This window comes from Aliterella atlantica CENA595 (assembly GCF_000952155.1).
Lineage (GTDB): Bacteria > Cyanobacteriota > Cyanobacteriia > Cyanobacteriales > Chroococcidiopsidaceae > Aliterella > Aliterella atlantica.
In genome coordinates this window covers 1-57,671 of record NZ_JYON01000017.1, presented here as the reverse complement: position 1 = coordinate 57,671, position 57,671 = coordinate 1, and the positions used below count along the sequence as shown (strand labels likewise).

The 57,671-nt window shown below is 43.1% G+C and carries 48 protein-coding genes and 1 riboswitch (1 of these 49 running past the window's edge); of the genes, 26 read left to right on the top strand and 22 right to left on the bottom strand.

What is annotated here, in order from left to right; translation table 11 throughout:
* From UH38_RS15780 to UH38_RS24895, 6 genes are all read left to right on the top strand, one after another.
* On the top strand, positions 1–383 hold the 3' portion of the coding sequence (locus UH38_RS15780; RefSeq protein ID WP_045055633.1) for an ATP-binding protein. It extends 46 nt beyond the left edge of the window; only the last 383 of its 429 coding nucleotides appear in the window; its start codon lies beyond the left edge, outside the window; its stop codon occupies positions 381–383.
* Positions 384–475: 92 nt separating this feature from the next.
* The gene (locus tag UH38_RS15775; protein ID WP_045055632.1) at positions 476–847 is read left to right on the top strand and encodes a hypothetical protein; all 372 of its coding nucleotides are present in this window, start codon (positions 476–478) and stop codon (positions 845–847) included.
* A gap of 276 nt (positions 848–1,123) precedes the next feature.
* Positions 1,124–1,456 carry a hypothetical protein gene (locus UH38_RS15770; protein WP_045055631.1) on the top strand — a complete coding sequence of 111 codons (333 nt, stop codon included), beginning with the start codon at positions 1,124–1,126 and terminating at the stop codon, positions 1,454–1,456.
* Between the two features lie 100 nt (positions 1,457–1,556).
* Entirely contained in the window at positions 1,557–3,683 is a 2,127-nt protein-coding gene (locus tag UH38_RS15765) for a pentapeptide repeat-containing protein (RefSeq protein ID WP_045055630.1), read from the top strand.
* 48 nt (positions 3,684–3,731) lie between these two features.
* Positions 3,732–4,238 (top strand): hypothetical protein, encoded by a 507-nt coding sequence (locus UH38_RS15760; RefSeq protein WP_052672412.1) that lies wholly within the window; start codon positions 3,732–3,734, stop codon positions 4,236–4,238.
* A 343-nt stretch (positions 4,239–4,581) separates the two neighbouring features.
* The gene (locus tag UH38_RS24895; RefSeq protein ID WP_052672411.1) at positions 4,582–8,031 is read left to right on the top strand and encodes a sensor domain-containing protein; all 3,450 of its coding nucleotides are present in this window, start codon (positions 4,582–4,584) and stop codon (positions 8,029–8,031) included.
* Positions 8,032–8,152: 121 nt separating this feature from the next.
* Here the strand turns inward: UH38_RS24895 and UH38_RS15750 are convergent, their stop codons facing one another.
* Together UH38_RS15750 and UH38_RS15745 are read right to left on the bottom strand one after the other, a co-directional pair.
* On the bottom strand, positions 8,153–8,611 hold the full coding sequence (locus UH38_RS15750) for a DUF4383 domain-containing protein (RefSeq protein ID WP_045055629.1): 459 nt from the start codon (positions 8,609–8,611) through the stop codon (positions 8,153–8,155).
* Positions 8,612–8,645: 34 nt separating this feature from the next.
* Entirely contained in the window at positions 8,646–8,855 is a 210-nt protein-coding gene (locus UH38_RS15745) for a chlorophyll a/b-binding protein (RefSeq protein ID WP_045055628.1), read from the bottom strand.
* Positions 8,856–9,263: 408 nt separating this feature from the next.
* Between UH38_RS15745 and UH38_RS15740 the strand changes: the two genes are divergently transcribed.
* On the top strand, positions 9,264–9,461 hold the full coding sequence (locus UH38_RS15740) for a hypothetical protein (RefSeq protein WP_045055627.1): 198 nt from the start codon (positions 9,264–9,266) through the stop codon (positions 9,459–9,461).
* 59 nt (positions 9,462–9,520) lie between these two features.
* Here UH38_RS15740 and UH38_RS15735 read toward each other — a convergent pair whose 3' ends face one another.
* Genes UH38_RS15735 through UH38_RS15725 form a run of 3 tightly spaced genes read right to left on the bottom strand, consistent with a single transcriptional unit; the run spans position 9,521 to position 21,263 of the window.
* Positions 9,521–13,414, bottom strand: a complete 3,894-nt coding sequence (locus UH38_RS15735) for a non-ribosomal peptide synthetase (RefSeq protein ID WP_045055626.1) — start codon at positions 13,412–13,414, stop codon at positions 9,521–9,523.
* A complete protein-coding gene (locus UH38_RS15730) occupies positions 13,414–18,042 on the bottom strand; it encodes a non-ribosomal peptide synthetase (protein ID WP_052672410.1) in 4,629 nt (1,542 codons plus the stop codon). Before UH38_RS15730 ends, UH38_RS15735 begins: the two co-directional genes overlap by 1 nt.
* Positions 18,039–21,263, bottom strand: a complete 3,225-nt coding sequence (locus tag UH38_RS15725; RefSeq protein ID WP_045055624.1) for a non-ribosomal peptide synthetase — start codon at positions 21,261–21,263, stop codon at positions 18,039–18,041. Before UH38_RS15725 ends, UH38_RS15730 begins: the two co-directional genes overlap by 4 nt.
* A 91-nt stretch (positions 21,264–21,354) precedes the next feature.
* Here UH38_RS15725 and UH38_RS15720 point away from each other — a divergent pair, with 91 nt between their 5' ends.
* Positions 21,355–21,927, top strand: a complete 573-nt coding sequence (locus UH38_RS15720) for a chromophore lyase CpcT/CpeT (protein ID WP_045055623.1) — start codon at positions 21,355–21,357, stop codon at positions 21,925–21,927.
* Between the two features lie 28 nt (positions 21,928–21,955).
* Positions 21,956–22,996, top strand: a complete 1,041-nt coding sequence (gene csaB, locus UH38_RS15715; RefSeq protein WP_045055622.1) for a polysaccharide pyruvyl transferase CsaB — start codon at positions 21,956–21,958, stop codon at positions 22,994–22,996.
* Between the two features lie 343 nt (positions 22,997–23,339).
* On the opposite strand, the gene UH38_RS15705 is transcribed toward csaB, so the two are convergent.
* Positions 23,340–23,531: a ribbon-helix-helix domain-containing protein gene (locus UH38_RS15705; RefSeq protein ID WP_045055620.1), complete on the bottom strand. Its 192-nt coding sequence runs from the start codon at positions 23,529–23,531 to the stop codon at positions 23,340–23,342.
* Between the two features lie 81 nt (positions 23,532–23,612).
* Here UH38_RS15705 and UH38_RS15700 point away from each other — a divergent pair, with 81 nt between their 5' ends.
* The gene (locus tag UH38_RS15700) at positions 23,613–23,942 is read left to right on the top strand and encodes a hypothetical protein (RefSeq protein WP_144405699.1); all 330 of its coding nucleotides are present in this window, start codon (positions 23,613–23,615) and stop codon (positions 23,940–23,942) included.
* Positions 23,943–23,991: 49 nt separating this feature from the next.
* On the opposite strand, the gene pgeF is transcribed toward UH38_RS15700, so the two are convergent.
* Positions 23,992–24,747: a peptidoglycan editing factor PgeF gene (gene pgeF, locus UH38_RS15695; protein ID WP_045055618.1), complete on the bottom strand. Its 756-nt coding sequence runs from the start codon at positions 24,745–24,747 to the stop codon at positions 23,992–23,994.
* A gap of 56 nt (positions 24,748–24,803) precedes the next feature.
* Between pgeF and UH38_RS15690 the strand changes: the two genes are divergently transcribed.
* The 5 genes from UH38_RS15690 to UH38_RS15670 all read left to right on the top strand — a co-directional run bounded on the left by UH38_RS15690 (position 24,804) and on the right by UH38_RS15670 (position 30,300).
* Positions 24,804–25,553, top strand: coding sequence for a biotin--[acetyl-CoA-carboxylase] ligase (locus tag UH38_RS15690; protein ID WP_082065409.1), 750 nt, complete (start codon positions 24,804–24,806; stop codon positions 25,551–25,553).
* 71 nt (positions 25,554–25,624) lie between these two features.
* A complete protein-coding gene (locus tag UH38_RS15685; RefSeq protein WP_052672409.1) occupies positions 25,625–26,911 on the top strand; it encodes a M23 family metallopeptidase in 1,287 nt (428 codons plus the stop codon).
* 210 nt (positions 26,912–27,121) lie between these two features.
* Positions 27,122–27,433 (top strand): hypothetical protein, encoded by a 312-nt coding sequence (locus tag UH38_RS15680; RefSeq protein ID WP_045055616.1) that lies wholly within the window; start codon positions 27,122–27,124, stop codon positions 27,431–27,433.
* A gap of 148 nt (positions 27,434–27,581) precedes the next feature.
* Positions 27,582–29,306 (top strand): succinate dehydrogenase/fumarate reductase flavoprotein subunit, encoded by a 1,725-nt coding sequence (locus UH38_RS15675; RefSeq protein WP_045055615.1) that lies wholly within the window; start codon positions 27,582–27,584, stop codon positions 29,304–29,306.
* Between the two features lie 355 nt (positions 29,307–29,661).
* Complete coding sequence (locus tag UH38_RS15670) at positions 29,662–30,300, top strand: TMEM165/GDT1 family protein (RefSeq protein ID WP_045055674.1); 639 nt, start codon at positions 29,662–29,664, stop codon at positions 30,298–30,300.
* A 38-nt stretch (positions 30,301–30,338) separates the two neighbouring features.
* Here UH38_RS15670 and UH38_RS15665 read toward each other — a convergent pair whose 3' ends face one another.
* On the bottom strand, positions 30,339–31,415 hold the full coding sequence (locus UH38_RS15665; protein WP_052672408.1) for a tetratricopeptide repeat protein: 1,077 nt from the start codon (positions 31,413–31,415) through the stop codon (positions 30,339–30,341).
* A 441-nt stretch (positions 31,416–31,856) separates the two neighbouring features.
* Between UH38_RS15665 and UH38_RS15660 the strand changes: the two genes are divergently transcribed.
* A complete protein-coding gene (locus UH38_RS15660; protein WP_045055614.1) occupies positions 31,857–32,699 on the top strand; it encodes a hypothetical protein in 843 nt (280 codons plus the stop codon).
* A 63-nt stretch (positions 32,700–32,762) separates the two neighbouring features.
* Here UH38_RS15660 and UH38_RS15655 read toward each other — a convergent pair whose 3' ends face one another.
* The 4 genes from UH38_RS15655 to puuE all read right to left on the bottom strand — a co-directional run bounded on the left by UH38_RS15655 (position 32,763) and on the right by puuE (position 36,420).
* Complete coding sequence (locus tag UH38_RS15655; RefSeq protein ID WP_045055613.1) at positions 32,763–33,932, bottom strand: homocysteine biosynthesis protein; 1,170 nt, start codon at positions 33,930–33,932, stop codon at positions 32,763–32,765.
* Positions 33,933–33,998: 66 nt separating this feature from the next.
* Positions 33,999–35,171, bottom strand: coding sequence for an AI-2E family transporter (locus tag UH38_RS15650; RefSeq protein WP_045055612.1), 1,173 nt, complete (start codon positions 35,169–35,171; stop codon positions 33,999–34,001).
* Between the two features lie 116 nt (positions 35,172–35,287).
* Positions 35,288–35,476 (bottom strand): hypothetical protein, encoded by a 189-nt coding sequence (locus UH38_RS15645; protein ID WP_045055611.1) that lies wholly within the window; start codon positions 35,474–35,476, stop codon positions 35,288–35,290.
* A 41-nt stretch (positions 35,477–35,517) separates the two neighbouring features.
* On the bottom strand, positions 35,518–36,420 hold the full coding sequence (puuE, locus tag UH38_RS15640; protein WP_045055610.1) for an allantoinase PuuE: 903 nt from the start codon (positions 36,418–36,420) through the stop codon (positions 35,518–35,520).
* Between the two features lie 20 nt (positions 36,421–36,440).
* Between puuE and UH38_RS15635 the strand changes: the two genes are divergently transcribed.
* Positions 36,441–37,169 (top strand): aspartate/glutamate racemase family protein, encoded by a 729-nt coding sequence (locus tag UH38_RS15635; protein WP_045055609.1) that lies wholly within the window; start codon positions 36,441–36,443, stop codon positions 37,167–37,169.
* On the opposite strand, the gene UH38_RS15630 is transcribed toward UH38_RS15635, so the two are convergent.
* From UH38_RS15630 to hpxO, 5 genes are all read right to left on the bottom strand, one after another.
* Positions 37,170–38,900 (bottom strand): iron uptake porin, encoded by a 1,731-nt coding sequence (locus UH38_RS15630; RefSeq protein ID WP_052672407.1) that lies wholly within the window; start codon positions 38,898–38,900, stop codon positions 37,170–37,172. It lies immediately after the preceding gene.
* Between the two features lie 21 nt (positions 38,901–38,921).
* Positions 38,922–39,419, bottom strand: coding sequence for a 2-oxo-4-hydroxy-4-carboxy-5-ureidoimidazoline decarboxylase (gene uraD / locus UH38_RS15625; RefSeq protein ID WP_045055608.1), 498 nt, complete (start codon positions 39,417–39,419; stop codon positions 38,922–38,924).
* A 2-nt stretch (positions 39,420–39,421) separates the two neighbouring features.
* Positions 39,422–39,775, bottom strand: a complete 354-nt coding sequence (gene uraH / locus UH38_RS15620; protein ID WP_045055607.1) for a hydroxyisourate hydrolase — start codon at positions 39,773–39,775, stop codon at positions 39,422–39,424.
* Between the two features lie 25 nt (positions 39,776–39,800).
* Positions 39,801–41,207 (bottom strand): uracil-xanthine permease family protein, encoded by a 1,407-nt coding sequence (locus tag UH38_RS15615; RefSeq protein WP_045055606.1) that lies wholly within the window; start codon positions 41,205–41,207, stop codon positions 39,801–39,803.
* A gap of 65 nt (positions 41,208–41,272) precedes the next feature.
* Entirely contained in the window at positions 41,273–42,436 is a 1,164-nt protein-coding gene (gene hpxO, locus UH38_RS15610) for an FAD-dependent urate hydroxylase HpxO (protein WP_045055671.1), read from the bottom strand.
* 133 nt (positions 42,437–42,569) lie between these two features.
* Between hpxO and UH38_RS15605 the strand changes: the two genes are divergently transcribed.
* Entirely contained in the window at positions 42,570–42,818 is a 249-nt protein-coding gene (locus tag UH38_RS15605; RefSeq protein WP_045055605.1) for a hypothetical protein, read from the top strand.
* 24 nt (positions 42,819–42,842) lie between these two features.
* On the opposite strand, the gene UH38_RS15600 is transcribed toward UH38_RS15605, so the two are convergent.
* Entirely contained in the window at positions 42,843–43,106 is a 264-nt protein-coding gene (locus UH38_RS15600; RefSeq protein WP_045055604.1) for a solute carrier family 23 protein, read from the bottom strand.
* Positions 43,107–43,236: 130 nt separating this feature from the next.
* Entirely contained in the window at positions 43,237–44,013 is a 777-nt protein-coding gene (locus tag UH38_RS15595) for a DUF1028 domain-containing protein (protein ID WP_045055603.1), read from the bottom strand.
* A 195-nt stretch (positions 44,014–44,208) separates the two neighbouring features.
* Between UH38_RS15595 and asnB the strand changes: the two genes are divergently transcribed.
* Positions 44,209–46,254, top strand: a complete 2,046-nt coding sequence (asnB, locus tag UH38_RS15590) for an asparagine synthase (glutamine-hydrolyzing) (protein ID WP_045055602.1) — start codon at positions 44,209–44,211, stop codon at positions 46,252–46,254.
* 8 nt (positions 46,255–46,262) lie between these two features.
* On the opposite strand, the gene UH38_RS15585 is transcribed toward asnB, so the two are convergent.
* Together UH38_RS15585 and UH38_RS15580 are read right to left on the bottom strand one after the other, a co-directional pair.
* On the bottom strand, positions 46,263–46,673 hold the full coding sequence (locus UH38_RS15585; protein ID WP_045055601.1) for an allophanate hydrolase-related protein: 411 nt from the start codon (positions 46,671–46,673) through the stop codon (positions 46,263–46,265).
* An 11-nt stretch (positions 46,674–46,684) separates the two neighbouring features.
* Complete coding sequence (locus UH38_RS15580; protein ID WP_045055600.1) at positions 46,685–47,401, bottom strand: GntR family transcriptional regulator; 717 nt, start codon at positions 47,399–47,401, stop codon at positions 46,685–46,687.
* Positions 47,402–47,691: 290 nt separating this feature from the next.
* Here UH38_RS15580 and UH38_RS15575 point away from each other — a divergent pair, with 290 nt between their 5' ends.
* The 6 genes from UH38_RS15575 to UH38_RS15550 all read left to right on the top strand — a co-directional run bounded on the left by UH38_RS15575 (position 47,692) and on the right by UH38_RS15550 (position 55,371).
* Complete coding sequence (locus tag UH38_RS15575; protein ID WP_045055599.1) at positions 47,692–48,870, top strand: ABC transporter ATP-binding protein; 1,179 nt, start codon at positions 47,692–47,694, stop codon at positions 48,868–48,870.
* Between the two features lie 8 nt (positions 48,871–48,878).
* Positions 48,879–50,165, top strand: a complete 1,287-nt coding sequence (locus UH38_RS15570) for an ABC transporter substrate-binding protein (protein ID WP_045055598.1) — start codon at positions 48,879–48,881, stop codon at positions 50,163–50,165.
* Between the two features lie 59 nt (positions 50,166–50,224).
* Entirely contained in the window at positions 50,225–51,871 is a 1,647-nt protein-coding gene (locus tag UH38_RS15565; RefSeq protein WP_045055597.1) for an iron uptake porin, read from the top strand.
* A 48-nt stretch (positions 51,872–51,919) separates the two neighbouring features.
* Positions 51,920–52,777 (top strand): ABC transporter permease, encoded by an 858-nt coding sequence (locus tag UH38_RS15560; protein ID WP_045055596.1) that lies wholly within the window; start codon positions 51,920–51,922, stop codon positions 52,775–52,777.
* Positions 52,778–52,809: 32 nt separating this feature from the next.
* Entirely contained in the window at positions 52,810–53,631 is an 822-nt protein-coding gene (locus UH38_RS15555; RefSeq protein WP_045055595.1) for an ABC transporter permease, read from the top strand.
* Between the two features lie 117 nt (positions 53,632–53,748).
* Positions 53,749–55,371, top strand: coding sequence for an iron uptake porin (locus UH38_RS15550; protein ID WP_045055594.1), 1,623 nt, complete (start codon positions 53,749–53,751; stop codon positions 55,369–55,371).
* 153 nt (positions 55,372–55,524) lie between these two features.
* On the opposite strand, the gene UH38_RS15545 is transcribed toward UH38_RS15550, so the two are convergent.
* On the bottom strand, positions 55,525–55,839 hold the full coding sequence (locus UH38_RS15545) for a hypothetical protein (protein ID WP_045055593.1): 315 nt from the start codon (positions 55,837–55,839) through the stop codon (positions 55,525–55,527).
* A 34-nt stretch (positions 55,840–55,873) separates the two neighbouring features.
* A riboswitch (Glutamine riboswitch) is annotated at positions 55,874–55,958 on the bottom strand.
* A 564-nt stretch (positions 55,959–56,522) separates the two neighbouring features.
* On the opposite strand from UH38_RS15545, the gene UH38_RS15540 reads away from it, so the two are divergent.
* Positions 56,523–57,575, top strand: a complete 1,053-nt coding sequence (locus tag UH38_RS15540; RefSeq protein ID WP_045055592.1) for an FAD-binding domain-containing protein — start codon at positions 56,523–56,525, stop codon at positions 57,573–57,575.
* The last annotated feature ends 96 nt before the right edge of the window (positions 57,576–57,671 follow it).

Here is a 57,671-nt window from a genome sequence, read left to right as displayed (position 1 = left end):
TCAACCAAGTTCAACAATGGTTCGAGCAATTTTGTCTGCGACATCTACCTTTACTGTTATGGTCAGATCGAGAGCTTTATCGCCTGAATTTAGCTCTAGCTGAGGGATTTACCAACGCTGTTCGTCATGCCCATCAATCTTTACCCCCAGAAACAACCATTGATATCGATTTAACTTTATGGACTGACAGATTTGAAATTAGAATTTGGGACAAAGGCAAGCCATTTAACCCCGATGCGATTAAAGAACCAGAACCAGGTACGCTACAAGAAGGTGGATACGGTTGGTTTCTCTTGCGGCGTTTGGCAGATAGAGTAGTCTACGAACGCGGCGAAGACGGAAGAAACTGTTTGCTAATCGTCAAATACGGCACTTTAAGTTAAATTTCAGCGCTCCTTTGCCTCCCTTGTTCCTAAATCAAACGCTTCTAGAAATTAGCTATCCTAAAATAGAGAGCAATACAACAACCGTAAATATGAGCTTGAAATCTTTTGATGTTAATTTTTCCAGTTTAGGTCGTTGGCTCACCGCCTTGACAATTATTTGGTTGCTAGGTTCGGTAGGTTTAGGCTGGCTGGTGAATTGGTTTTTAGTTTTGGTGGGTTTGTTGCTGTTAGTACCAGTGTTAGGGTTTTTTGGATTTCAGTGGTGGCTGCAAAAAAATCTGATTCAAGCCAATTGTCCTGTGTGTCGCTACGAATTTACAGGCTTAAATAAAACTCAACTCCAATGTCCTAGCTGTGGCGAACCGTTAAAAGTAGAGCAAGGTAAGTTTAGCCGTTTGACTCCTTCTGGGACAATCGAAGTGCAAGCTGTAGAAGTACCAACCAAAGCTCTAGAAGACTAATTTTGCTAGGAGTCGAACGCAGCGAACAGTTTGCTAGTATAAATAAATACATATTAATACTTCTATATAAGAATATACAAAAGTTAAAAATCGAGTTATTAGTGCAGTTTATACAGATACCTGCAATAGGGATCGGTTAAATTGCGATCGCTCTTGAATTTATCATGCCTATGGAGTTAGCTGGAAAAACTAAAATTAGCTAAAATTTCGCTAAATACCTAAGTTAAGCTAAATTATAATTTTTGGCTGATACCATCAATAGAGCGTTAACCAGCAATGAGTAATGACCAAAGCGATCGCGAATTACAGCGCCGTCTCGAAAAGCTAGAAATAGAGTTAAATACACCGCCAAGCAGCGCTCAACCAGTAACACCAGGAAACCAGAAGCCATCTGCAACAGTTTCATCGAACTTAAATAAATTTATTAGCTTATTTAAGGCATTACCCAATGCTGGCAAGATAATTGTTGCTGGCGTGGGGATTGTCGTAGGCTTTGCCATCTTGCGAACTTTATTGAGCTTAGTCGCCTCGCTGTTTAGTTTGGCATTTCTAGGCTTGCTGGTGTACGGTATGTATCAGTTTTTATTAAATCGCAACCGCGCTGCTTAGTGTCCGAGGCTTCTGCGGAAAACGGGCGCAGCGAACATAAAAAATAACCAAATCCGCAGGCGAGATGCTGGGGATAGAAAAAATCATATAAGGATCTCAGATGGCTAATCCAAGTGTGGGGAGAGGTATCAACCAAGATCGCAAATTTAGGCAAGCAAAGTTGCGAACGCAACCTTTGGTAACTAGGCGCTTTGCGGCTTGGGCGATTGAAGTATCGATGATTGCAACGAGCGCATTAGTTCCCTTGAGCATAGGGAACTTTGTCCAACACCATTTAACAGGAGAACAAGTACCGCTAAATCCAGTAGTAGCCACAGCCCAAAAAGCGATCGCAACTACGTTGGCGCTGCCGCAAAGCGAGGAAAATAAGCAAGTACCACCACTTACAAATGTACTATGGTCGGTTGCCCTATTGACACCAATTGCTCTAAGCAGTTGGCAAATATATCTACTAGCCAAAACAGGCAGCACCTTACCCAAGCGGTGGTTTGGACTCAGAGTTGTCACCAGCGCTGGAAAACCACCAGGCATTACTAAAATATTAGTCCGTGAAGGTGTTGGGACTTGGGGATTGCCACTGACAATTGCTTATACACTATGGCGCTGTACGGGACTATTCCCCAACCCCACCATGCTTATATCCTTAGCAGGGTTAATGGTATTGGCAGAAGGTATGAGCGCCCGATTTGACCGCCAGCGCCGCTCGTTTCACGATCGCTTGGCAGGAACGTACGTTATTAATGCCAATCGCGTTTATGCGCCCATTTCTGGGCGTTTGAGTGCGGAAAACGGTCAGCCGATTGAATGGGACACATCCAATATCTACCGCGGGCGCAAACCTGCAAATAATGGAGCTAACGCCGCTATTGTCGCGCTGCCTAAAGTCAAACAGCGCAATTTAGATTTATGGTTGTGGATGCGCCAAAATCCTAGATTTGCCTTAGTTGCGATCGCAAGTTGCAGTGCAACTGCAGTTTTGGGAACTTTGATTGGTACGCAAGTCTATGTTCGGACGCAAATAAATAGCGGACAAATCGCCGCTTACAACAGCGAACAACTATTAGCAGCGACAAAAATATTAAGCGCTAATTCAGACGCTAGTTTGTCAGAGCGCGAACAAGCAATTCTTAACTTGGGAACAGTCAACGCTCCCCAAGCGATGCAGTTACTTGTCAACCTCCTCGTACAAGAATCAGACAATTCCGAATTAAGTAAGATCGTGCAACAAGCACTGGTAACAAGCGGACCTAGAGCCTTACCATATTTGCAACGCCTGAACCAATCGCTAGCACAAGATCCAAGTAGCAGCGAAAAACTGCAAGCAAACCAAGCAGCGATCGCCCAAATTATGACAATATACAGCGGTAAACTGCGATCGCAAGACTTAAGCTGGACAAATTTAGGTCACACCAGCGCTCCTGTTGTTGGTTTTAGCTTGGTACTAGATCGCATCGATCTATCAGGAATCGACCTAAAAGGTGCAAATCTTAACGGCGCTAGCTTGCAAGGTACTCGCTGGCAAAATCAAGAAAATGGTGCGATCGCTAATTTAACTGACGCGCAACTACAAGCAGCCAACCTAACAGATGCCGATCTTAGCCGCGTTACGCTCCCAGGCGCTAACTTGCTACACGCCATCCTCAACCAAGCTAACCTTACTGGTGCTAACCTCAAAAGCGCTAACTTAAGCAGCACTCAGATGGTAGAGGCAAATTTACAACAAGCAGTGCTAGCAGAAGCTAGTTTAACTGGCGCAAATTTAGGTGCAGCCAATTTAGCTAAAGCCGATTTATCCGCTGCGCGTTTGAGTCGCGCTAGTGCCTTGGGTACTAACTTGCAACAAGCTAACTTGAAAGCATCCAATTGGCAAGGAGCCGATTTATCTAAAGCTGATTTGAGCCGCGCTAATCTCAACAACGCCAACCTCAACGCTGCTCGTCTCCAAAGCACTAACTTGAAGCAAGCGCAGATGCAAAATGCCAACTTACGCCATGCCGATCTTACTCAAGCCGATTTGCGGGAAGCTGATTTGACAGGAGCAGATTTGCAAGGAGCAATTTTTGCTCAGTCAAACTCTATCCAATCAGACCAGTTTATCGAAACACCTCCAACCGAGGCAAAATCGGCTGTAGTCGAAGGCGTAGACTTTACAAACGTCAAAAACCTCGATCCTAAGCAAATTGCCTACATTTGTACTCAAGGTGGTCGCCATCCCCGTTGTCCGTAGATCCCCCTGTGGTCCCCCTTATCTCCTTCTTAATTAATAAAAAAAGCAATGAAGAGCGATCGCCTCAAGTATTTGGTTTTTGGCGGACTTATGCCGCTTTTCGTCTATATCTATCACTCACCTGCTACGGCTAAACCCGCCTATGGTAGCTATTTTGGCGTGTCTCCTGCTGTGAGCGTTACTGATTCTAGCCAAGAGGAACAATCTTTAGGTGGTGCTGTTGGCGTGCGTTATAAGTTTCTCAAGCTACCTATTTCTGTACGCACTCAAGCTTTAATTGGCGGTAATACAGCTATTGTGCCAACGGTTTCCTACGATCTCCCCCTCAATTGGCAAACTGATGCTTACGTGGGTGCTGGCTTTGTTTTGACTAGCGGCGATAGTTTATCTCCAGTAGGCAATCAAACTAGCTTTGCGATTCAACCTGGGATTGATTACGTTCTACCTAACAGCAATACGGTGATTTTTGGCAACGCTGTTATTGCTGTTGATGGATACAAAGGTAATGGCGGTAATGCTATTTCCATCCAAGGTGGTATTGGCTGGCGGTTTTAGTTCATAAAATCAGTAATTTTACTGAGATAAATCTGTTCGATCTTTACTGTTGTAGGGAAAAATAGGGATAGGGACTTACTCTATCCCTATTTTAGTTAGTATTAAGCAAATATGGCGATCGCCTGTTACCTAACTATTTCTACTTGTGCCTTTAATTTTGTCAAAAAACTATACCTTTCTTAATATCATGCCTAGATGAATTCTCTCAATTAATGCTATTGCCCCCTAAATTAAATTAAGCAAAAATTCATAATATACACCCGTTACTATTTGAATGTAAAAGCTCGATCTGTTTGTCTGAGAACATAAATTATGTCAGTAACAGCAAAGATACAAATAAAAAATGAAGCCCCTTTATAAGTTAATTCTTATTTTCCTTGTCCTTCCTTTGATGACAGGAACAATATCTAGTTTCCTACTTATTCGCAATTTAGTTTTTGCAGCTAAGTTCGCTCGAATAGGGGAAAATTCATCTATAAAAACTATTTTATTTACAACAGGAAATGAGGCAGAATTAGATTTTGCCCGAAGATATTCACAGGCGATCGCTCAAAATAATTATACTTCAAAAGCAGCTATTTTGCCTGCTGCTCAATTTAGTATAAATCTACCATCTCGACTGCATATTTCTGCAATATATACGCCTACAGAATTAATAGAAAGAAATGCCAAACTTGAAAGGTCACTTACAAATGCAAATAGTTTAGTTACTTTTTTAGCTATAGCCATTTTAATTGTCAGCACTGCTAGCATTTTATTTATACTACGCTCTTTAGATCGACGAATACTTAACTTTAAAAATATTGCCAAAGGCGAAATAAAGTTAAAAGATATTATCAATGTTTACCCCTCATCAAGCTTTAGAACAAATTATGTCGACAGTGTTTTAACAGCAACAGGTGATAGTTTAATATTTTTAGACAAAACTAATAAAATAATCAAGCTCAATCAAGTAACTACAAAATATTTAGGTTATAAAGAATCAGAATTAATCGGTGTAACTATCGATCTCATATTAAACGATATAAATTTTGACTTTGCAGGACAAGTAGTTAGTAATATTACAACTAACTATTTAAAAAAAGATGGGACTAGATTACCTATCAGCTTTTCCAGTTCGTTATTGCAAGACGAAACAGGAGAAATCCAGGGATTAATTTGTGTTGCGCGAGATATTAGCGATTGCCAAAAAGCCGAAGCAGAAAACACTTTATTATCCACAGCGATAGAACAAGTAGTAGAAGCCATCGAAATTACCGATACAGAGGCGAAATTTCTCTATGTTAACCCAGCCTTTGAAAAAATTACTGGCTATCAGCGTGCTGAGGTAATAGGTAAAACATCAGCCGCCTTACTCAGAAGCGGACAACACGATAGATGTTTTTATGAAAACATATCAAACACCTTAAAAAACGGTCAAGTATGGAGCGGTAAATACATTGGCAAACGTAAAGATGGCAAGTTGTATCACCAGGAAGTAACTATTTCGCCAATATTTAATTCATCTGGTGTAATTACGCACCACGTAGCAGTAAAGCGAGATATTACAGAGCGCCAACAACTCGAAGAACGTTTAGCCAAAATCAACGAGTGTTTTTTGAGTTTTACAGCCGATCCAATCGTCAACATTCAAAAGCTAACAACACTTGGCGGCGAATTGTTAGTAGCAAATTGTGTTTTGTATTACCGCCTTGAGGATGGCGTTTTAACCTTAGTAGGGCAATGGAGTACAACAAAAGGCGCTCTTGATGGCGATACAGCGATCGCGCGAATTTGCACAGAAGCGATCGCGCAAAATAGCGGCGAAGCATTTATTGTCAGCGACTTAGCAAACAGCAAATTCGTTCAAAGCGAACAGAATATTCTGCGTGAAAACTGGCAAACTTACATCGGTCAAGCAGTCAAATGTAACAACAACCAAATCGGTATAACCTGCGCCCTGTATGAAGAAAAGTATATTGTTAGCCAAAGCGATCGCAAAATTTTGGGAATTATTAGCGCTGCCATTGGAGTAGAAGAAGAACGTCGATTAACGCAACAAGCCCTGCGCCAGAGCGAAGAAAGATACGCTCTAGCCGAACTTGGTGCAAACGATGGATTGTGGGATTGGAATTTAAAGTCGCAAGAAATTTATTTTTCTCCTCGGTGGAAAGCTATGTTTGGGTTAGGGGATAAAGAGATGGGCAATACTGCAGAAGAATGGTTTAGTCGCGTACATCCTGAAGATGTAGATTGTTTGCAAAGCGCGATCGCCGAGCATCTCGAAGGGAAATCGTCTCACTTAGAAACTGAATGCCGAATTTTGCATCAAGATGGCAAAGAACGCTGGATGTTAGTTCGAGGTATTGCTGTCAAAGGTAGCGATGGCAGATATCATCGCATGGCTGGTTCTCAAACCGATATTACCGCCAAAAAAGCCGCAGAAGCACAATTAGTCTACGAATCTTGCCACGACAGCTTGACAGGGCTAGCAAATCGCGGTTTATTTATGGAGCTATTAGAAGATGCCCTCAGCCGCGCTAGAGAGGAGCGCAGCTATTTATTTGCCGTACTATTCTTAGACCTTAACAGATTTAAATTTATTAATGACAACTTCGGGCATTTACTAGGCGATCGCCTGTTAGCAGAAATCGCCCGCAAACTAGAGTCGTGCGTGCGTCCTGAAGATACTGTAGCCCGCTTGGGGGGCGATGAATTTACAATTTTGCTAGATAATATCAAAGACAAGGATAATGCCATCCAAGTTGCCGAGCGCCTGCAAGCAGAACTAGCCTTGCCCTTTACGATTGATGGCAACGAAATCTTTGCCAGCGTGAGTATTGGGGTTGCCTTGAGTAGTACGGGCTACAAGAAATCGGCAGACATCTTACGCGATGCAGACGTTACCATGTACCGCGCCAAAGAGCATGGAATTGCTGGAGGCTATCAAATTTTTGATAGCACTGCCCGCGAACAATCGATGGCGCGACTGCAATTAGAACAAGATTTGCGAAAAGCGATCGCTCGTGAAGAATTTGTCCTATATTACCAGCCGATTGTCTCGCTCAAAACTTGCCGCATCAGCGGATTTGAGGCACTGATTCGCTGGCAACATCCCGAACGAGGTTTTATTTCTCCAGTAGAGTTTATCCCTGTTGCCGAAGCTACAGGATTGATCAACCCGATTGGTTCTTGGGTACTGCGCGAAGCTTGCCGTCAACTGAAGGCGTGGCAAGACCAATTTCCCAGCAAGCAACGCTTGATTATGAGCGCAAATTTATCTACCAAACAGTTCGCCCAAAGCGATTTAATCGAGCAAATCGCCCAGATTTTACAAGAAACTCAGCTTAATAGTTATAGTTTGAAATTAGAAATTACTGAAAGCGTATTAGTAGAAAATGCTGCTGCCGTCAATGCGATGCTCGTGCAGATGCAAGCTTTAGGTATCCGTTTGTCTCTAGATGACTTTGGCACAGGTTACTCATCTTTGAGTTATATGCATAGTTTTCCGATCGATACTTTGAAAATCGACCGCTCGTTTGTTAACAGCGTCGATGTCGATTTGGGCAAAATCGAAATTATTCGTACAGTCGTTGGACTAGCTTGGAATTTGGGCATGGATACAGTAGCCGAAGGGATTGAAACCAAAAAGCAAATGTATCAGCTTAAATCCTTAAAATGCGAATACGGGCAAGGCTATTTCTTCTCTAGACCATTAGATGCCAAAGCCGCAGAAGCCCTAATTATCGCCGAGCGAGAGTATTTCAGCCGCACATCAGAATTCGAACCATTAAAATTTTGGACAAAAAATTAACCCTATATTTACCCCACAACACCCTGGTAGAGACGTAGCACTGCTACGTCTCTACAACATATCAATGCTACGTCTCTACAACATATAACAATACCCACCAACAATCCCAGTAGGGTAATTGTTATACAGTAGGTTGAGCATTAGGCGAACTCGCTGCACTGATTTGTGCTGACTTGACAAATCCAAAGTAAAAAGCGATCGCGGCTGTTAGAGCATCAAGCCAGATATTATTACCAAACAGGGGTGTAATCCCAAACAATGTATTTGTAAAAGGCAGCAATCCTAAAATAACGCTGGCTGCATAGAGGATAGCAAAGATGCGGTTGAATACAATTGCTCCGCTTAAGCTGGTAAATGCCGCAATTCCCCATAAACCTACCAAAATACCGATCGCATCATGAAAATAGTTGGTAGGAAATACCCCAAATAGGTAGCCAAAGCCTGGTAAAACAGTAGCATTGGGAGCGGGAGCAACAAAAGCAGGTATGAAGCCAGCTAAACCTAAGATTAAGAATAAAAGACCCACGCTTAAAGCGCTGTACCTAATCGCAGAATTTGCTGATGATGTTGATGTTTGCATGAGAGGATTTTTCCTGTGAACTTTACTACTGCAACTAATAACCGACTAGATGAAGAACATCGCGCACAACGCTATAACCGCCTAAATCCCAAAGCAAATAGGAGACAAAACCAATCATTGCTAAACGACCATTCCATAGCTCTTGTTGTGGGTTCCAGCCAAAAATCCAGGCATTGCGATCTGCTCCATTGTAGGCAGGGGCAATAGCTGGAACTTGCTCAGTGTTGATTGTAGAATTTTTCATGGCAAAATTTCTCAATAGCTTGCTTTTATGTTACCGTCGAGAATTTGCTGGAATTGTCTGCCATTAGGATTGACTTGGATCTATATCTAATGATTTGTTTGCAACAAGAGATTGTTAATATCGATACAAAAATATCTATTTAGCCAAACTGGTAGGGTGCGTTGACTTGCAACGCACCCTACTGCTTTAATTACTAATTATTTTGGTCGTACTTCCGATGCAGCTTCAAGACATAGCTTGCATTTCAAGCAAAGTAATTTTTTGCCTACTTGCTAGAAATTTCTGATAAGGTTGACCTATTTCAAGAGACAGAATCATGACGTGCTAATGATTCAGCCTTAGGTAGTGGTGTTTCTTATTGTTGCGATCGTAATCTGGAATGTTATCCATTCTAATTGAGGAAGAGTTATGCCAAGCGGTCACGCCAGCCATAAGGGTAATTCAGCAAAGCCCAATACGAATACTAACGGTTTGATTGACGAATCAGCCTCGGATACAAGCCCCCAAGAATTGTTACCTGAAGGACCTGATGCCTTAAGAGCGGCTGAAGCTCCTGAGAACGCTGCTGCTACTCAACGACCAGAAGATAAGCAAGAACAAAAGTAGGCTTCTAGGCGGTGGGTTGTAGCGTTGGAGTTATAGCCTTCCCAAATCAGCACCACTTGTTATAAATTACTATTTTTTGCTAAATACTGATATAGTTTCTCTGCTAGCACTTGTATGTGCGGCTGTTTGAGCATACTGAGGTGATTACCAGGTATATTATGAACTTCTACGCCAGATGCGGCTATTTGACTCCAACCTAGAGTTGGATCGTGCTTATCTTTAAAAGAATTGCTGGTAAATAAAGCGATCGCCCCACTATACTTTTGCGGTACATATTTCAATGTCGCTCGACTGTTTGCTGCAAAAACTTGTAATAGCCGATGTACTGTCAATTCGTCTAGCATTCGTAACTTAGTTTCTTGAGGAAGCAGGCTACTAATTGTTTTTCTTTTGAGAGACTTAGGAAAGCGATCGCTAATTATCGACCAATAATCGAGCAAAAATGGATATATAGAGCGAGTTGCAGTAGTAACAAGAAAGGACCAACCAGCCCAGAAAGAAGGCTGATTAGCAGAAATAGGCGATCGCGTATCAATTATTGCTAAAAGGCTTACTTTTTCTCCTAATTGCTGCAACTGTTGCGCCATTTCAAAGGCTAATAAGCCGCCAAAAGACCAACCACCGATTTGATAAGGACCTTGCGCCTGCACTTGACGCATCGCTTTAATATAGCAAGCCGCCATCTCTTCAATACTCGTTAATGGTTGATGTCCGCCATCTAATCCCAATGCTTGCAGTCCATAAAATGGCTGCTGCGTTCCTAGTTGACAAGCTAACTCGTAATAAGGCAAAACAACGCCGAAAATAGGATGAACGCAGAAGAACGGTAAATTAGCACCTTTGGGTTGCAAGGGTACTACAGGCGACCAATGTTCTGTATAGTTGTTCTCGATTAGCGGCGCGAATTGGGCAATAGTTGGCGAACTAAACAGCGCCGATAATGGGATATTTTGCTCAAATTGCCGATTTATTTGCTCTAATAAGTTAACTGCAAGCAACGAATCTCCACCCAAGGCAAAAAAGTTGTCTTCTACGCCTACTTGCTCTAGTTTTAGTATTTGCTCCCAAATCTTGGTAATGGTAGTTTCTGTTGGGGTGCGCGGAGCAATATAAGAATGCTCTAATTTATCGATATTCAATGCTTTTAAGGCATTTCTGTCTATTTTGCTGCTATTAGTTAGCGGTAAAGTTGGTAGCACTACATAAGCTGAGGGGATGGCGTAATTTGGTAATTTTTGCTGGAGAAATTGCTGCAATTGGACTGTAGTGGCTGTTAGGTTGGGCTGAAAGACTATACACGCTGTTAACTGCTTGTCTGTGTTTGTGACTGCGGCGGTTTTGATGGCTGGGTGTTGCGATAAGAGGTTTTCAACTTCTCCTAGTTCAATGCGGTAGCCGCGAATTTTAACTTGGTTGTCATGGCGACCGATAAATTCTATATTGCCATCAGGGAGATAACGGGCGATATCTCCAGTTTTGTATAAACGATGAAATTGGGGATTTTGGATGAATGATTCTACATGGGGGTTGGGAATGAATTTTTCTGCTGTTAATTCGGGTTGATGTAAATAACCTCGCGCTACACCTATTCCACCTATATATATTTCTCCAGGAATGCCAATCGGAACGGGTTGTAAGTGTTCGTCAAGGATGTATATTTGCGTATTTGCGATCGCACAACCAATCGAAATCCTATCCTTTATCTCTGCAACTGTAGACCATACTGTTGTTTCCGTTAATCCATACGCATTGAAAAACCGCCTTCCTTTTGCCCAATTAGCAACAATTTCCGCCGTACAGGCTTCGCCAGCAACAATTAGAGTCTGCAATGTCGGTAATTCTCTAGGCGTTAAATTTTTGAGTACCGCCGGAGGTAGGGTAGCGTGGGTAATAGAATGTTGTTGGATGTAATCTAATAATGCTGTACCCAAACGCGCCGATTCAGACACTATATAAAGCGTTGCGCCTACAGTTAAAGCCATAATTATTTCAAAAATTGAGGCATCAAAACTCAGTGAGGCAAATTGCAAAATCCGACTTTCGCTTTTGAGATTGAATGTCTGCATCTGCGCTTGAGCTAAATTACTCAATCCACCATGTTCGACTAAAACGCCTTTGGGTTTTCCTGTGGAACCAGAAGTATATATTACATAAGCAAGATTTTTATTACTTACATTGCTAATAACAGCTTGTTGGCTTGCTTGCGCGATCGCACTCCAATCGTCTATATATATTTGGCGGCAATTAGGCTGAATTGAGGATTGCTGCGTTAATAAAATAGATACTTGGGCATCTTCAATCGTGCTTTGCAAGCGTTCAGGCGGATAAGCTGGATCTAATGGTAAATATGCGCCCCCAGCTTTGAGAATCCCTAATATGGCGATTATTGCGTTGGGCGATCGCTTTAAACAAATCCCGACAATAATTTCTGGTGCAACTCCTAGTTTTTGTAAGTAATGCGCTAGTTGATTGCTACGCTTGTCTAACTCTTGGTAGGTAATTTGCTCGTTTTCATAGCTAATTGCGATCGCGTCAGGAGTCTTATTTGCTTGTTCTATAAATAACTCGTGAATGCAGCGATTTCCTATAGCAATATTATTCCACTGGTTAAGTAACTGTTGGCGTTCTGCTGCTGGCAAAATATTTAAATCTGCAATTTTTTTATCTGGATTTGCAACAATTTCAGATAATAAAGTTTGAAAATGACCTATTATGCGACAAATAGTATCTCTATCGAACAAATCCGTATTGTAAATAGCTTTTCCTTTAATTCCTGCTAAATTCCAGAAATGCAATTCTAAATCTAACTTGCTAGTACCCTCATCAAACTCAAATTGGCTTAGAGTTAGGTTTGGTAAGTCTAAAGCTGTAATTGGTGTATTAGCAAATGCGATCGCAACTTGAAATAATGGATGTCTGCTTAGATCGCGCGGCTGCAATTCTACCAACTTCTCAAACGGCAAATCTTGATGAGCATAAGCTCCTAACGTAGCTGCTTTTACTCTCAGTAAAACCTCCTTAAATGTAGGATTGCCTGCTAAATCGGTTCTTAACACCAAATTATTGACAAAAAAGCCAATTAATGGCTCTATTTCCGCCCGATGGCGGTTGGCAATTGGCGAACCGACAACAATATCTGTTTGCCCTGTATAACGAGACATTAATATTTGGAATGCTGCCAAAAGCGTCATAAATAGGGTTGCGCCTACTTCTTGACTAAGCAATTCTAAGGAAGTAGATAAGCTGTTTGATAGTTCTAGAGGTTGAGTTGCACCTTTATAGCTGGGGATAGCAGGACGGGGGCGATCGCTTGGTAAATTTAGAGTAGGCAGATTTGCAAGTTGCGATCGCCAGTAAGCTAGTTGCGACTCTAATACCTCCCCTTGTAAATGTTCTCTTTGCCAATAAGCAAAATCAGCGTATTGAATCGGTAAATCTGGTAAAGGCGAGTCTTTACCAGCATCAAAGGTTGTATAAAGAGTGCTAATTTCGGAAATCAACACGCCAATAGACCAACCATCAGCAATAATATGATGCAGACTTAGGAGTAATATATGCTCGGTTGCATTTAACTGGAATAACGTTACTCGTAGGAGAAGATCGGCGGCGAGATCGAAAGGGCGTTGGGATAATGCGATCGCTTTTTGCCTTACTTCAGTATCTTGCTCTTTTGCAGCCTGGTAGCGCAAGTCTATAAATTTAAAAGTTAAACTTGCTTCCTCTGCAACAACTTGATTTAATTGTCCTTCCACCATCTCAAAGGTTGTGCGTAACACTTCATGACGGCGCACAATTTCGTTAAACGTTTGTTCTAAAGCATTGATATTAAGATATCCGTTGAGGCGAATAGCAGCAGAAACATTGTAAAAAGGATTATTAGGCGCTAATTGGCACAGAAACCATAGCCGCTGTTGAGCAAAAGATGCAGGAAAAACAAATTCGTTGTTAGCCATTACCTGCCTGTATTATCAAAAGAGGAACGTTGGCGGCGATGTGCGTCGCGGGAAAGCCTGACAATTCCTGGTGTTTGCTGCATTTGACGGCTTTGTAAATCGGCGATCGCACTAGCTATTTGAGCAATTTGGGGAGTCTCAAAGATGCTTTGCAATGGTAACTCTACCCCGAATGTATCGCGGATGCGGGAAGTTAGTTGTGTTGCAAGTAAGGAATGTCCACCCAAATGGAAGAAGTTGTCGTGAATGCCGATATGTTTAATTCCTAGCAAGTCAGTCCAAATATGAGCTAATTTTTGCTCGATAGGCGATCGCGGTGCAGTATCAGGTTTACTATCTAGTTGGATTAATTCAGGAGTCGGTAAAGCGCGGCGGTTAATTTTGCCGTTGGCTGTGAGGGGAAATTGCTCTAATATTACCAAGGCAGAAGGAATCATATATTTAGGTAGATTCTGCTCTAGGTAATTTTGCAATTGGGGAGTCAAAGTGCGAGTAAATTGCGCCTGTAATGGCTTATTGGCGTAAGTTTCCCAAGGATTAATGGGTATTTGTTTGTCTAAGCAGTAATTATTTTGGTGCAGCGCGTTGTGTTGCAATATAACGTCATAACAGCCTGTAGAGTCTGTATTTAACCAACTTAAATCGACGCTGTATGGTAGTTCTGCTTCTAAGCTATACCAGTCTTCCGGTTCAATACCTGATTGTTCTAGTTGTGAAAGTGTATCGCGCATTTGTCTAGCATTTTTAGGTGCTGTTTCGTCTGTTAGCCATTTTGCTGTTGTGACGGCTGCTAGTACGCGATCGTTGGGAATTGCTGTAATGCACAATATATTTGGTTGATTTTTGCTTAAATATTGGCGTACTGCGGCAAAATTTAAATTATCTTGCGTCCAATTTAATTGACAATTGGAATCTTCTGGGGGAAGCGGGAGACGTAGCAGTGCTACGTCTCTACATGACGATGGGTGGATATGTAGGATGACGTTGTAACGGAATTGGGTTAATTCGTTGCGACTTCTTCCTCTTGTGGGCTGAATTTGAATATGGCTAATTTGGGCAAAACGCTGTTGTAAAACCTGAAAAAATGCTGGTGCGATCGCAAGTTCGGTTTCTTGAAACATTGCTGTCATAACTTGTTTGTGCAATTGTTCTCGACTTATGTTGTCGTCTGCTTGGTGCAATTGCACTGCAGCGTAAAAGGCTGGTAATAGATGTAAATTTCTTACGTCACCAATAAAGATAAAGCCACCAGGCGCAACTGTATTAATTGCTTGCTCTAATACTTGCAGTAAATAGTCTACGCTCGGAAAATACTGGACTACAGAATTAAGAATTGCTGCATCAAAACTATTTGCCGCAATGTCTGTAAAGTCGTTAGCCATTCTTTGCTGTAACTCTACTTGCGGTAAAGGTTGCATAGCTAATTGTTGCTCTATATATTGGATTGATGCTGAGGAAAAGTCAGTTCCTATATATTGGGTGCAATGAGGAGCGATTTGAAATAGTAGTAAGCCCGTACCGCAACCAATCTCTAAGACTCGTTTAGGTTGCAAACTCAGAATTTGGCTGACACGGTTATTTACCCACTGTTGCATCTCGGTAGCGGGGATGGGCTGCTTTGTATAGCTGCTATTCCAACCAATAATGTTGAATGTACGATCGCTATTTACCGCAGGTTGGCTGTAAGTTTGGTTATAAAGATTTTGCCACTGCCAAATTTGCTCTATTTGCAATTGAGATGGTTCGTTCTGCGGTATGATGTATGCAATGATGCGCTCTTTGTGGGCAATTGCGATCGCCGATTTTACTAATGGGTGGCGATTTAGTAAGGTTTCAATTTCCCCTAATTCAATCCGGTAGCCACGAATTTTGATTTGTTCGTCAATGCGTCCGATAAATTCTAAATTACCATCAGGTAGATAGCGGGCGCGATCGCCTGTTTTATATAAATGCTGCGTCTCTACAAATGGGTTGGTAATAAACCTCTCTTGCGTCAAATCTGCGCTATTTAAATAACCCCGCGCTAATCCATCGCTACCAATATATATTTCTCCAACTACACCAACAGGTACAATTTGCAGGCGATCGTCTAACAGGTAAACTTGGGTATTAGCTACAGGACGACCTATATATGGTTTTTGCTCTACATCCAACTTAGCTACTGTTGCCCAAATTGTAACTTCTGTAGGTCCGTAGGCATTAAAGAAAGAACGATTTTTTGCCCATTGGTTCACAATTTCTTCGCTGCAAGCTTCACCCCCTGATATAACTGTTTGCAATGCAGGTAATTTTGCTGCTGGTAATACTGATAAGACGGCAGGCGATAAAATTGCTGTATCGATCGCATTATCCTGCAAAAAGGCAACAAAATCGGCTCCAGGTAATCGGGCTGTTGGCGGCGGAATATACAAACTAGCACCACAGCCAAAAGCCAAAAACATCTCGAAAATCGATGCATCAAAATTCAAAGAGCTAAATTGTAAAACGCGATTGTGCGCTTGCAGGTTAAATACTTGAACTTGCGCCGCAACTACATTACAAAGCCCTCTATGCTCTAATAAAACGCCTTTTGGTTTACCAGTCGAACCAGATGTATAAATAACGTAAGCTAAATTATCTGCTGTAACGGTGCTATTTGCAGTTTCGGGGGAGTATTTAGCGATCGCATCCCAGTCAGTATCTAAGCATATAGTTTTTACGCTAAAAAGTTTAGCTAAAGAGTCTTGAGTTACAACAATCGCAATTTGAGTATCTGCAAGGATAAACTGCAAGCGATTGCTAGGATAATCGGGATCTAGAGGTACATACGCTCCCCCTGCTTTGAAAATTCCTAGTATCCCTACTATCATTTCTATAGAGCGCTCTATGCAAATGCCTACTAAAGTTTCAGGTGCAACACCTAATGTTTGCAAGTAACGCGCTAGTTGATTGCTACGCTTGTCTAGTTCTTGATAAGTTATTTGCTTATCTCCACAAACAACAGCAATAGCGTCAGGCGTTTTCTCTGCTTGCGCCGCAAATAGTTGATGAAATAATTTGTCTGGATAATCGCACTTAGTTTGATTCCATTCATTTATAAGCTGATGACTCTCTGCTGCACTTAGCAACGGTAAATCTGCAATGTGGGTATCAGGATTAGCAACAATAGCAGCTAATATATTTTGGAAGTGGTTTGTAAAGAGTGCGATCGCCTCGGCATCAAATAAATCGGTATTATATGCAATAAACCCGCTTATACCTTCTATTTGCTCTTCCCACAAGCTGCTTAAACCATATCCGCTTTCCCACAAATGCAACTCTAAGTCAAAGCGCGTAGTAGCAACATCGAACTTCAACGGTTGCAAAGTTAATCCAGATAATTCCAATGGTTGCATTGGCGCATTTTGCAAGGCAAAAACTACCTGAAACAAGGGATTGCGGCTTAAATCTCGTTCTGGGTGCAACTCCTCTACTAATTTTTCAAATGGGATATCTTGATGCTCGTAAGCGGCTAAAGTCACTTCTTTTACTTGCGCTAACAATTCCCGAAAAGTCGGATTATCGCCAAGATTCACGCGCAATACTAAACTATTGACAAAAAAGCCAATCAATGATTCTAGTTCGCTGCGGTTGCGATTGGCAATAGGCGAACCAACAGCAATATCATCTTGTCCTGTATAGCGGTGCAGCAATGTTTGAAATGCTGCTAATAACGTCATAAATAGGGTTACACCTGCTTGCTGGCTAAGTGATTCTAAAGCTGCTGTCAGAGTAGGTGACAGTTTTAAATTATGAGTTGCTCCGTTATAAGTTTGCACAGTAGGGCGATCGCGATCTGTGGGAAGATTAAGAGTAGTAAGCTCGGCTAATTGTGTCTTCCAGTAAGTTAGTTGCGTTTCTAGAATCTCTCCTTGCAAGTATTCTCTTTGCCAGCAAGCAAAATCAGCATATTGAATAGGTAAATTGGGAAGTGCAGTATTAGTGTAAAGTGCGGCTAATTCGCGCATTAATACGCCTAGCGACCAGCCATCACTAGCGATATGATGCAAATTTAGTAATAGGACGTATTGAGTTTCACTTAGCTGCAATAACTTTACTCTGAGCAGCAAATCGGTAGCCAAATTAAACGATCGCCTTGCTTCTTCTGTAGCAATTTGCGCTGCTGCTAATTGGCGCTCTGTTGCAGGTAAATGCTGTAAATCTACAATTGGTAGAGGTACTTTGACATTAGCAGCAATAATTTGAGTTGGTTGTCCGTTTACTTTGAGGAAATTGGTACGCAACGCTTCATGACGCTGGACGATCGCATCAAAAGCCCGTTGCAAAGCTAAATAATCAAGATTTCCTTGCAAACTAATTGCAGCCGGAACGTTATAAAAAGGATTATTAGGAACTAACTGCTCTAAAAACCACAACCTTTGTTGTGCAAATGATAGCGGTAAATAGCGATCGCGCCCTACAGGTACAATTTGACTTTTTTTGACTTGAGAACTCAATATATTGACTAATTCAGGTTTATACTTAGCAATCTGGGTGCTTAACTGTGGCGTGATTATTCCCTCTGGGGCGTTGCAGCGCAAACGTTCTCCCTCTAGGTAAATCTGAATATCTAATTCGTGTAGGTAGTTGAGAAATTCAGCAGCAGTCAAAATTCTACCTCCTCTCGATTAGAACTAGCTGTAGGCAAATCTATATACTCTGCTATTTCGGCAATTGTAGGTGTCTCAAAAACTTTACGCAGCGGCAATTGAAACCCTAAGCGATCGCGTATTCTAGAAATTAATTGCGTAGCTAACAGGGAATGTCCCCCCAATTCAAAAAAGTTGTCATTAATACCTGCTTGTTTGCCTAAAAGTTCCTGCCATATTTGCACTAATTGTTTTTCAACTGAGGTGCGCGGCGTTTGTGACAATTCAGATTGAGCAAAATCAGGTGCAGGAAGGGCAGCGCGGTTTACTTTACCGTTGGGTGTTAGCGGCAAAGCTGGTAAAATTACAATTGCCGCAGGTAGTGCGTAACTTGGTAGCTTTGCCTTTAAGAAATCTCGTAATTCTGTAGGTTGGAGATTATTTACAGGAACGATGTAAGCAATTATAGAGCGATCGTCATCTACATTTGTTCGCACTAGGACAATCACTTCACGTACATTATTATGTTGGTTTAATACTGTTTCAATTTCGCCTAATTCAATCCGAAAGCCGCGAATTTTTACCTGATTATCGCTGCGCCCAATAAATTCCAGATTACCATCAGGCAGATAACGGGCAAGATCCCCTGTTTTATACAACCGACAATGTTGTAGAGACGTTGCATGCAACGTCTCTACACGCGGGTTAACAATAAATCGCTCTTGCGTCAATTCTGGGCGATGCAAATACTCTCGCGCTAATCCATCGCCACCAATATATATTTCGCCCACAACGCCAACAGGTACGGGGTTAAGATTGGCATCTAGTAGATATATTTGCGTATTGGCGATCGCTTTACCAATCGGTACAGATTTAGCTCCCGATTCTACCTCATACCACGAAGTAAACGTAGTATTTTCCGTTGGTCCATATACGTGCAATAAATGTTGTGGTGCGCCTTCCATTACAGCTTGCACCAATTTTACATCTACTGCTTCCCCGCCAAATAACAAGTAGCGCAGCGAACTAAAAGCCGATGGTACTTCCCGCACTATTTGGTTAAATAAAGCTGTTGTCAAAAACAAAATACTAATTTCTTGCTGCTGGATTTCTTGAGTAAATTCTAGAGGGGAAAGGATAACCTTTCGATTTATCCCTACTAATTGTGCGCCATTTAACAGCGCCCCCCAAATCTCAAAAGTTGCTGCATCAAAGGAGATATTGGCGCATTGAGCTACTTTATCTGTAATCTCTATATTGATGTAGTTAGGATTGCAGACTAATCTACTTACAGCTTTATGGGGTATTGCTACACCTTTGGGAGTTCCTGTAGAGCCAGAGGTGTAAACTACATAAGCTAGGTTATCGGCAGTTGTTTGGGTGATAGGGTTTGCAACGCTTGCAGATGCGATCGCACTCCAATCTCTTTCTACACAAACGATATTTAAATTACCACCAAACAGATGCAGTAGCGAGTCTTGAGTTATGACTACAGTTACTCGTGCATCCTCTACCATGAATTGCAATCGCTCTGGAGGATAAGATGGATCTAATGGTACGTAAGCACCGCCAGCTTTAAGAATAGCTAGTATTGCTGCTACCATTACTGGCGAAGGTTCCATGCAGATACCTACCAACGTTTCTACACCTACACCCAGCTTTTGCAAATAATGCGCCAGTTGATTGCTACCGCTATTTAATTGCTCGTAGGTTAATTGTCGTTCGTCAAACTTGACAGCAATCGCATTGGGATTTTGGTTTGCAGATTGCTCGAACAATTGATGTATGCATAAATCTGGATAACTACGCTTAGTTTGATTCCACTCTCCTAATTGCTGTTGTTCTCGGCTAGTTAGCAAAGGCAGATCGGCTAAACTTGTATCGGGATTGGCAACTATTCCAAATAATAGAGTTTGGAAGTGTTGCAACATTCGCGCGATCGCATCGCTAGTAAATAAGTCAGTATTGTAAACTAAAACGCCTCTTAAGCCTTCTGATTGCTGCCAAGAATCCCCCCAAAGGCTTCTAAAATTATCGCCACACTCCCACAGATAAAACTCAAGATCGAACCTGGCGGTTGTAGTATCAACTTTAAAAGGCGATAGCGTCAATCCTGGTAACTCTAATTGTTCCATCGGCGCATTTTGCAGGGCAAATACCACCTGAAATAGAGGATTTTGGCTTAAATTGCGTTCTGGATGCAACTCTGCTACCAATTTCTCAAAAGGTAAATCTTGATGAGTATAGGCTGCGACTGCAACTTGCTTAACTCTAGCTAACAACTCACGAAATGTAGGATTATCGGATAAATCGGTGCGTAACACTAAACTATTGGCAAAAAAACCAATCAATTCTTCTAATTCTCGGCGATTGCGATTAGCAATAGGCAAACCTACAGCAATATCAGTTTGTCCCGTGTAACGATATAACAAAGTTTGAAACGCTGCAAGTAGTGTCATAAACAGAGTTACACCTTCTTGCTGGCTTAGTGTTAACAGCGCTTGATACAGATTTTGCGGTAATTCTAGGAACTTAGTTGCACCTTGGGAGGTTTGCTTGCGATCGCTAGATATTGCTAATACTGGTAAATCTTGCAATTGCGATCGCCAGTAAGATATTTGTGTTGCTAACAATTCTCCTTGCAACCGTTCCCTTTGCCAATGAGCAAAGTCTGCATACTGAATCGTCAATTCTGGTAAAGGCGAAGGCGTACCCGTACAAAAAGCAGTATAAAGCAGTCCTAGTTCTTTAATTAAAAGAGCGCTCGACCACTCATCAAAAACTATATGGTGCAATACGATCGCTAAAACATACTCTTGCTCGCTAAGTTGGATTAATACTACTCGTAGCAAAGAACCCTCAGCAAGATTAAAAGGTTGCTCAATTATATGTGCGATCGCTTCTGTGGCTGCAACTTCTCGTTCGCTAATATGCAAGTGCTGTAAATCGATTAATGGTAAAGACACCTCAATTTGAGGCAAAATTACTTGTACGAGTTGCCCGTCTTCAGTATCAAAGCTAGTACGTAGTATTTCATGACGAGATGCGATCGCATTAAAACTTTTTTCCAGCGCTGCAAAATTTAGTACACCTGTAAGCCGCAGCGTAGTAGGGACATTGTAGAATGCAGTATTGGGAAATAAGCGATCGAGAAACCACAAACGTTGTTGAGCAAACGATGCAGGAAAGACAAAAACCTCTTCTGGGGAAATGTTAGTGTAAGCCGATCCTGTTGAAGTCATCAATCTGCTGCCTCAAACACTCACTCTTTTTAACTAAGTAGAGCGCAAAATTGCTCTACATTAGGATAGATTGACGAACAATTTGAGATTAATGATTTCATCAGAACTAAAAACTCTAGCCCAGTACATGACTGGTGAATTTGACAACAAAGAGCAAGCTTTAGCCGATCCTGCGTGGTACGTTCATTTACGTACTTGGCAAATAACTGTTCCCTTTTTTACAGAAGACAGCATTACTATATTTGCCGAACAAGCAAATATTATGTCTTTACATAAACCTTATCGCCCTCGGCTGCTGCGCTTGCAACAAAAACAAGAAAAGTTGCAAGTACAGTATTATATGCCCAAAGATCCAGCCGCAGTAAACGGTGCTGCGACTAATCCCGAATTACTAAAATCTTTGACAATTGAGCAATTTGAGCTATTACCAGGTTGCTTGCTAGACGTGAAAGTCGAACATTTAGCAGATGGTAAAGTTTTTACTGCTGCTTTAGCGCCAGATTGTCGTTGCTGCTTTAATTACGCTGGTGAAGTAAGAGAAGTTTCTTTAGGCTTCCAAGCTAGTAAAGACGAATTTCTAAGCTATGACAAGGGCATTGACAGTACTACAGGTAAAGCCTTATGGGGGGCAATTTTAGGTCCTTTTCGTTTCCGTAAACGTTAACTAAAGTATTTTTAAGCAAATGGCAAAGATGCAGGCGGTTTTGTGTGGCTACTATGGTAAAGGCAATGGCGGCGATGAAGCTCTACTAGCAACGCTATTGCAGATGTTACCAGATCGGGTTACGCCCTTAGTGCTTTCTGGCAATCCTGAAGCAACGAGAAATCGCTATGGCGTAAAAGCTTGCGATCGCAATTCTATCCCCCAAGTCATCCAAGCTTTGCGTCAATCAGATGCATTTATCTGGGGTGGCGGTAGCTTAATGCAAGATACCACCAGCGCCATAAGTCCTTTTTACTACGGCGGACTAATGACTTTAGCGCAGCTAATGGGACTAAAAACGATCGCCTGGGGGCAGGGTATTGGACCCTTGAAGCGCCCTTTAACTCGGTTTTTGGCTCGGCAGAACTTCACTGGTTGCAGCGCTGTCAGCGTGCGCGATCGCGCTTCTGCTGCTTTGTTAAACGATTGGCAAGTTTCTTGTACTTTAGCTCCCGATCCAGTATGGGCGCTTGAATCTGTTGCCGTGACTGGACTTTGGGACTTACCTGCGCCGCGAGTAGCAGTAACTTTGCGATCGCATCCTCAATTAACTCCGACTCGTCTTGCTAATTTTACTCGCGCTTTAGTTGACTTTCAAACAGCTACGCAAGCTTGCATTTTACTCGTACCATTTCAACAAAGCCAAGATTTAGCGATCGCTCAAGCTATTCAACCGCAGCTACCAGGAAGTAGCCAAATATTTACTTTAGAAGATCCCAAAGCTTTAAAAGGTTTATTTCGCGGCGTAGAAATGGCAATTGGGATGCGCTTGCATAGTCTAATTATGGCTGCTAGCGAAGGTTGCCGTTGTTTTGCTCTTAGCTACGATCCTAAAGTCAGCCAATTAGTGGCAGAACTAGATATGCCAGGATGGGAATTATCCCAAATGCCAGAAGATGCAAACGTAATTAGCAAGACGTGGATAGAGCATTATGTCAATGGCGATGCTACTTCTCCTGAAAAGATAGATGCTCTTATAGATCGAGCTTTGCTGCACCAAGAGTTACTAGCGGAAGCTCTATTAACCTAGATTAGTCTGTTTGCAAGTAGGTTAATTGAGGACTAGGATGGACTAACATAGCTCCAGGAAAAACAAGTTATGCTTTCAGGTTTACCAAAGAAAGAGCAAAAGAATTCTGCTTTAATGTCCAGCAAGAATATAGATGTCCAGTCAAACTCGGATGATAGCTCCTGGAAAGAAACTTCTGAGGATATAGTAACGGTTGGTTGTAAACAGTTTATGAGCCACCAAGAAAGATATGAGTTTGTGAAAAATAGGAGTTATTCTGCGGTGAAACCTTCTCCAACTTCAAGCTCAAATCAGAGAAAGCATTAGGGTGCGTTGCGACAACACATCCTACTATTTTGAATAATCAAGAATTTTTATAGCCTACTTCGTCTGTAATTTCTCGCCGTAACATCTGCTCAATATACTCAGAACGAGTTATTTTCATTTGTTCTGCAAGCTCGTCTACTCTTTTTGTCAGCGAGGGTGTAAGCATAATGTTTACTCTTTTCTTCGATTCTCCCCACTTCTGAGGAGAGGCGTACTTATCCCTGGACATAGTTATAACTAAATAAATACATACATCTAACTAAACAGTAGCTTATTCATACATTTTCAGGCTACTTACTCACATACACACATGAGTAGTACAATTGATGTATTGAAAAAGCGATCGCATATAATTTCCAGCAGAACTATGACCAGTTATCAACCAGATAGGCTGAATCGAATTGAGGAAAGTTTAGAGCGTTCTACTCAATTATTAGAACGAGTAGTTCGGGTACAGGAGAGGATGTTGGAGACTCAATCAACTACTCTAGAGAATCAAGGACGTACAAACGAACGAATTGAAATTTTACTAGATGCTGCAACCAGACACGAATCTACTATTTCTAGACTGGATGCAATTTTAGAAAGGCTTATCTATCGCGAAGGGCGTAATGGCGGCGAACCAAGAGAAAATGAGTAAACATCGCACTCTCACCTCTAGGCTATAGAAAAAATAGCAAAAGCCACAACTATTTGCTGACAATACCTGACCACTGCACTTTTTTTAGTTTGTCGCGGCGGTAAGAAAAGAAATTCTCTGGTTGTTGATAAGTGCAATGAGGTGATATTGCTACTTGTTCGGGACTAATACCCATATTTTCTAATTGTAAGCCAATAACTCGCCGCACATCTAGCTTTACTCTTCCTGGGTGACGATCGCTTAATATAGGTGGATTGGGTAATTGCTGTAATGTCTCGATAATTGTGTCAGCATCGCCAGAAATAATACTTGCTCCCACCTCTGCAGCTACTTGATGAGATACTTGGTAAACTGTACCTGCGATCGCTGGACCTAACGCAAATTTCAAATCCTCAATTTTGCTACCTCTATCTTGCAATTTTGCGATCGCTTCTGGGACAATTTTGGCAGCAGTTCCTCGCCATCCAGCATGAACGGATGCAACTTGACCTGTAGTAGAATCGGCAATTAATACGGGCGTACAGTCAGCGCTTGCTACCCATACAGCTTGATTTGGTTGCTCGGTAATTAAACCATCCGCCTCAGATAATGTATCGCCTTGCTCTATTTCGCTAGGAGCTAGGACAATATTACCGTGTACTTGTTTTACTCGATAAGCTTCAGCTTGCGATCGCAGCATCAAAGTAATTTCGGTTGGGGTACGCGGCGAAAATTGTTGAGTAAAAAAGCCGTGTAACCAAGGTTCTAAGAGGCTACAAGTTAAATAAGGTAAATCTTCGCAGGTGCGCCAGTGCCAAGTATGCATTGCTGAAAAAATTAGCAATAATAAGTGTTGACTTATATTAACTTGAGTTGCAAAAATTGAGACTAGATCGCCAACAGTTACAGGCTTTAGTAGGCAAAAATCTCGTACTGCATACATACAAAACACTCCCTTCTACCAATCAAACTTTATGGCAGTTAATTGAAGAGGGAGCAAAGCCAGACGTAGTTATTGCCACGCAGCAAACCGCAGGACGCGGACAATGGGGACATCAATGGTATTCTCCTATTGGGGGATTGTATTTATCCTACGCCATTGCGCCTAATATTCCTGTTGCAGATAGCTTCGGGCTAACTATGCGTAGCGCTTGGGGAATTGCTATGGTACTGCGCGATCGCGGTATCCCCGTACAATTAAAATGGCTTAATGACTTATTGTTAGATAATCGCAAACTAGGCGGTATTCTCACCGAAACCAAAGTCAAACAAGGAAAAATTAGTCAAGCGGTTGTAGGTGTTGGCATCAACTGGACAAATCCCGTACCAGAAACAGGTATCAATTTAACATCTTATTTAGCAAAAATTACGTCCTTAGAAATGCTAGCGGCGATCTCTATCCAAGGTATAGATAGAGGGATGAATCAGCCTATTGAGACTTTATTAACAGCTTACGAACAGTTACTTACAACTATTGGGCGTTCAGTCTCAATAGGCGATCGTAAAGGTATTGTAGTAGGTGTAAGTAGCACCGGATACCTGCGCGTCCGCTTAGAAGCAGAGGAAAATACTACCACAGACATATTAGAAATACCCCTCAAGCCAGGTAGCATTAGCTTTGGCGATAAATAGTTCATTGAACTTTACAATAGAACGCCTTAAAATTACGGGAGCTTAGTATTTAAGCAGTACCAAAGGGGAAAATGATGCAGCAACATGACTCTAAGCGCACCTCTGTAAGCAAATTAGGACAGAAATATTTTGTATTAAAGAGTCTTAGTTGGATTAGTGTTTTTAGCCTGCTAATTGGCAACCAAGTATCTGCACAAACTGAAAGCTCAACAGATTTGATTGTGCCATTACCCGAAACTACACAACAGTCTGCACCTGCGCCGCAAAATTCTAGTTCCAATAAAATACAAAGACTGCAACGCAGACTAGCTAAACCTAAATCTAACGTTGTGCGTACAGCACCAGTACCAGTAAAATCTACATACGTACCGCCTCGCAGAAGGTCAGTGCAAGGGCAAAGTCCAGTACGCAACCAACGCACTGCAACCAAGCCAAAACAAGACTACAACGGCGCATTTATTGACCCTACAGATTATAGTGTTGGTGCAACCAGAAACTACGAAGCACCAAGTTCAGTAGTATTTAGCGATCGCTCGACTGGTTGTAGTGCTGTAATTAAGCAAGGAATGTCCCCCAGTCTGTGCGGTGCATCGCCACGTCAAAATAGAGTTGTTAATCGCAGTCGCTTGGCAAATTCTCAACCAAATGCAAGTTGGGTAAGCAGAAGACGCAGCATTGATAAAACCAGCGTACCAGTCCAAGTTGCGACTAATATTCGTAGCAGCAACACAGCTAATATTCGTAGTAACAGAATTAGCACTAGCAAATTGCATTCTCCCTTAAGCCGACAAAGAACTTTTAACAATGCAGTTACTTTGCCTGGATTTGGCGCTAATAGCAGCTACTACAATCGCACAATTAGACCGAATACACAGCTTGGTAATGCCGATACTAGCATGATGTATCCATTAACCATTCCGGCGACAATTACCTCGATATTTGGTTGGCGCATTCATCCGATTAGCGGAACGCCTCGCTTTCATGCTGGTACGGACTTCGGCGCAGATTTGGGTACGCCAGTAGTAGCAGCTTATAGTGGTAATGTAGCGATCGCTGATGTTATGGGCGGTTATGGCTTAACAGTTGTTTTAGATCACCAAAAATTCGGCGGACAAACGCTTTACGGTCACTTATCAGAAATTTTTGTCAAGCCTAATGAAGTAGTCGCACAAGGTACAGTTATTGGACTTGTAGGTAGTACAGGTAATTCTACAGGTCCTCACTTGCACTTTGAAGTTAGACAACTAACAAATAGTGGCTGGGTTGCGACAGATCCTAGCTTGCAAATAGAAGGCGCTTTAGCTCAATTAGTTGAGGCTTTGCGCGTTGCTGATGCCAATAATCGCAGCCAGAGTTAATTGGGATAGGAATAGAGCGATCGCATAGTTAATTTTTATTGCCAGTATTAGCCGCGCCCAATGTTGGCAGAGTTTTTTGCGCCGATAAATGAGAAATGCAGGCAAGATGTGTAAATTACTATTGCAAACCTATCAAAAACCCTTAAAAATTGTCTAAAACACAAACATAGCTCTACCCTAGAACTTTAAGAAAGTCCTCAAGGAAATGTTATGGAAAAATTTCGTAAATACCGTCTAGCTTGCACTTTGACCTTTGGCGATATCTACGGTCAAATCATTGTTTGGCTGATTACTATTACATTAAGTTTGGCTTCAGCAATGGCACTAATGGGAGCAAGAAGACCCTATTATGCCCTAGCCACTGTGGGACTAATTATATTGTTGTCTTTGCCATTCTTACTGTTTGCTTTCGTCACCACATTGTTTAACCACATTGAACTAACAGCAGTAGATGCACAGACGCAGTACGAACCAATGCCTGGTAACGTATCTAATCAACAGCCTGTAGAAGCAACGAGCTAATCAGTGACCAGTGACCAGTGACCAGTTAAGAAATTGTTGGGTGCGTTGCAAGGCAATGCACCCTACTTAAAATTTCCTTGCCTTGTGGTAAGGATTTTTTTATTGGGTCAAGATAAAAAGATAACTATTTTAAATCATAGTTTTGCTCATGCTAGAACACGATGTAATTATTGTTGGTGGTGGATTGGCTGGATGTCGCGCCGCAGTTGAAATTGCCCGCACCGATCCCACGCTCAAAATAGCTGTAATTGCGAAAACGCATCCAATTCGTTCTCACTCAGTTGCGGCTCAAGGTGGTATCGCCGCAACACTGAAAAATGTCGATGCAACCGATACTTGGGAAGCTCACGCCTTTGATACAGTAAAAGGCTCAGACTATTTAGCAGATCAAGATGCTGTAGAAATCCTCGCCCGCGAAGCACCAGATGTCGTTATAGATTTAGAACACATGGGAGTGCTATTTTCTCGCCTTAGCGATGGACGCATTGCTCAACGCGCATTTGGCGGACATTCTCACAACCGCACTTGCTACGCTGCGGATAAAACTGGTCATGCAATCTTGCATGAATTAGTCAATAACCTGCGACGTTATGGCGTTTGTATCTACGATGAGTGGTATGTAATGCGCCTAATTGTCGAAGATGGAGAAGCCAAAGGCGTAGTCATGTACCGCATCCTAGACGGGCATTTGGAGGTAGTAAGAGCCAAAGCCGTAATGTTCGCAACAGGTGGCTATGGACGAGCCTACAATACTACCTCAAACGATTATGCTTCTACAGGCGACGGGTTGGCAATGACGGCTCTAGCTGGTTTACCTTTAGAAGATATGGAATTTGTGCAATTTCATCCTACAGGCTTGTATCCGGTAGGAGTGCTGATCTCTGAAGCTGTGCGCGGTGAAGGAGCTTATTTAATTAATGCCTTGGGCGATCGCTTTATGGCAAATTACGCCCCTAGTCGCATGGAACTAGCCCCCCGCGATATTACCTCACGAGCGATCGCCCGTGAAATTAGTGCTGGGCGCGGCATTCATCCTGATGGTAGCGCTGGTGGTGCATTTGTGTACCTCGATTTGCGGCACATGGGCAAAGAAAAGATTATGAGCCGCATTCCTTTTTGTTGGGAAGAAGCTCATCGCTTGGTAGGTATTGATGCCGTCCATCAACCAATGCCCGTACGCCCGACAATTCATTATTCGATGGGCGGTATTCCCACCGATACCAATGGCAGAGTCCGCAGTGGGGAAGGCTTTATCGAGCGCTTTTTTGCGGCGGGAGAATCTGCCTGCGTTTCCGTACATGGGGCAAATCGGTTGGGCAGTAATTCGCTCTTAGAGTGCGTAGTGTATGGGCGCAGAACAGGAAAAGCGATCGCCCAATTCGTGCAAAATCGTAAATTACCAGTAGTAGACGAACAGCCTTATATTCAAGCTGCTAAAGAGCAAATGCAGCAACTAATAGCCCAAAATGGCAAGTACCGCATCGCCCAAATCCGGCAAACATTTCAAGATTGCATGACCAAGTATTGCGGCGTATTTCGCACCGAAGAATTGATGCAGGAAGGTTTGACACAACTAGAGCAAATTCAACAGCAATACCAAGAAATTTATCTAGATGACAAAGGAGACTGTTGGAATACCGAACTTGTAGAAGCTTTAGAACTGCGTAGTTTATTAGTTGTCGGGCAGATAATTATGACATCAGCATTGCATCGCCAAGAAAGTCGCGGCGCACATTGTCGCGAGGATTATTCGCAGCGAGACGACGAAAATTTCCTCAAGCATACAATGGCGTACTATTCACCCGCAGGAATTGACATTCAATATCGACCTGTAAACATTTCCATGTTCGAGCCAAAGGAAAGAAAATATTAACCAATAATGTAGAGACGTAGCACCAATTAATGTAGAGACGTAGCACGCAATTAATGTAGAGACGTAGCAATGCTACGTCTCTACGACGACAACGGCATTTATACGTTTGTGCGTATTGTATTTTAGGCGATCGCCCATGTATAATTTTGGCAATGAAAGGGAGTAGCTACTGGTCGCACCAGTCCATCTAAATCAACATACTGGCAACGAATAGCCTGGTTTAGATGACAAGTTAGCTAACAGCAATTTGGCAGCGAGACTTTCACTAAGTTCACAACAAAATGTGGGCTTGGTGGAGTGTATTTGTTGCCCTCATCAAGCTCAAATCTTTGCAATTCTTGAGGAGCTTGATACTGTGGTTGCGGCTTTTACAGCAGGTTTATTACTCATAACAGTTTCCGAATTAGGCGATAAAACTTTTTTTATCGCCGCTATTTTGGCTATGCGCCACTCCCGAAGAATAGTATTTGCTGGGGTGTTAGCGGCTTTAGCGGCGATGACGATAATTTCCGTGATAGTAGGACAAGTTGCTTCCTTGCTACCGCCTAAATACGTCCACTATGGCGAAATTATTTTATTTATCGGCTTTGGCATCAAGCTACTATATACAGCTAGCCAAATGCCAGCAGAATCGTGCGATGTTGAAGTCGTTCAAGAAGCAACAGATGTAGTAGAAAAAGCAGAATTTAAATTACCCAAACAGCAAACAGTATTTGCCATTTATTTAGAAGCTTTTGTGCTAACTTTTATTGCTGAATGGGGCGATCGCACGCAAATTGCTACTATTGCCCTAGCTGCTGGCAATAACCCGGCTGGAGTAACGATAGGGGCAATTGCAGGTCATGCTATTTGTACGGCGATCGCTGTAATTGGTGGCAGAATGCTAGCAGGACGCATTTCTGAACGGACTTTGACTATTGCTGGCGGATGTTTGTTTTTAGTTTTTGGTGTCCTAAGTTTGCTCCAAGGACAAGCGCTTGGCTCTAATTCGTAATTGAAGATGTAGTACATAAATACTAATGTAGTAGCTAGCTAATTGCTCTTAGTAGGTGATGGTGAGGTTGTAGGTGTGTTGGTGCTGGTAGAAGCTGGTGAAGCAGGCTGATTAGCTATTTGCTGAATTTGCTGTTTGTATTGAGCAGGTGCTAAAGCGGCGGCAGAATCAAATAACGGTTTTGCTTGGTCATTTTTGCCTTGTTCCTTCAAAATACTGGCTTTGGCTAATACAGGGCGAAAATCTTTGGCATCAATAGCGATCGCGCGATCGTATAGTTCGATTGCATCATCGTAACGTTTTTGAATCGCAAATAAGCTAGCTTTGGCAAGTAATGGACGGACATCTTGTTTATCCTGGGCAATTGCTTTGTCATAAGTTGCGATCGCATCATCGTAGCGTTTTTGGCTGGCGTAAACTTCCCCTAGTAGTAGCTGCACTGACGTTGTATCTACACTCCCTGCTTGAGTTTGATTTGCTTTAGGAGCGTTAGCTAGCGTATCTTGTAAGACGTTAATTGCTTCTTCTGGTTGTTTTTGCTGCAATAGGGAAATTACCAGCCCTTGCAGGGCTAAAGAATCCCCTGGTTTGTTTTTAAGAATATCTCGGTAAGCTTGGTTCGCACCTGCAAAATCGCCAGTTTTGAGTTTGGCTTGGGCAAGTAACAATTTGTATTGACTTTGGGTAGGATTTAGTTGTGCTAGCTTTTCAATCGGAGCGATCGCGCCTTTAATATCTCCTAAATTAATGCGCGCATCTGCTAACCCTTGCAGTGCTGCCTGATTATTCGGTTCGCGCTGTAAAACCAACTCATAGCCGCGTGCTTGGTCTTGAAACTGCGTTTGCTGCGATGCAGGCGAAGCTTGTCCTGATGGTAGCGGTGAAGCAACTGGAGAAGGTTGACTTTCCTTAACTGTACTTGTCAGCAGGGGAACCATAGAAACTCCGACAAAAGCCACCGCAACTAGCACTAATACAATATTGATTAACCAACGACCGCGCGATTGGGACACAAAACTGCCTTGAACTCTACTGCTGCTATTATCGTTGACAAAGCCAACAGCTTCGCCTCTAGCAACTAAATTTGACGCGCGGATTTTGGATATCTCCTCCATTCATTAGATAGCGCGTTGACGCATTTAACTATTTTTTTAGCACCTGCTAGCGTTCTTGCTTCATTAAAATTTTTACCTATGTTATGCTGCCCACACTACTTTCTCCATTAAGGTCATCAGTATGAAGTACGAAATACCAACCAAATTTTCCGGGTAAATCTATGAGCTTTAAAAATACCAATACTTCGGCTTCTAGCTTTCTCTTACCTGGAAATTGCCGATCTTGCAGCCAAATATGCGATTTTTTTCATATTTAATACTCGATCTGTGCAAACTTTTTTAGTTAATAGTAGTAAGCTACGCTGGGTACTTAGGTTTAAAGATGGGGTTACTCGTCCCCAGCCAAAACCTGGTCACTGGTCACTGACAAACTGGTCACTGATTTAATATCCTCACCGCTAATCCCTTCAGGGAAATAAGTCTCCGCCGCAAGGAGTTTTTATGAATTCCTCTATCAACTCATCCGAACCATCAAATCCAACTGAGCAAACCAACGTGTCAACGGCAGATTCAACAGGTGGCGACGAAGCTTTATGGCATCGCCAACAACCAATTCCGCCTCCTAGCGAACCAATGCAATATCGCGCTATCGGTTTAGTGCGCGGTGTCTACAGTTCTGAGAGTGCCGAACAATTCACTCAAGGTAAACTTTTGACAGCCGACAATATCCAAGTTGATGCTGTTTTGCTAGGTAGAGTTATTAGTCTGCTCAAAAATCACATCGATTTAGCTCAAGAGCATTTATGGGTAGTCTATCCTCGTACTGGTCAAAAAGAAGATAGTTTGCACTTGCAAATTGTCGGCGTATGGGAGCCTGAGAAACTAGCTAAACAAACGCCAACAGAGCCAGCAATCCCCAGCCATGAGCCAGAAGAGATTGTTGATGGTGATTTTTCAGTACGCGGCGAGATCGTATATCAATCTGTTGCTGAAGGACACTTCATCGTCAAAATTAGACAAACTCCCCGCTCGGAATCTGATAAACCAAAGTATTTCAAGTTAAAAATTCGCGGCGACTTGGCAGCCAAAGCTGTAGGACAATTTTGGGACTTGCAAGTACGAAGGCAAGCAGAAGATTTGGTATTAATTAAAGGCGAATCAATCGCCACCTTACCATCAAAGCCAAAACTCAGGAAAAAGCCGCGTAGCGGCGATTATAGCGATCGCAAGCGCAATTTTGAGCCGCCGCAGCCAGTGCGTAAAGCAAGCCAAGCGCCAGTCCAGCCACCAATTAAGCGATCGCCCACTCCTAAGCCAATCAAGCGAGAGAAGCCAGGAAATTAAATTGAATGCAGTAACCAGCGCTTGAACCTTAACTGGTAACTGGTCACTGGTCACTGGTCACTGTTAAAACTCTGTCCAACGATCTTGGGGTAAGAAAGTTCGCTCCATTGAAATCGGGGTTACGGGTTCGGTGAGGATGAATTTTCCGGCTTCAATCCATTGTTTTAGTTCTATTGCTACTTGCCGCGATAGATAGACGCTGGCTAGGGGCGCTGTACGTACTGCTTTGCCGTCGATGGTAATTCGTCCTGATTTTAATTGGGCGTAACTTACCAAGCCAAAGGTCGGTCGCACGCGCCTAGGAATGGAAAAGTCTACTATTGGTGCTACTAAGTCTTTGTCTTGGACTGCACAACGAGCTACTACTTCTTCATTTAATGCTGGTAATGGTATGCCTACGCCTAACATCAAGGAAGGACCGTAGCTTTTGAAGTAACAGCCGCGTACCCATTGGGCGCTCATTTGTTTGGCATCGCCAATTAAAGCTAATGTTGCCGCAGGACCTACAGGCGTGCGGTTAGGGAGGCGTTTTTGTAAGGGGAAATGCTGCGTACCTTCCCAGGCTACATAACCAATGCCGCCACCTAAGAAGATTTTTGTGCCAATCCCTACTAATTGCAAGTCTGGATCGTTTAGCAAAGGAGAAATTGCCCCAGGATTTGAGTAGACAGCATTGCTCAATCGGGGTTGTAAAGGACCGAGGTACGTAAATAACGGGCGATCGCCTCCATTTACGCCGACAATAAAATTTTGATATAAATTGCGCGGATTAAATAAGTAAAACTGGTTAATTGTCTCGCGGGTAATTGTAGTTTCAAAAGTAGCGCGGGGGTAACAATCTGTTACTTGTCCGATCGCTTTTACTTGGACTGGTAAACCTGCAATTAGGTCAGAAATTACATGACCGCCGCCACGTTCGCGCGTATCTTCCCCATCTTGCGATTCAATCGCTTGAGTTGCCCCTAAGTATAAATCTACTGCCCCAAATCCCGAATAAGCAGGGACGTTATCTATCCAACAGCGGCGAATTTTAATTGGCGGATCGGTATGTCCCAAATTTATAATTGCGCCAGAAGATTCCATCGGCTCAAAAGTGCCTGTGGTAATAACATCCACTTCTTTTGCAGCTTGAGTAACGCCTAATTCTGCTACTTTTACCTTTAATTCCTCAGCCGTCCAGACAATGGCAGATTTGCGGTTAATTTTGTCGTTGATTTCGGCGATCGTTTTCATAAATGCATATTACCACCGTACCGTAGAGACGTTGCACTGCAACGTCTCTACAATGCCTGCGATATCTCATTCTGCATCGCGTTTATCAATTGGTGGTTCTGTTTTGTCTATAACGACTATTCGTTCATTTGCAGGTTCATCTGCCTTTTGTACAAATTTATCGTTACTTGTTTCTGCTTCAACATCTTGGTCTTGTTTTGGCAGATCTCCAGAACGATCGCGCCCCCATTTATCTAAGACATCTTTAATCACTACTTCTTGCAGCCATACTTGACCAACTACTGTTAAAGGTAATGCCAGTAATAAACCTAAAAAACCAAAAAATGTCGCAAAAAAGACCTGAGATAGCAACGTTATAGCAGGCAATAACGAGACTTGCTGCGCCATAACATAGGGTGTCAAAACATTAGTTTCTAACTGCTGAATGCCAATATATAACCCTAGTACAGCCAATGACTTCCAAGGTGCATCAAGTAAAGCGATCGCCATTGGCGGAATTACACTTAAAGTTGGTCCTACATTGGGAATAAATGTCAAAATTCCTGCTAAAGCTGCTTGAGCTAATGCTAATGGTACGCCTAAAATTGTCAAACCAATACCGCTTAAGCTAGCAATGACAAACATATTGAACAAAATACCCGTCAACCAACCGCGCAGGGCTACTTCACAACGGTCTAAAATTGTATCTACTCGCCGCCGATAGAAAGACGGAAATAAGCGCATAAATGCTTGACGATACGGCAAGGGATCGGCAAGTAACATTAGTGTCAAAATCAGCACTAACAAAAAGTCAATAACAAAGCCAAACGAGCTAGAAAATAACGTAAAGAATCTTTGTAAAAGTTGATTTGCTAACGGTTGAATTTGGTTAATTAATCCGTCAACATCAGGTAGATAAGGAATTAATTGTTTGGGAACGCGCCTTTCTAATTGTTCTACCCAAAATTCTGACCTAGCTAATCCTTTGGGAAATAATTCTGCTAGTTGTTGAAATTGAGTCGAAAAAGCTGGCACGATCAGCCAGAAAAAGCCAACGATAATAGTTAGCAAAATACTAATAGATAGCAAAATAGCAATGCCGCGCGATACTCCAGACCTTTGCAAGCGCCTTGCTAGCCTATTTAAAGCTGTAGATATAACGATCGCTGTGAATACTAATAAAAGTAATTGACGAACTTGCCATAATATGTACAACGAAAGAACTAAGGCAATCAAACCAATCCATTGACCGAGATTCACGTTTTGGTAACTCCCAGCAAAAAGTGTAAAAAGATATCGATGCAGCTAGATTAACGAATTTTGGCTTTTTGTCCTAGATTCGCAATGCTGTTGTCAGAAAATTAAACCTATGTTAATTAAGTGCGCTGTTGTCTGAACGCATAACGAGATAATAATGCGATCGCCATTAGCAGCGTTGGTGTCAATATGCCAATCAGGGCATTAGTTGTTGTCGCTGGTACAGATAAAGGAACAAATTTAATTGCTACAGACACTATTACTGAGACAACTAATAACTTAACTATAAATAAAGTTTGATTTGCCATAAAAATTTTTATACTTTGCTCTAAACCAGCACATTAAACCTTTAAACATAGTAATGGTATTTATACCAGTGATGGGCAATATCAACTCGGCGACAAAGCCAAACGCGATCGCGTTGCTGTACGTAGTCAAGAAACCGAGCTAAAGCAGCGAGTCGTCCTGGTCTACCTACTAAGCGACAATGCAGCCCTATACTCATCATCTTAGGTGCAGTTTCGCCCTCAGCATACAACACATCAAAAGCATCGCGCAGGTAGGTAAAAAATTGCTCGCCGCAATTAAACCCTTGAGTAGTAGCAAAACGCATATCGTTGTGATCGAGCGTGTAGGGAATAACTAAATGAGGTTTACTACCACCTACCCAATAAGGTAAGTCATCAGCATAACTATCAGAATCGTATAGAAACCCTCCTTCCTCAATTACCAATCGACGAGTATTAGGGCTATTGCGCCCCGTGTACCAACCAAGAGGACGATCGCCTGTAACTTGAGTATGAATGGCGATCGCTTTTTGCAAATGCTCTCGTTCCAAATCCTCGCCAAAGTATTTATAGTCAATCCACCTGTAGCCATGACTAGCAATTTCCCAATCTGCTTCTAGCATTGCAGCTACGGCTTCAAGGTTACGTTCTAGCGCCATCGCCACGCCAAAAACTGTCACGGGAATACCGCGCCCTGTAAATAGCCGATACAACCGCCAAAAGCCCGCACGACTGCCGTATTCATATATTGACTCAATATTCATGTGTCGAGAACCAGCAAGCGGTTCTGCGCCAATAATTTCTGATAAAAAGGCTTCTGAAGCAACATCGCCATGCAATATACAGTTTTCGCTACCTTCTTCGTAGTTAATTACAAATTGCACCGCAATCCGCGCCTCGTCAACCCATTGAGGATGAGGAGGATTGCGCCCATAACCTATTAAATCTCTTGGATATTGAGACATAATCAAAAGTCAAAGTAAATATGAAAATTAAAGTCATTAATCCTAACACTACAGCTAGCATGACGCAAAAAATTGGGATGGCGGCTCGGAAAGTAGCAGCGCCCAAAACTGAGATTATCGCCTGCAACCCAACAATGGGACCAGTTTCAATCGAGTGCCACTACGATGAAGCCTTAAGTGTAGTAGGACTTTTAGCGGAAATCCGTCAAGGTGAAATTGAAGGCGCAGATGGTTATGTTATCGCTTGTTTTGGCGATCCTGGGTTGCTAGCAGCCCGCGAACTAGCTACTGGTCCGGTAATTGGGATTGCTGAAGCAGCAATGCATACAGCTAGTTTAATTGCTACAGGGTTTTCAATTGTCACCACCTTAAGCCGGACGCGCATTATTGCCCAGCAATTGGTAGAAAACTATGGCATGAGCCGATTTTGTCGCAATATTCGATCTACAGATTTAGCTGTTTTGGAGTTAGAGTCAGATTCTCAGGCAAGAAAGGTAATTACAGAAGAATGCCGCCAAGCAATAGTAGAAGATAATGCAGGTGCGATCGTGCTAGGTTGCAGTGGCATGGCAGATTTAGCAACAGCAATTAGTCAAGAAATTGGTGCGCCTGTAATTGATGGAGTGGGTGCAGCCGTTAAGTTAGTTGAACTGCTTGTCAGCTTAGGCTTGGGTACAAGTAAAGTAGGCGACTTAGCTTATCCTATTTCCAAACCATATACAGGTATATTGCGATCGCTTGCACCCTAGTTAGAAGGTAAATTGAGCGCGTAAATTACCTACATAAATCGTCGGATTATCGCTGAAGTTGTTAGGATTGCCAATCAAATAAAAAGCTGGCACTAGGGCAATATTGTCAGTGAGGGGATAGTAATAAGTAGCTTCAAACTCGTACTGCACCCCACCATCACCGCCACCAGAAGCTAAAAAATTGCGACCATCTAAAACAGCAAAAGGAATGACATAAGATAGCGTAAATAGCGCCCCCTCTTTAGCAAAGTCAGGCAAAGCTACTCCTAATTGCACTGATTGAGCATTGACTTCGCCATCAGGCAAACCCGCAGTTAAAGGTTCTATATTTGTACTACCGTAGGAATATCGACCAAATATGCCTAATCCCGATGCAATCAGCCAATCAAAATTAAACACAAAAGTATCGGCAGAAGCATTGTCAATCGGACCATCAAAACCATCATCAGCAAAGCCATATATAGGTTCGCCGATCGCCCCGCCAACTTGTCCGGCGATCGCTCTAATATTAGAACGAGTGTAGAGAAATCGTAAATTCAAGCGATCGCTAGGTGCAAAACCTAATTCGGCGGAGATAGTATTAGTCGGATTAAATAAACCCTGACTGGGGTTGCTGGAGGAATTAAACAAAGGACTAGATAAAAATTCCGTGTTTTCGCCCAAATACGCCGCACTAAACTTAAGTTGTTTGCTCAAATTCCAGACAATCGCCGCTCCCGAACCTCTGTCTATGGCATTTGCCAACGTGCTACCAATCGAGTTAAAACTGCTTGCACCCCGCAAAAAGTTGGTAAAACGGTTGTTATCAAAGTAGCGAAACCAATTAACTCGCGGACCAACAGCTACTTGAATATTATCTCCTACAGGAAAGCTATAGAAAAGTTCTCGAACGTAGACGCTGTTAAATCCACTTGTAGGCGTACCTGTCTGGTCAGTATAAGGAGTCCCGAAAGTATTAAACAAACCTGCCGATACAAACTCATTAGCTGGAGATCTAGCGTTTCCCGATACCAGTTGCGTCACTAAACTATCTCTACCTGTAAATGAAGTATTGAAGTTGAGAAATATATAATTGCTCAGAGTAATATTGGGATCGCTATCAATTTGCCGCAATAAAGGTGTAGCTGTGCGCGGCTGAGTTCTAAAGGCAGTTTCCCCTTCTGCCAAAACTGTGCCATCAGCAAAAGCACCTGTAAGGTTGACAAATACGTTGCCAGTTAGTTTTGTCGTGGTCGAAAATTGATTGGCTTCTAGTTCGCTAGCTTGCATTTCTAAAGCATCTAACCGCCCGCGCAAGCTAGCAAGTTCGGTACTAAATTCTGCTTGCAATCGCTGCAAAGTAGCTAAATCTTCTTTACTAACTGAATCTGCTGTCGCCGTAGTAATTAGCTCGTTAACCCTGTCCAAACAAGCATTCAATCCAGCGGCAAATTCATATCTAGTTAGCGCTCGATTGCCGCGATATGTGCCATCAGGATAACCAGCAATGCAACCGTAACGTTCGACTAAAGACTGTAAAGCCTGAAATGCCCAATCTGTCGGCTGTACGTCAGATAGCTGGGAAACTGAGGTAACTTGCGCCATTGTTTGCTCTTGATTAGAAACGATAGTTGCTTGTGCTACTTGTTTCTCGCCCATCGCCTCTTCAGCTTCAACACTTGCAGCAGAAGCTACGACAAAACTCCAGACTATTATTAGTCCTGATAAACAGTTAAATTTTATTGAACTCATCTCACACCCACATAAATTGAATTACAAAACTATTGCCAATAAGCGAAATTGGGCGATTTGATAAATTTCGGCGATCGCACGCTCGAACTCCCGATCTGCGCTATTTTCCAAACGCTCATCAAAGGTGGCAAAAATGCTGTCTTTAGTATGGTTTTTCACAGCCACAATCAAGGGAAAACCAAATTTAGCTTTGTAGGCAGCATTAAGTTGCTCAAAACGTTGGTATTCCTGGGCAGTCAAGCGATCTAGTCCTACACCAGACTGTTCCTGCACTGATGCTTCTGCCATTTTTACCTTGCTACCCAAGTCAGGATGTACTCGAATTAAGGTAAGTTGCTGTTGTTTACTCATTGCCTTAACTGCATTTACCATCTGCTGGTGTAAATCGGTTACATCAGCAAATGGACGCTTTTGCCAGGTAGAACGAGCGATCGCAGGCGTTTCTTCAAAAACTGCCCCCAATGCGGCAACAAACTCATCCTGGCTCATAGAGTTGATTTGAGCAATTGTATAAGTCATTGCTAGCTGCCTCGGTAGGTACTATAAGACCAGGGCGAAACTAGCAAAGGTACGTGATAGTGACTGCGAGGATTTGCGATCGCAAATTGCAACGGAATCCGATTGAGAAATGGCGGATTTGGCAAGGCAAAAGACTTAAAGTAATCGCCGACAACGAAAACCAACTCGTACACCCCCACAACTAATTCTGCATCCACTAATAAAGGCGCATCAGTACGCCCGTCAGCATTAGTTACAGCAGTTTTGAGTAAAGTTTTTTGCCCAGGTGCGTTAACCAACCAAAGTTCTAAGCTGATATTACTACCAGGACAACCTTGAGCCGTATCGAGAACATGAGTAGTAAGTTTGCCTGACATTGTTAGCAAGTGAGGTAAGAGGCTACTAGCGATTGTCCATATTTCTGGGCAACAACCAATTCAAAAGCACGGCAGACAGCCCGCCAGTGGCAGTAGCGGAGGAAAATAGATTTTGGACTAGGGCGGGCTTATTGGTAAAGATTTCCGGAACGTAGACTACGCCTAAGCCCAATGCTAGGGAAACTGCAACGATCATCAAATCGCGGCGACCAATTTCTACGGAAGATACAATATCGATACCAGCTACAGCGATCGCGCCAAACATCACTACGGTTGCTCCCCCCAACACAGGTTGCGGCAACGATTGAAAGACACCGCCCACAAGCGGAAATAAACCTAGAAGCGCTAGAACCCCAGCAATGTAAAAGCCCACATAACGGCTGCCAACCCCTGTCATTTGGATCACACCATTGTTTTGGCTAAATGTGGTCACGGGGAAGGTGTTGAACAATGCCGCCATTAGACAGTTGATGCCATCTCCCAAAATGCCGCCTTTGATCCGGCGCATGAACAGACTGCCTTCTACGGGCTGTCCAGTAATCGCTGAAGTCGCGGTTAAGTCGCCAATAGTTTCTATAGAAGTGAGGATGTAAAGCAGCACAAACGGAATAAAGGAAACAAAATCAAAGCTCATGCCGTAGCGCAAGGGTAAGGGAACGCTGATCGGTGGCAGTTTGCTAAAGATACTGAAGTCTACTAACCCCAAAAAGATGGAGACAACGTAGCCCACGAGTAAGCCAATACCGATCGCGCCCATTCTCAAATAGCGGTTGCCTGTTACATTCATTAAGATAATCGTCCCCAGTACCAAACCAGATAAAGCCAGGTTTTGAGGACTGCCAAAAGTTCCATTTTTCTGGGCGGCAATTCCTCCTGCCATGCTCACCACACCTGTTTTAATCAGGCTCAAGCCAATAATCATTACTACCGTTCCCGAAACAACCGGAGAAATGATCTGGCGGGCAAGGTGCAAAAAGCGACTAAAGAAAATTTGCACAAATGCACCTACAAAGCAGACTCCAAAAATTCTGGCGAGGGCAGTTTGGGGAGTTCCGCCAGCCCCGATAATTGCTGTTCCTACGCCAACGATCGAGCCTAAAAAGGCAAAGCTAGTACCCTGGAGGCTCAGTAAACCAGACCCCACTATTCCAAAACGTTTAACCTGGAGAAAGGTCGCCAACCCAGAAACAAACAACGACATACTAACTATATAGCTGGTTTCTGTGGGCGAAAGCCCAATTGTAGTACCGATAATCAACGGGGGGGTAATAATGCCCACAAACGCTGCTAGTACGTGCTGAATCGCCACAAAAATCGCTTCCGGTACTGGCGGACGGTCATCTAGACCATAAATCAACTTGCTTGTAGAAACGGCTTGTGGGGGTACATCCTGTCCTACTCGCTCAATCAACTCCTCGTTGAATGCCATCATATTCTCCTAATAAGCAAGTTAAAAGTTAAAAGAAAGAAAAGCTGTATTACGACTTTGCTTTTTTCCTAGTGCAATGGTCCGGCAAGAATTGTCTTCGAGATGGCATTGATAATATTTGTGCCATCTTCGTATTTCAGTTCCTCGTACCACTGTTGGGTTTTCTCTGGCTCTTTGCCGTGAGTCATGTAAGAGCGCTTCCGCGCTCTTGTAACCACGTCTGCAACTCTGTCTTTGCGTGCCGTTTCATAACGTTTCAGCGCATCTTCCACGCTGATATTAGTAGTCTGCAAAAACGTAGCCAAAACTAATGCATCTTCCATCGCTTGACAGCCTCCTTGTCCCAAATCGGGCGCGGTGCTGTGTGCGGCATCTCCGAGTAGAGCTACTCTACCGCGTACAAGCGTTTGCAACGGTTCGATATCGTGAATTTCTACGCGATTGGTTTTGAGCGGATCTAGGCGCGAAATTAAGTTTTGGACTGGGGTTGCCCAACCTTTAAAAAAGCTACTTAGTTCTTCTCTATAAGTTTCTGGACTGCTAACAGTGCCTTTGGGTAATGGTACGTCGAAAAAGAAGTAAAAGCGATCGCCTCCCACTGGCATCATCGAAGCGCGTTTGTGTTCGCCTACATACACATCCCAGCTATTTTTGGGGGCTAAGTCAATGCTTGCAGGAACTAAGCCATTCCAATTTACATAACCAACATAACGCCGCTCTACAGCATGACCTAGGACGTAATTGCGAATAATTGAGTGCGTGCCATCGGCTGCCACTAAAATGTCTCCTGTGGTTTTACGTCCATCCTCAAATACTGCTGTTACACTATCGGCATTTTGCTCTACAGCGATGCATTTACTATTAAATTGAACGTTTTCTGCCCCAAATACATCTAGCAACATTCCCTGCAAATCTGTCCGCGCGACTGGATACGGTTGCTGTCCTACATCATCTACTAAAGGTTGCAGGCTGAAGTTTGTCAGTTTCTCTCCTGCCGGATTGTAATAGCCTACCTGCTCCATCGGTCCGCCAATCCTAGCAATTTCTTTGCCCAAACCCAGGCGGTTAAGAACTTTTACGCCATTTGACCACAGCGATATTCCCGCTCCGGCTGGGCGCAGTTGATTGACGCGATCGTATATTTCAACTTCGTATCCGGCTTGGCGTAGAGCTATCCCTGTCACCAATCCTCCCATTCCCGCCCCAATGATTACAGCTTTTAAATTATCCATAGGTTTTATTTGCAGCACGTTCTGCTTATCGTTCTGTTGGTCGATGCGGCAGCCTATACCACATTTGTTAAAATCAAAATGTTCTGCAAAGAACATTTTTAGACATTCCTAACTTTACAAACAGAAACAAAATATGAATCGGTGGCAAAATTACAAACAATTAGAACTAATTCCTGACTCTGCTCCTGCACCAAAATCCCGCAAACTCAATATTGCTTACCCTTTGGTTGCTGGTTGGCGAAGTCTTCTCAATGCTTTAGCTAGGGAGCAAGTGTACGAGCAACGCACCGAGTATTTGGAGCGCTGTTGGTTGATGTCTTATTCTGAACCCTATAGCAACAAATCTCCTGCTCTGCGTAAGCTGTGGAATTTGATGGACTAGAATCTCTAGTTTTAACTTTTGACTTTATTTGTTGACTTGAATAAATGTATTTAGCCCAGAAACGAATAAGGACATTCCCAAAATGTAACTTGCTCTAGCTGGATCTAGTCTTAATGCTCCGGCGATCGGCAAACCTGGAGTACAAACAGGAATAAAAATCGCGCAGACGTGCTGCAATCCCACGAATAAAGCATCTTTAAATGGTGGTTTATCGTTTAAGCCATGCAGAAATGGAGATTGATTCTCTACAATGCCATGACTTTCTTGATGAACATCTGTTTGAGTCATTTTGTGTGTTTACTATTTAATTACGAGCAGCCGATCGCCATATTTCAGCTTTAGCTTATGTATTCTGTATACAACTTGGCTTAGAGTATAAATGTATTTAGCACTACAATCTGTAAATTTTACGCCGATATTAAATGCGCGAAGGAGCCAGGTTATTAGCAATTAAATCATCGGCAGGATTTGAACGGGTTTGCAGCTTATTAGTTAAGTAATTGGCAATTGAGGCATAGGAGCGATCGCTACTAGGTGGCATAGATTGACGAAACGATTGGTAGTAATCTTTGCACGATTCTGTAAATAGATAACGTAGTTCGCTCAGGGGATCGTTGTGGTGATCGACGCGCAAATCTAGATGAGAATAGCTATCTTGATGCACTACATAAAGCGCCGCAGATTGACGACCTCGCTTATCTCCGCCCGCAGCTTCTCCCGCTTCCATTGCTTGCAGTAAGCGATCGCAAAACTCTATGTCTGGATTATCTTGATAAGCATCTGCCATTGCGATCAAAACTTGTTCGCCTGCTAACATATTGCCAGCAACAGAAAAATTAGTAAAAGTTAAGTGTCCCGCCCAACCAACGCAGTTACCTCCCGTCCAAGCCGCCGTTTGTCCGTAGCAATCGACAAGGTGCAGTTGACGCTGCTGCAAGTTTTGGTCATCTTGCAGCAAAATTTGGATAACGTCATCAACAGATATGCGATCGCTAAAACCAGCATTAACTAAACGCTGTTCTAGTAATTGCAGCCCAGAAATTCCCAGTATGGGGTTAGTTTGTCCTTGAGTTGCGATCGCTCCAACTCCAGCTTTGGCATGAGGTACTAACGCTCCTACCGCTAGATGCTTTGTTGCTACTGCAACCCCAGTCATTTTAGTTTTTGCATCCCAAGCCACAATTGAAAAAGTCATAACAAGTCAAAAGTTAAAAGTCAAAAAACTATTCTTTCTAAGCCAACGTAGAATTAACGATTTGATTTGGGATGTTGGTGATATATACTTTTTGCCTCACTTTCGTTAGCTAAAAAGTTATCTCATATACATTCAATGACTCTAATGAGAAATTAATATGCTTCTATATTGTGTACTGTATGCAGGAGTTCTGCTATGTGTGGCATTGGAGGCGTACTGCATTGCGATCCGTCCCGCCCCGTCAATCCAGAGGTGCTAGTGGCGATGGCTGCGATCCAGTCGCATCGCGGTCCTGATGGGTGTGGCTGGAAAGTTGTCAGCGATCGCGGTGTGGGTTTTGCTCACGCGCGGCTAGCAATTATTGACCTCAATCCAGAACGCGGACGGCAGCCTTTTACATCGCGTGATGGACAGTACACGATCGCTCATAATGGGGAATTTTACGACTACAAACGCCTGCGAGCAGATTTGACTTCACGAGGGTATCGATTTGACACCAAAAGCGATACAGAATTGTTATTGCACTTAAGCGATCGCTTTGGCTTAGAAGGCGCGTTGCCGCATTTACGGGGAGAATTTGGTTTTGCTGTATATGACAAAGCAGCAGATCGGTTGACGTTGGTACGCGATCGCTTTGGAGTCAAGCCGCTATATTGGACGCTGACACCAGAAGGTTTTGTATTTGGTTCGGAGATAAAAGTTTTATTTGCTCATCCTGCGGTAAAGCGGCGTTTTTCTGCTCAAGGACTTTACCACCAATTGATGCAGACTATGGTTCCTGGAACTACTGCTTTTGAAGGAATTAATGCAGTGCAACCAGGGCAAATGGTAATTGTCGAACGGCAAAATACAGAACTAAAGGTTCGCACCAAACAATATTGGGATTTAAATTTTCCCTTGATGAGCGATCGCCAGCCGCGTTTGGAAGATGAGTTTTATATCGAAGAGTTGCGCCGCTACTTTGTTGAAGCGATTCAATTAAAGCTAGAAGCAGACGTGCCAGTTGCTTGCTATCTTTCTGGCGGAATCGATTCTTGCACAATTTTGGGCATCGCCGCCGCTTGCCAACAATCACCCGTCAAAGCATTTACAATTGGCTTCGATGATGCGGACTACGATGAAACAGCAATTTCTCAAGAAATGGCTCAAGCAGTGGGCGCAGATCAAGATATTGTCAGAATCAACGGCGGGCAACTCTACGAGCATTTTGCTCAAACAATTTGGCATACAGAACGCAGTATTTACAACACTTTTACTATTGCTAAGATGCTACTTAGCAAACACGTCCACGACTGCGGCTACCGAGTAGTAATGACGGGGGAAGGCTCAGACGAACTATTTGCTGGCTATCCCCAACTGCGTCTAGATATGATTCGCTACGGGATGGATGACTCTACCCCAGAAGAAAGAGCCGATTTAGAAGCTTGGCTGCAAGAAAGCAATCGCTTATTCAAAGGCAATTTACTAGCCAATAACCCGTTATCAGATCCAGCACTTACAGATTTGATTGGTTTTACCCCTAGTAGCTTGCAATCTTGGTTATCTTCAGCCGCTTATGTTTCCAACTTGCTGCATCCCGATCTGCGTGCAGCAACCCGCGATTATTCGCCAGGAGCAGCGATCGCCTCCGCACTCGATCCCAGCCAAATAGAAGGTCGTCACGCTCTCGATAAGGCACAATATGTCTGGATCAAAACTCAATTTGAGTCCCAGGTACTAGGTTGGGCAGGCGATCGCGTTGATATGGCAAACTCAATGGAAGCTCGTCCGCCATTTCTCGACCATCCTTTGGTAGAATTTGCTGTGAAATTGCCGCCAGCTTTGCGCTTTCGCGGCTATCAAGATAAGTTTGTCCTGCGCGAAGCTATGCGAAATCTGCTGCCTAAAGCCCTCTACGAACGCCAAAAGTTTGCTTTTATGGCTCCACCATCTCATACCGATATGGAAAAGCAAAAAGCAATGCGGGTGTTAGCTGACACTTATTTATCAAAGCAAGCGATCGATGCTGCTGGTTTGTTAGATATTGCAGGAGTGCAGCAAGTCCTTAAGCAACACGAATCAGCAAATACGCCTGATGCCGAGCGAGTAAGGTTAGATGCAATTATCAATCACTTACTCAGCGTGCAAATGATGCACGAGCATTTTGTCGCCAAAGATGTGCCAAGTCAAGCCCGCGATCGCGCCCAAGAACTAGGTTGGAATGCACACCAGCAAAGGCAATATGCACATTCCGAACGCTAGATATAAAACTATACCTTACTTGCTACAGCTTGCTTGTAAGCTGCCCAACCTCCATATTGAGAAATATCTTGCCAATTGTATTGCTTGACTAATTCTTGCGGGTAGAGCATAGCTGTAATTGCTTCTCCATCTGCCAAAATTACATCAGACGGATACATATTTGGCGGTTCTGTGGATAGTAGATGCTCGTACTGCGCGGTTGTAAGTTCGTACACTTCTCCAGGAATAGAAATACCACCTGCTGATACTTCATAAATAGCAGGATGCCAACCGTCAACAGCAGCGTGCAAGCGATAGCGAGCTTGGGTAGCTGCTTTTTTGATAAACTTGGCAGACTGGAGGTTTTTGTGATCGGGCTGTCCTTGCAAAGCAGAACCGCAAATAAAGACAAGTTTAGTGTTGGAGCTAGTTTGAGTCATAAATGTAATTGTTAGCTAATTTCGGCATCCTGTTGTAAATTTTCGACTTCACGAGCAACTCTTGTTTTTGCCGCAACTAAGTGATCGTACATAGCTTGCTTTGCAGCTTGGGGATCGCGCGATCGCACTGCTTCATATACGCGCTGATGCTCGAACCTAATTTCTAAAACATTTCTGTTTTGCTGTATAGTCTGAATCCTCAGCAGCATCATTTTGTCAAAAACTTGGTCGAGTAGCGATCGCAGCCATAAATTCCCCGAACTTTCTGCTAGCAAACGGTGAAATTGGTAATCGATATTGAGCAATTGAAAGTTAGTTAGCTCGGAAACTTCGCCTTGAACTAACTTCTCAGCCTGCATCACCAGAAGACTGAGTTTTTGTAATTGGGTATCGGTCGCATTTTCGCAAGCTGCTGTAACCGACAACTGCTCCAAAGCAATCCGACAGTCATATAACTGTAAGGCATCAGCAACAGAAAAAGTAGCAACACGCAATACATTATGCGGTTCTTCCACTACCAAATCTTCGCTTTGCAATAGCCGCAAAGCTTCCCGAATCGGAGTTCTACTTACTTGCAACATTTTAGCCAACTGCGTTTCAATTAACCTTTGTCCAGGAGTAAATTCACCCGACAATATAGCCGAGCGAATCGCTTGATAAGCTTGCTCCTTAAGCGGTTGGCTTCGCTGGAGGGGGGCGCGAATCGGCAAAACAACAGTCCTCACCATCTAGAATCTAATACTTTCATTACTTAGTTTAGAAAATGTATAGACCAGTACATTAATCAAATTATAGACATTGTATACAGAATACAAACTCATTTTAAAGTCAAAAGTTAACGCGCTATCTAATACATAGAGGTTTCCTCACCGGACACGTTGTTTGGGCTCTTAACCCGACCAAAACAAGTGTCCTCCCAAATCCGCGCGTCAAAAGTAAAAAATTACGTTACGTAGCCTAAGCTTTAGCGCTCTTAGACAGCACAGAGACAAAATTTTAATTTTCTAGGAAGCAAGCCATGTCAATAGGAACTAAAAACAAAGTATCTACAGCTAGTTCAACCATTCAACAAGCGCTAGCAGAAGCAGCCCAAGGTGTTGCACTCAGGGCTGTAACCAAAAAATACGGTACTTTTACAGCAGTAGAAAACCTTACACTAGACATTCCCGCAGGTACTTATTGCTGTCTATTAGGTCCTAGCGGCTGCGGTAAAACAACTGCACTGCGGATGATAGCCGGACATGAAGATGCAACTAGCGGAGATGTATTAATAGGCGATCGCCGCGTCAACGACATTCCGCCAGCCAAACGCAACACAGCGATGATGTTTCAAAGCTACGCCTTATTTCCTCATAAAACGATTTGGGAGAACGTAGAGTTTGGATTAAAGATGCGGAAATTGCCCGAAAGCGATCGCCAACGGCGCGTCGGCGAAATGTTAGAAATGGTGGGATTGAGTCATTTAGGCGATCGTAAACCGAATATGCTTAGTGGCGGACAGCAACAGCGCATCGCTTTAGCTAGAGCATTAGCCATTCGTCCGCAAGTCTTGATGCTAGATGAACCACTAAGTGCCTTAGACGAAAACTTAAGAGTCAGGATGCGGACAGAGTTACGCAAAATCCAAAAACAATTTGGCATGACATTCATCCAAGTAACTCACCACGTCGAAGAAGCATTTTCTTTATCCGACCAAATAGTTGTCATGACACACGGACGCATCGATCAAGTTGCCACACCAGAAGAACTTTTTGATACTCCAGCCTCGCAATTTGTCGCTAAGTTCATGGGCGACAACAACATATTTACAGGCAAAGTAGTCAACTGCGTTACAGACAATAGCTTAGATTTAATTGGGCTAGAAGTAGCAGGAATTGGCACTATATTTTGTCGAGGTCACGCCGTACCGATTGGTACAGAAGCAGCGTGTTCGATTAGACCTGACTTGATGGCATTAGAGCCATATTCAGCCAAAATACCAGCTAAATCATCTCTAGGCGCCAACCAAATCTCAGCGCGAATTACTGCGGTAGAAATGACAGGTTATGTAACCCGCGTTTCATTGATGGTAGAAGCCACAGGGCAAGAGATTCTATATAAAGTTCGCACCGAAGACTGGCGACAAAACACTCTACAAGAAGGGCAATTAGCTCTACTTAGTTGGTCGAAAGATAACTGTATTTTTCTTGCTTATTAATAAAAGCCATGAGCAATATTAGTCGTCGCAAACTAATTACCAATGGACTAGCTGCTGGGGGAGCAATGTTAGCTGCCTCTAGTTGCAGCCCAAAAACAGGTCCAACAATTATTACTAATAAAATCCAAGATGTAACTTTGCGCTTGATTGGTTCGGGTGCAGCGCAGATTAACGATATCCGCGTCCAAGCAGAAAAGGATTTGGGCTTCAAAATAAATATGCGGGCTTTGAGTACGGCAGAAAATATCCAGATTGCCATTACTCAGCCCAAACAGTATGACATCTTTGATGGCGAATACTTTAGCCTGCCTTTGGTTGTGCCTTCTGGCAACTTACAAGCAATTAATGTCAAACGGATTAGAGAATTTGACACCATAACGCCCATTTTTACTACAGGAGAATTGTTTCCAGGCGCGAGAGTAAATACTTCTCAAGGGACTGCACCTCGCAAAGTAGTATTTCTCAAAGGCAAAGACTCAACTGAATTTGCCCCCGAACCTACCGACTGGGCGACAATGATTCCCTTCCAATACAACGCCGATACCTTGGGCTATCGTCCCGATTTAGTCGATAGCAAAATTGAGTCTTGGGCAGACTTATTCGACCCCAAATTTAAGGGAAAAACGTCGCTACTAGATATTCCCTCTATTGGCATCATGGATGCAGCAATGATTATGGAGTCAATGGGGCTGCTAGAGTTTGGCGATAAAGGCAATATGACCAAAGCAGAACTTGATAAGGTGACAAACATCTTAATCGAGCAAAAGCAAGCCGGACAATTTCGGGCTTTTTGGAAAACCTTTGACGAGTCAGTCAATTTAATGTCATCTGGGGAAGTGGTGCTGCAATCTATGTGGTCGCCTGCGGTGACGGCTGTCAAGGCGAGGGGTATTCCCTGCGTTTACGCGCCTTTAAAGGAAGGTTATCGCGGCTGGGGCGGAGGTTTAGGGCTATCAAAAAATCTCTCTGGAATCAAGCTAGATGCAGCTTACGAATATCTCAACTGGATGTTAGATGGCTGGGTTGGGGGATTTTTGAGCAGACAAGGTTATTACAGCGCTGCACCAGTAAATGCGCGTAAGTTTATGAAGCCGGAGGAATGGGATTTTTGGTACGAAGGCAAACCAGCAGCGATTGATATGATCGATCCCTTTGGTAAAAAAATTGAATCAAAAGGAGCAATACGCGATGGCGGTTCTTTTACAGAACGCATGGGTAATGTAGTTTGTTGGAATTCATTTATGCCGCAGCAAGTGTATTTAGTTTACAAATGGACAGAATTCATCGTCGCGTAGAGACATAGCAGTGCTACGTCTGCACAGAATATTTATTAATTAGTGTGGGGAGTCAAATAATGTGGAATTTTCTCAGGCATTGTCTGGGGCAAAGTTGCGTTGCTTTTGGTTCTCTAGTAATCTGTATGCAACTTGTAAGTGCAGATCAAACCCAATCTGAAGATATTAGTATTTCGCTAGAGCAAGTAAATCGCTATGCCCAGCAAACCACTTTGCGATCGCAAGTAACTTCTGTTTCCGATTTGTCTGACGTTCAACCTACCGATTGGGCTTTTCAGGCGTTACAGTCTTTAGTCGAACGCTATGGTTGCATTGCTGGTTATCCAGATGGTACATATAGAGGCGATCGCGCTCTAACTCGCTATGAGTTTGCTGCTGGTGTAAATGCTTGCTTAGATAGAATCAACGAACTAATTGCGACCGGAACTGCTGACTTAGTTACAAAGGCAGATTTAGCTACCTTACAAAAACTGCAAGCAGACTTCGCCGAAGAATTAGCAACTTTGCGGGGACGAGTTGATAGCCTAGAAGCACAAACAGCGCAATTAGAAGCAAATCAGTTTTCAACTACAACCAAATTAGTCGGTCATGCAGTATTTGCGATCGCATCTGTATTTGGCGACGACAAAGCCCTCACCTCTGGCGCTGGAGTAATCCCCCCTACGCCTGGTCAATTTGGTACGCCTAGAAGTGGCGGAGTGCAGCCACAGAGAGAACCTTTAGATAACAATGTATTTGCCTCGCAGCGAGTGCGGCTAATTTTTGATACTAGCTTTACAGGTAGAGATCGCCTGATTGCTAGGTTGCAAGCAGGTAATACCCCCGCCCTTGGCGATGCAACTGGTACAGCCATGTCGAGATTGGCTTTCACGGCTGATAGCAATAACTCTTTTGCAATTAATCAATTGGAGTATCGATTTCCGATAGGCGACAGAGGTACGGCATTTTTAGAAGCTTTTGGATTTTTAGATTTGTTCGTACCTACTCTGCATCCTCTAGATGGCGACTACGATACAGTGCTGACTGGTTTTGCTTTACGTAGCCCAATTTACTTTCCAAGTGGAGTGTCAGGTGCAGGATTTAACTACAACATTACTGATTCAATCAATATTGGTGGCGGTTACTTAGCTGGAGATCCGACAGCAAACAACCCCGATACAGGCTTGTTTGGCGGTCCCTACGGGGCGTTGGGGCAAATTACCTTTCGACCTAGCGATCGCTTTGCTGTTGCCTTGACGTACCTGCGAGCCTACGATGACGGTAGCGGAAATGCTCCTCCTGGTGGCTTTTTTGGCAGCGAAAATGCAGCTTTTCCTTTTGGTACTTTTCCCTCATCTACAAATGGCTACGGAGTTGAAGCGGAGTACCGTTTTAGTCCCAAGTTTGCTCTAAGCGGTTGGTACTATTTTGCTGATGCGACGGCGCAAGGCGGACCTGGCGACGGTTTGGAGGCGAATATTCAATCTTGGGCTGTTGCTTTGGCTTTTCCAGATTTAGGGAAAAAAGGTAATTTGGGCGGCATTGTTATCGGTATGCCTTCAAAAGTTACTAGCAATGACGTTGCAGCGTTTGAGGATGCTGATACTTCTATCATGGTTGATGCTTTCTACAAGTATCAAATTAGCGATCGCATTGGTATTACTCCAGGCATTGTTGTGATTACTAACCCAGACCATAATGCAGACAATAACACGATTTATGTGTGAGTCTTACGGACAAATTTCAATTTTTAAAATCACTTACCAAACAACACTATGCTCAAAAGTTCCAAGGCTTTACAACCGTATTTATTAGTAGCTCCCCAAACGCTAGTATTTCTACTATTTTTGATTTTACCGATCGCTGCGATCGTAGTAGTTAGCTTTTGGAATTTCAATGGCTTTGCTATGAGTCCTGGATTTACGCTCAACAATTATCTAGGAATATTTACCTCTAGAGTTTACTTAGCAACTTATCTCAATACATTCAAATTTGCAGCAATTGTCTGGTTAGTTTGCCTGTTAATTAGCTATCCTGTTGCGTACTTTCTGGCTTTTAAAGTTAAAAGTACCCAATGGCAAACTATTTTGTTTTTAATTTGTACCGTTCCTTTTCTCACATCTAACATTATTCGGATGATTTCTTGGATTCCTTTCTTGGGTAGAGAAGGATTAATTAATCAAGCATTAATGGGATTGCGTTTGAGCGATCGCCCTGTTGAAGCTTTCTTATTTTCTGATTTCTCTGTAATTTTAGCAATGGTACATCTTTACGCCTTGTTTATGGTAGCTCCCATTTTTAACAGCATGATGCGAATAGATCGATCTTTAGTCACCGCAGCAGAAGATTTAGGCGCTTCCCCATTGCAAATTCAAAAGCAAATTATTCTTCCCTTAGCTGCACCAGGAATTGCTATTGGTTCTATTTTTATCATCACACTGGTAATGGGAGAATTTGCCACAATGCGGATTATGAGCGGTGGTAAATCTTCGTCTGTAGGTTATCTAATTAAAAACCAACTTGATAGTTTACAGTATCCTCTAGCAGCAGCAAATGCAGTTGTATTGTTAATAATTACTCTGATAATTGTTTTTGGCATTCTCCGCATTGTTGATGTTCGCAAAGAATTGTAAAAAGTTATAAGTCAAAAATTGAGGTATTTGAGATGTTAAAAACTAAAAAAAACTCAGCTTCTACTTATTTGCTTGCTACTTTTTTTGGACTATTTGTACTATTTTTATATGGTCCAATGTTCGCAGTATTTATTCTTTCGCTGCAAGGTCCTGAAGGACAATTAACTTTTCCTATGCGTGGGTTTAGTTTCCACTGGTTGAAAGCAGTATTTGAGGTGCAACGTGTGGGAAACTTTATCGAACCGTTTGGGCGATCGCTTAGTTTAGGCTTACTTGTGACTGTATTTACAGTAGTAATTAGCGTTATGGCAGGATTAGCTTTTCGACGGCGATTTGTTGGCTCAAACTTAGTTTTTTATCTGACAATTTCTAGCTTGATTGTTCCTAGTATTTTAGTTTCATTAGGAATTGGGATAGTTTTCGGTTTAGTAGGTTTAGATAATCAGTGGTATTCTTCTGCACTTGCGGGACATTTAACATGGACTTTGCCTTTTGCCTTTCTAATTATGCTGGGTATATTTGGACGTTTTAATCCTTCCTACGAAGAAGCCGCCCGCGATTTAGGTGCAAGCGAAGTGACAACATTTTGGCAAATTGTTTTTCCCCTAATTGCAGCTAGTGTAATTGGTGTAGGTTTACTAGGCTTTACTCTTTCCTACGACGAATTTACCCGCACTTCGTTAATTTCGGGCGAGACAAACACTCTACCATTAGAAATTTTTGGGATGACAACTAACGTGACATCTCCCGCGCTTTATGCGTTAGGAACGCTGACAACAGTCTTTTCTTTTGTGTTGATTGGGCTAGGATTAACAGCTATTCAATTCCTCTCGCGTCGTCAAAATAATACATGATTTGTTAAGGCATAATCGATTTTTTGTGCAGTAGGAAGGAGAAACTTTAATTAACTGCTCTGCTTTTTGTTTGCAAATTTGCAGAGATTTGTCGATGTGGTTGTGAGGAGTGAAATAATGAATTTTCTGCAGATAACGCTGATAGTAAGTTCTACTGTGTGCTGTTTAGCTTGGGTTTCAAATCAAACGGCAATTGCTCAAGATGTAGAATCAATGGCACAAGTAACATCTGTGTCGCAATTATCAGATGTGCAACCGACAGATTGGGCTTTTCAAGCTTTGCAATCTTTAGTCGAACGCTATGGTTGCATTGCAGGTTATCCAGATAGTACGTATCGCGGAAATCGGGCTTTAACTCGGTACGAATTTGCTGCTGGCTTGAATGCTTGCTTAGATCGAGTTAATGAATTAATTGCTACCGCATCAGCAGATTTAGTTACCCGCGATGACTTAGCTACTTTGCAAAGTTTGCAAGCAGAGTTCGCAACCGAATTAGCTAGCGTCAGAGGTAGAGTAGATAACCTAGAAGTGCAAACAGCTACCCTAGAAGCAAATCAATTTTCTACTACAACTAAGCTAGGTGGTGAAGCTATCTTTGCTATTAATGGTGTATTTGGTGACAACCGCGCTGTTTCTTCAGGTCGAATTCCAGGTTCTAATGGTGAGATAAATGATACTTTTACCCTGACAAGCCGCGCTCGTCTAGCCTTAAATACAAGTTTCTTTGGTGAAGATTTGCTGCGAATGCGTTTGCAAGCTCGAAACTTTAGTCCATTTGGGACAAATGTTACGGGTAGTAATATGAGTCGTTTGGGTTTTGATATTAGTAATAATAATAATCTCGAACTAGATCAAGTTTTTTATCGTTTCCCAATCGGCGATCGCATCGTCGTTCAAGTTGATGCTACTAATGTGGAATTAGATGCTAGGGGTTTTACTGTCTACAGTCCGTTTGAAAGTAGCGGGCGCGGCGCAATCTCCCGCTACGGAAGATTTAGCCCCATCTATCGACATCAAAATGGCGGCGCTGGGGTATCAGTTGCAATTAATCCTCAAGGCTCAATTGGTGCTAACTTGGCTTATCTAGCGCCTACAGCTAACAACCCTGAAGCTGGTTTTGGCATTGCTAATGGCGCTTATGCAGCTTTTGGACAGTTGAATTTTAAGCTAGGCGATGCTTTTGGTTTAGGTTTGACTTATGCCCACACTTACGATACGCCAAACACAGGTAATGTTAGTTTTATGGAGAGTACGGGCAGTATATTTGCCAATTCACCTTTTGGTAATATCCCAACTACAGGCAATCACTACGGCGTAGAAGCAAGCCTCCGTCTCAGTCCTAAATTGATTGTATTTGGCTGGGGAGGTTACAGTCAGGCGATCGCTCAAGCCGATCCCGATAGTAGTACAATTGTCACCGGAAACCGAGGCGCTAAAGCTGATATTTGGTACTATGCTGCTGGTTTAGGACTACCCGACTTGGGCAAAGAAGGTAGTTTAGGCGGTATTCTATTTGGTCAATCGCCTAAAGTATCTAGTTCTGATGTGCGAGAAGTCGGTTTTGGTAATAGAAGTCGGGTTGATAGCGATACTTCCTATCATCTAGAGGCTTTCTACCGTTATCGTCTTACTAATAACATTGAAGTTACGCCTGGACTGTTGGTAATTTTTAACCCAGAACACAACAGTAGCAATGATACGGAATATGTAGGCACGATGCGGACAACTTTCACGTTTTAACAAGTGAAACCCGCAAAGGTGGGCTTGATGGGCTGCCAAATTTTGGATGTTAGACTTTATTGCACGAACGCAGATGTAGGCGCAGCCTTGCCGTAGGCTACGCAGATGAACGCAGATAAATACTCACGCGGCGTACTACTTTGCAAGAGCGCTCTATCTTTCTATCTGATACCAAGCATAAGGTCTAATGGTTCTTTGGGGCGGAACTGAGTGGTGGTATGATTCTTCAATCCAGGTTCTTACTTCTGTTTCAGAGTTGAAGTTGAGTGTATTGCCTGTAGTTGGATTATATAGTTTCCATACGGTATGACCTTTTTTGTCCGATCGCCACACGCGTAGGTCTGAATCTTGGCTTAGATATGTAGTTAATGCTTGCCAAACTTTACTTAGCCACGATTGGCGACTTGGTTGATTGCTTTTTGCTTCTAGTTCTCGACTAGAAATTAGTTTAATATCTTGGTAATTCATCTTCCGCCTCCTATAGCGTTGAAGTTCTTTGTGAGGCACGTTCCTTCGGTTGACACCCTACTTCCGTCTCTCTATCTGCTCATTTAAAGAACAACTAAAATCTCAAAGAGATGAACGTTTTTGTTTCTGTATTTATTGTAACAAATTGAATAAGATTGGTGGATTTATTGTCAACAGATGCTAACAATAAGTTGCTTGTAAAACTGTAGAGCAAATAGGGGGAAAGCCGAGATACGTATAAAGTTAGTGTGGCATCTTTTGGGAGGAATTATTCCGCCAAAAATGCCTTCCAGTAGTCAACGTTTTTGATAATGTCGATCGGATTTCGCTCTGGTTAACGTTCTGCGATCGCCTGTTCTAGAAGTTTGACAGAAGGACTTTCTAGAGTTTTTGGCGACCGTTTTAAGACTGGTTCTCCAGAGTCGTTAATTAATAGTGGCAATGAAGGCGCTCAGGTTCCAGCAACAACATTTGCCAACGTATCTGTTTTTGCTCTTGAAATAGTACGATTTCGTACTATATAATTTAATTATGAAGCTGAAGTGACCCCTTGGTTTCTGAAAAGTTGCCGAGCAGCGTCCGCTTCAACTTCCATGCCAGTATCGCCTTCGTGTGCGATCGAGCTAATTCAGAGGATTAAGTTGAAGTAATGAAACAAGTCTGACAATCAAATGGAGATACCCATGACTGTGACAAACGGGAAAGCACTGGTTTGGATGTCCGACGATCTGCGGCTTGAAGACAACCTCGCACTATTCACAGCAATGAGTTCAGACTACGATGGCTATGCCGTTGTGCGAGTTAGACCAGAAGCTAGAAGTCGTCCACCGCGCACTCCCCACCGGATCGAGCTTGAAGATACCACCGAACAGCATTTGCGGCAATGGTTTCAAACGGTCGGCATTTCGTTTGAGGTGCTTGACTCAGACGATCGTGCTTCGCTCGCACAGGTGTGCCAGAAGCACGATTGCAGCATCGTTATCCGTAACGCTGCTGATGGAACGCCGATCGAGGAAGCTTGTCGCCAAGCGCAAGAGCGGGAATTGCATCAGTTGGGAATCCCTGTACTGACTGTCAATGGAGAGAGAATCAGGCGCAAAGGGACAGGCGGAGAGAAGCAGCTTGCACCATTCCTCTCGGAGGATGCCACGATCGAGTGTCAAACGAGAGGCGCAGATCGTCCGATCTCATTACTGAGAGCATTTTTAGAGCGATTGCCGACTTCCAGTTATCAAGCTGGGATGTGGATTCCCGGACGCGATCGCAACAGTACAAGCCAGCTTTCCACCCACTTGGCTGCTGGCACGCTTTCACTCGAACGCGCTTTCGTCGAAACGGCTAAAGCTGAACGCGCTTGGCACAAGGCAAATCCAGGACAGTACAAGACGACTGAAGGGGCTTCATTCCGCTATTTCAAAGCACGCCTAGAAGCTCGTCGGGGTTTTCTATCTGGTTTCTCCCGCTATGAAGAGCGAGTACCACCTGTGGCTCCCACCCCAGAGCAAGCCGTGTGGTTGACAGCGTGGCGCGAGGGACGGACAGGGATTCCGATGCCGGATGCGGCGATGCGCGAACTCACGACGACTGGGTGGATCAATTTCCGGTTGCGACAACTGGTGACTTCCTACGCTATCCAGCTTCTGGGTTTGCCCCCTCATGCAGTGGGCGTTGTGCTTGCCGAGTTGTTCGATGACTACGAACCTGGTATAGCCATACAAAGTCATGTTAAGACATAAAATAGAAAAAGAGAAAAACAAACAACACCTATGCCTGCCCCTTACAGTGAAGACCTGCGCCAAAAGGCGATTGCTGCCGTAGAGCGAGGAGAACGT

What these genes read in the sequence shown, in the direction of transcription:
- UH38_RS15775 (WP_045055632.1), top strand. Translation starts at nt 476, where the DNA reads ATGAGCTTGAAATCTTTTGATGTTAATTTTTCCAGTTTAGGTCGTTGG.
- UH38_RS15770 (WP_045055631.1), top strand. Translation starts at nt 1,124, where the DNA reads ATGAGTAATGACCAAAGCGATCGCGAATTACAGCGCCGTCTCGAAAAG.
- UH38_RS15765 (WP_045055630.1), top strand. Translation starts at nt 1,557, where the DNA reads ATGGCTAATCCAAGTGTGGGGAGAGGTATCAACCAAGATCGCAAATTT.
- UH38_RS15760 (WP_052672412.1), top strand. Translation starts at nt 3,732, where the DNA reads ATGAAGAGCGATCGCCTCAAGTATTTGGTTTTTGGCGGACTTATGCCG.
- UH38_RS24895 (WP_052672411.1), top strand. Translation starts at nt 4,582, where the DNA reads ATGAAGCCCCTTTATAAGTTAATTCTTATTTTCCTTGTCCTTCCTTTG.
- UH38_RS15750 (WP_045055629.1), bottom strand. Translation starts at nt 8,611, where the DNA reads ATGCAAACATCAACATCATCAGCAAATTCTGCGATTAGGTACAGCGCT.
- UH38_RS15745 (WP_045055628.1), bottom strand. Translation starts at nt 8,855, where the DNA reads ATGAAAAATTCTACAATCAACACTGAGCAAGTTCCAGCTATTGCCCCT.
- UH38_RS15740 (WP_045055627.1), top strand. Translation starts at nt 9,264, where the DNA reads ATGCCAAGCGGTCACGCCAGCCATAAGGGTAATTCAGCAAAGCCCAAT.
- UH38_RS15735 (WP_045055626.1), bottom strand. Translation starts at nt 13,414, where the DNA reads ATGGCTAACAACGAATTTGTTTTTCCTGCATCTTTTGCTCAACAGCGG.
- UH38_RS15725 (WP_045055624.1), bottom strand. Translation starts at nt 21,263, where the DNA reads ATGACTTCAACAGGATCGGCTTACACTAACATTTCCCCAGAAGAGGTT.
- UH38_RS15720 (WP_045055623.1), top strand. Translation starts at nt 21,355, where the DNA reads ATGATTTCATCAGAACTAAAAACTCTAGCCCAGTACATGACTGGTGAA.
- csaB (WP_045055622.1), top strand. Translation starts at nt 21,956, where the DNA reads ATGCAGGCGGTTTTGTGTGGCTACTATGGTAAAGGCAATGGCGGCGAT.
- UH38_RS15705 (WP_045055620.1), bottom strand. Translation starts at nt 23,531, where the DNA reads ATGTCCAGGGATAAGTACGCCTCTCCTCAGAAGTGGGGAGAATCGAAG.
- UH38_RS15700 (WP_144405699.1), top strand. Translation starts at nt 23,613, where the DNA reads ATGAGTAGTACAATTGATGTATTGAAAAAGCGATCGCATATAATTTCC.
- pgeF (WP_045055618.1), bottom strand. Translation starts at nt 24,747, where the DNA reads ATGCATACTTGGCACTGGCGCACCTGCGAAGATTTACCTTATTTAACT.
- UH38_RS15685 (WP_052672409.1), top strand. Translation starts at nt 25,625, where the DNA reads ATGATGCAGCAACATGACTCTAAGCGCACCTCTGTAAGCAAATTAGGA.
- UH38_RS15680 (WP_045055616.1), top strand. Translation starts at nt 27,122, where the DNA reads ATGGAAAAATTTCGTAAATACCGTCTAGCTTGCACTTTGACCTTTGGC.
- UH38_RS15675 (WP_045055615.1), top strand. Translation starts at nt 27,582, where the DNA reads ATGCTAGAACACGATGTAATTATTGTTGGTGGTGGATTGGCTGGATGT.
- UH38_RS15665 (WP_052672408.1), bottom strand. Translation starts at nt 31,415, where the DNA reads ATGGAGGAGATATCCAAAATCCGCGCGTCAAATTTAGTTGCTAGAGGC.
- UH38_RS15660 (WP_045055614.1), top strand. Translation starts at nt 31,857, where the DNA reads ATGAATTCCTCTATCAACTCATCCGAACCATCAAATCCAACTGAGCAA.
- UH38_RS15655 (WP_045055613.1), bottom strand. Translation starts at nt 33,932, where the DNA reads ATGAAAACGATCGCCGAAATCAACGACAAAATTAACCGCAAATCTGCC.
- UH38_RS15645 (WP_045055611.1), bottom strand. Translation starts at nt 35,476, where the DNA reads ATGGCAAATCAAACTTTATTTATAGTTAAGTTATTAGTTGTCTCAGTA.
- puuE (WP_045055610.1), bottom strand. Translation starts at nt 36,420, where the DNA reads ATGTCTCAATATCCAAGAGATTTAATAGGTTATGGGCGCAATCCTCCT.
- UH38_RS15635 (WP_045055609.1), top strand. Translation starts at nt 36,441, where the DNA reads ATGAAAATTAAAGTCATTAATCCTAACACTACAGCTAGCATGACGCAA.
- UH38_RS15630 (WP_052672407.1), bottom strand. Translation starts at nt 38,900, where the DNA reads ATGAGTTCAATAAAATTTAACTGTTTATCAGGACTAATAATAGTCTGG.
- uraD (WP_045055608.1), bottom strand. Translation starts at nt 39,419, where the DNA reads ATGACTTATACAATTGCTCAAATCAACTCTATGAGCCAGGATGAGTTT.
- uraH (WP_045055607.1), bottom strand. Translation starts at nt 39,775, where the DNA reads ATGTCAGGCAAACTTACTACTCATGTTCTCGATACGGCTCAAGGTTGT.
- UH38_RS15615 (WP_045055606.1), bottom strand. Translation starts at nt 41,207, where the DNA reads ATGATGGCATTCAACGAGGAGTTGATTGAGCGAGTAGGACAGGATGTA.
- hpxO (WP_045055671.1), bottom strand. Translation starts at nt 42,436, where the DNA reads ATGGATAATTTAAAAGCTGTAATCATTGGGGCGGGAATGGGAGGATTG.
- UH38_RS15605 (WP_045055605.1), top strand. Translation starts at nt 42,570, where the DNA reads ATGAATCGGTGGCAAAATTACAAACAATTAGAACTAATTCCTGACTCT.
- UH38_RS15600 (WP_045055604.1), bottom strand. Translation starts at nt 43,106, where the DNA reads ATGACTCAAACAGATGTTCATCAAGAAAGTCATGGCATTGTAGAGAAT.
- UH38_RS15595 (WP_045055603.1), bottom strand. Translation starts at nt 44,013, where the DNA reads ATGACTTTTTCAATTGTGGCTTGGGATGCAAAAACTAAAATGACTGGG.
- asnB (WP_045055602.1), top strand. Translation starts at nt 44,209, where the DNA reads ATGTGTGGCATTGGAGGCGTACTGCATTGCGATCCGTCCCGCCCCGTC.
- UH38_RS15585 (WP_045055601.1), bottom strand. Translation starts at nt 46,673, where the DNA reads ATGACTCAAACTAGCTCCAACACTAAACTTGTCTTTATTTGCGGTTCT.
- UH38_RS15580 (WP_045055600.1), bottom strand. Translation starts at nt 47,401, where the DNA reads ATGGTGAGGACTGTTGTTTTGCCGATTCGCGCCCCCCTCCAGCGAAGC.
- UH38_RS15575 (WP_045055599.1), top strand. Translation starts at nt 47,692, where the DNA reads ATGTCAATAGGAACTAAAAACAAAGTATCTACAGCTAGTTCAACCATT.
- UH38_RS15570 (WP_045055598.1), top strand. Translation starts at nt 48,879, where the DNA reads ATGAGCAATATTAGTCGTCGCAAACTAATTACCAATGGACTAGCTGCT.
- UH38_RS15565 (WP_045055597.1), top strand. Translation starts at nt 50,225, where the DNA reads ATGTGGAATTTTCTCAGGCATTGTCTGGGGCAAAGTTGCGTTGCTTTT.
- UH38_RS15560 (WP_045055596.1), top strand. Translation starts at nt 51,920, where the DNA reads ATGCTCAAAAGTTCCAAGGCTTTACAACCGTATTTATTAGTAGCTCCC.
- UH38_RS15555 (WP_045055595.1), top strand. Translation starts at nt 52,810, where the DNA reads ATGTTAAAAACTAAAAAAAACTCAGCTTCTACTTATTTGCTTGCTACT.
- UH38_RS15550 (WP_045055594.1), top strand. Translation starts at nt 53,749, where the DNA reads ATGAATTTTCTGCAGATAACGCTGATAGTAAGTTCTACTGTGTGCTGT.
- UH38_RS15545 (WP_045055593.1), bottom strand. Translation starts at nt 55,839, where the DNA reads ATGAATTACCAAGATATTAAACTAATTTCTAGTCGAGAACTAGAAGCA.
- UH38_RS15540 (WP_045055592.1), top strand. Translation starts at nt 56,523, where the DNA reads ATGACTGTGACAAACGGGAAAGCACTGGTTTGGATGTCCGACGATCTG.